General features: G+C 53.4%; 60 protein-coding genes and 1 pseudogene (1 of these 61 cut by a window edge). 45 read left to right on the plus strand and 16 right to left on the minus strand.

Annotated features, from left to right (window positions below; genetic code table 11):
• Positions 1-270 precede the first annotated feature (270 nt).
• From AC3WQH_RS13120 to AC3WQH_RS13140, 5 genes are all read left to right on the plus strand, one after another.
• Entirely contained in the window at positions 271-1,053 is a 783-nt protein-coding gene (locus AC3WQH_RS13120) for a hypothetical protein (RefSeq protein WP_197187120.1), read from the plus strand.
• A 330-nt stretch (positions 1,054-1,383) separates the two neighbouring features.
• Positions 1,384-1,791 carry a hypothetical protein gene (locus tag AC3WQH_RS13125; RefSeq protein ID WP_025845292.1) on the plus strand — a complete coding sequence of 136 codons (408 nt, stop codon included), beginning with the start codon at positions 1,384-1,386 and terminating at the stop codon, positions 1,789-1,791.
• Positions 1,781-2,662 carry a tetratricopeptide repeat protein gene (locus AC3WQH_RS13130; protein ID WP_005836397.1) on the plus strand — a complete coding sequence of 294 codons (882 nt, stop codon included), beginning with the start codon at positions 1,781-1,783 and terminating at the stop codon, positions 2,660-2,662. The genes AC3WQH_RS13125 and AC3WQH_RS13130 overlap by 11 nt, the downstream gene beginning before the upstream one ends.
• The gene (locus tag AC3WQH_RS13135) at positions 2,663-4,087 is read left to right on the plus strand and encodes an ATP-binding protein (RefSeq protein ID WP_492332075.1); all 1,425 of its coding nucleotides are present in this window, start codon (positions 2,663-2,665) and stop codon (positions 4,085-4,087) included. It begins immediately after the preceding gene.
• A gap of 261 nt (positions 4,088-4,348) precedes the next feature.
• Entirely contained in the window at positions 4,349-4,693 is a 345-nt protein-coding gene (locus AC3WQH_RS13140) for a M55 family metallopeptidase (RefSeq protein ID WP_025845297.1), read from the plus strand.
• A 135-nt stretch (positions 4,694-4,828) separates the two neighbouring features.
• Here AC3WQH_RS13140 and AC3WQH_RS13145 read toward each other — a convergent pair whose 3' ends face one another.
• The gene (locus AC3WQH_RS13145; RefSeq protein ID WP_007785734.1) at positions 4,829-5,896 is read right to left on the minus strand and encodes an NAD(P)/FAD-dependent oxidoreductase; all 1,068 of its coding nucleotides are present in this window, start codon (positions 5,894-5,896) and stop codon (positions 4,829-4,831) included.
• A 173-nt stretch (positions 5,897-6,069) separates the two neighbouring features.
• Between AC3WQH_RS13145 and AC3WQH_RS13150 the strand changes: the two genes are divergently transcribed.
• The gene (locus AC3WQH_RS13150; protein WP_005836405.1) at positions 6,070-6,333 is read left to right on the plus strand and encodes a DUF1450 domain-containing protein; all 264 of its coding nucleotides are present in this window, start codon (positions 6,070-6,072) and stop codon (positions 6,331-6,333) included.
• 108 nt (positions 6,334-6,441) lie between these two features.
• Here AC3WQH_RS13150 and mqnE read toward each other — a convergent pair whose 3' ends face one another.
• The gene (mqnE, locus tag AC3WQH_RS13155) at positions 6,442-7,545 is read right to left on the minus strand and encodes an aminofutalosine synthase MqnE (RefSeq protein ID WP_005836406.1); all 1,104 of its coding nucleotides are present in this window, start codon (positions 7,543-7,545) and stop codon (positions 6,442-6,444) included.
• Positions 7,546-7,868: 323 nt separating this feature from the next.
• Here mqnE and AC3WQH_RS13160 point away from each other — a divergent pair, with 323 nt between their 5' ends.
• From AC3WQH_RS13160 to AC3WQH_RS13180, 5 genes are all read left to right on the plus strand, one after another.
• On the plus strand, positions 7,869-8,087 hold the full coding sequence (locus AC3WQH_RS13160) for an aspartyl-phosphate phosphatase Spo0E family protein (protein WP_007785732.1): 219 nt from the start codon (positions 7,869-7,871) through the stop codon (positions 8,085-8,087).
• Positions 8,088-8,231: 144 nt separating this feature from the next.
• Positions 8,232-8,591 (plus strand): iron-sulfur cluster insertion protein ErpA, encoded by a 360-nt coding sequence (erpA, locus tag AC3WQH_RS13165; RefSeq protein WP_005836410.1) that lies wholly within the window; start codon positions 8,232-8,234, stop codon positions 8,589-8,591.
• A 143-nt stretch (positions 8,592-8,734) separates the two neighbouring features.
• Positions 8,735-9,319, plus strand: a complete 585-nt coding sequence (locus AC3WQH_RS13170) for an RNA polymerase sigma factor (RefSeq protein WP_005836412.1) — start codon at positions 8,735-8,737, stop codon at positions 9,317-9,319.
• A gap of 103 nt (positions 9,320-9,422) precedes the next feature.
• Positions 9,423-10,196 carry a hypothetical protein gene (locus tag AC3WQH_RS13175; RefSeq protein WP_007785730.1) on the plus strand — a complete coding sequence of 258 codons (774 nt, stop codon included), beginning with the start codon at positions 9,423-9,425 and terminating at the stop codon, positions 10,194-10,196.
• 198 nt (positions 10,197-10,394) lie between these two features.
• A complete protein-coding gene (locus tag AC3WQH_RS13180; RefSeq protein ID WP_290426485.1) occupies positions 10,395-11,882 on the plus strand; it encodes a DUF4153 domain-containing protein in 1,488 nt (495 codons plus the stop codon).
• Positions 11,883-11,906: 24 nt separating this feature from the next.
• Here AC3WQH_RS13180 and AC3WQH_RS13185 read toward each other — a convergent pair whose 3' ends face one another.
• Complete coding sequence (locus AC3WQH_RS13185) at positions 11,907-12,455, minus strand: hypothetical protein (RefSeq protein ID WP_026558124.1); 549 nt, start codon at positions 12,453-12,455, stop codon at positions 11,907-11,909.
• Between the two features lie 530 nt (positions 12,456-12,985).
• Here AC3WQH_RS13185 and AC3WQH_RS13190 point away from each other — a divergent pair.
• From AC3WQH_RS13190 to AC3WQH_RS13205, 4 genes are all read left to right on the plus strand, one after another.
• On the plus strand, positions 12,986-14,317 hold the full coding sequence (locus AC3WQH_RS13190; RefSeq protein WP_309479361.1) for a helix-turn-helix domain-containing protein: 1,332 nt from the start codon (positions 12,986-12,988) through the stop codon (positions 14,315-14,317).
• Positions 14,318-14,431: 114 nt separating this feature from the next.
• Positions 14,432-14,824 carry a cupredoxin domain-containing protein gene (locus tag AC3WQH_RS13195; RefSeq protein WP_005836423.1) on the plus strand — a complete coding sequence of 131 codons (393 nt, stop codon included), beginning with the start codon at positions 14,432-14,434 and terminating at the stop codon, positions 14,822-14,824.
• A gap of 606 nt (positions 14,825-15,430) precedes the next feature.
• Positions 15,431-15,793, plus strand: coding sequence for a hypothetical protein (locus tag AC3WQH_RS13200; RefSeq protein WP_035317468.1), 363 nt, complete (start codon positions 15,431-15,433; stop codon positions 15,791-15,793).
• Positions 15,794-15,947: 154 nt separating this feature from the next.
• Positions 15,948-16,586, plus strand: coding sequence for a hypothetical protein (locus AC3WQH_RS13205; protein WP_007785720.1), 639 nt, complete (start codon positions 15,948-15,950; stop codon positions 16,584-16,586).
• Positions 16,587-16,830: 244 nt separating this feature from the next.
• Here the strand turns inward: AC3WQH_RS13205 and AC3WQH_RS13210 are convergent, their stop codons facing one another.
• The 4 genes from AC3WQH_RS13210 to AC3WQH_RS13225 all read right to left on the minus strand — a co-directional run bounded on the left by AC3WQH_RS13210 (position 16,831) and on the right by AC3WQH_RS13225 (position 20,146).
• Complete coding sequence (locus tag AC3WQH_RS13210) at positions 16,831-17,487, minus strand: RNA ligase family protein (RefSeq protein ID WP_026558126.1); 657 nt, start codon at positions 17,485-17,487, stop codon at positions 16,831-16,833.
• Entirely contained in the window at positions 17,477-18,436 is a 960-nt protein-coding gene (locus AC3WQH_RS13215; protein WP_290426487.1) for an AAA family ATPase, read from the minus strand. Before AC3WQH_RS13215 ends, AC3WQH_RS13210 begins: the two co-directional genes overlap by 11 nt.
• Before the next feature lie 213 nt (positions 18,437-18,649).
• Complete coding sequence (locus AC3WQH_RS13220; protein ID WP_005836432.1) at positions 18,650-18,919, minus strand: hypothetical protein; 270 nt, start codon at positions 18,917-18,919, stop codon at positions 18,650-18,652.
• Between the two features lie 225 nt (positions 18,920-19,144).
• Complete coding sequence (locus tag AC3WQH_RS13225) at positions 19,145-20,146, minus strand: NAD(P)/FAD-dependent oxidoreductase (protein ID WP_221842268.1); 1,002 nt, start codon at positions 20,144-20,146, stop codon at positions 19,145-19,147.
• Positions 20,147-20,492: 346 nt separating this feature from the next.
• Between AC3WQH_RS13225 and AC3WQH_RS13230 the strand changes: the two genes are divergently transcribed.
• From AC3WQH_RS13230 to AC3WQH_RS13255, 6 genes are all read left to right on the plus strand, one after another.
• Positions 20,493-21,683, plus strand: a complete 1,191-nt coding sequence (locus tag AC3WQH_RS13230) for an NAD(P)/FAD-dependent oxidoreductase (RefSeq protein ID WP_005836436.1) — start codon at positions 20,493-20,495, stop codon at positions 21,681-21,683.
• A 3-nt stretch (positions 21,684-21,686) separates the two neighbouring features.
• Positions 21,687-21,938: a hypothetical protein gene (locus AC3WQH_RS13235; protein WP_005836438.1), complete on the plus strand. Its 252-nt coding sequence runs from the start codon at positions 21,687-21,689 to the stop codon at positions 21,936-21,938.
• A gap of 88 nt (positions 21,939-22,026) precedes the next feature.
• Positions 22,027-22,509 carry an NUDIX domain-containing protein gene (locus tag AC3WQH_RS13240; protein WP_005836441.1) on the plus strand — a complete coding sequence of 161 codons (483 nt, stop codon included), beginning with the start codon at positions 22,027-22,029 and terminating at the stop codon, positions 22,507-22,509.
• A 153-nt stretch (positions 22,510-22,662) separates the two neighbouring features.
• The gene (locus tag AC3WQH_RS13245) at positions 22,663-22,824 is read left to right on the plus strand and encodes a YuiA family protein (RefSeq protein ID WP_005836443.1); all 162 of its coding nucleotides are present in this window, start codon (positions 22,663-22,665) and stop codon (positions 22,822-22,824) included.
• A 196-nt stretch (positions 22,825-23,020) separates the two neighbouring features.
• Complete coding sequence (locus AC3WQH_RS13250) at positions 23,021-23,281, plus strand: YuiB family protein (RefSeq protein ID WP_005836445.1); 261 nt, start codon at positions 23,021-23,023, stop codon at positions 23,279-23,281.
• A 145-nt stretch (positions 23,282-23,426) separates the two neighbouring features.
• The gene (locus AC3WQH_RS13255; protein ID WP_026558128.1) at positions 23,427-24,044 is read left to right on the plus strand and encodes a 3D domain-containing protein; all 618 of its coding nucleotides are present in this window, start codon (positions 23,427-23,429) and stop codon (positions 24,042-24,044) included.
• Between the two features lie 153 nt (positions 24,045-24,197).
• Here AC3WQH_RS13255 and AC3WQH_RS13260 read toward each other — a convergent pair whose 3' ends face one another.
• A complete protein-coding gene (locus AC3WQH_RS13260; RefSeq protein ID WP_007785710.1) occupies positions 24,198-24,965 on the minus strand; it encodes a cobalamin-binding protein in 768 nt (255 codons plus the stop codon).
• A gap of 24 nt (positions 24,966-24,989) precedes the next feature.
• Positions 24,990-25,466 carry a divergent PAP2 family protein gene (locus AC3WQH_RS13265; RefSeq protein ID WP_005836453.1) on the minus strand — a complete coding sequence of 159 codons (477 nt, stop codon included), beginning with the start codon at positions 25,464-25,466 and terminating at the stop codon, positions 24,990-24,992.
• Positions 25,467-25,683: 217 nt separating this feature from the next.
• On the opposite strand from AC3WQH_RS13265, the gene AC3WQH_RS13270 reads away from it, so the two are divergent.
• The 3 genes from AC3WQH_RS13270 to AC3WQH_RS13280 are packed head-to-tail and all read left to right on the plus strand — an operon-like array spanning position 25,684 to position 28,071.
• Positions 25,684-26,058 (plus strand): DUF309 domain-containing protein, encoded by a 375-nt coding sequence (locus AC3WQH_RS13270; RefSeq protein ID WP_327953606.1) that lies wholly within the window; start codon positions 25,684-25,686, stop codon positions 26,056-26,058.
• 54 nt (positions 26,059-26,112) lie between these two features.
• Positions 26,113-27,612 carry a leucyl aminopeptidase gene (locus AC3WQH_RS13275; RefSeq protein WP_492332076.1) on the plus strand — a complete coding sequence of 500 codons (1,500 nt, stop codon included), beginning with the start codon at positions 26,113-26,115 and terminating at the stop codon, positions 27,610-27,612.
• A 27-nt stretch (positions 27,613-27,639) separates the two neighbouring features.
• Positions 27,640-28,071, plus strand: a complete 432-nt coding sequence (locus AC3WQH_RS13280) for a CoA-binding protein (RefSeq protein ID WP_005836458.1) — start codon at positions 27,640-27,642, stop codon at positions 28,069-28,071.
• Between the two features lie 171 nt (positions 28,072-28,242).
• Here the strand turns inward: AC3WQH_RS13280 and AC3WQH_RS13285 are convergent, their stop codons facing one another.
• Both AC3WQH_RS13285 and AC3WQH_RS13290 read right to left on the minus strand, forming a co-directional pair.
• Positions 28,243-28,839, minus strand: coding sequence for a sulfite oxidase-like oxidoreductase (locus tag AC3WQH_RS13285; RefSeq protein WP_005836460.1), 597 nt, complete (start codon positions 28,837-28,839; stop codon positions 28,243-28,245).
• Positions 28,840-29,142: 303 nt separating this feature from the next.
• Complete coding sequence (locus AC3WQH_RS13290) at positions 29,143-29,283, minus strand: hypothetical protein (protein ID WP_165328980.1); 141 nt, start codon at positions 29,281-29,283, stop codon at positions 29,143-29,145.
• A gap of 593 nt (positions 29,284-29,876) precedes the next feature.
• Here AC3WQH_RS13290 and AC3WQH_RS13295 point away from each other — a divergent pair.
• From AC3WQH_RS13295 to AC3WQH_RS13305, 3 genes and pseudogenes are all read left to right on the plus strand, one after another.
• The gene (locus AC3WQH_RS13295; RefSeq protein ID WP_492332077.1) at positions 29,877-30,410 is read left to right on the plus strand and encodes a hypothetical protein; all 534 of its coding nucleotides are present in this window, start codon (positions 29,877-29,879) and stop codon (positions 30,408-30,410) included.
• 313 nt (positions 30,411-30,723) lie between these two features.
• Positions 30,724-31,502: pseudogene (locus AC3WQH_RS13300) on the plus strand (IS3 family transposase).
• A gap of 247 nt (positions 31,503-31,749) precedes the next feature.
• Entirely contained in the window at positions 31,750-32,214 is a 465-nt protein-coding gene (locus AC3WQH_RS13305; protein ID WP_007780521.1) for an OsmC family protein, read from the plus strand.
• Between the two features lie 333 nt (positions 32,215-32,547).
• Here the strand turns inward: AC3WQH_RS13305 and AC3WQH_RS13310 are convergent, their stop codons facing one another.
• On the minus strand, positions 32,548-33,888 hold the full coding sequence (locus AC3WQH_RS13310; protein ID WP_492332078.1) for an MFS transporter: 1,341 nt from the start codon (positions 33,886-33,888) through the stop codon (positions 32,548-32,550).
• Between the two features lie 122 nt (positions 33,889-34,010).
• On the opposite strand from AC3WQH_RS13310, the gene AC3WQH_RS13315 reads away from it, so the two are divergent.
• On the plus strand, positions 34,011-34,517 hold the full coding sequence (locus AC3WQH_RS13315) for a DUF1648 domain-containing protein (protein ID WP_005832623.1): 507 nt from the start codon (positions 34,011-34,013) through the stop codon (positions 34,515-34,517).
• Between the two features lie 60 nt (positions 34,518-34,577).
• On the opposite strand, the gene AC3WQH_RS13320 is transcribed toward AC3WQH_RS13315, so the two are convergent.
• Positions 34,578-35,177 (minus strand): undecaprenyl-diphosphatase, encoded by a 600-nt coding sequence (locus AC3WQH_RS13320; protein ID WP_005832622.1) that lies wholly within the window; start codon positions 35,175-35,177, stop codon positions 34,578-34,580.
• Between the two features lie 561 nt (positions 35,178-35,738).
• Here AC3WQH_RS13320 and AC3WQH_RS13325 point away from each other — a divergent pair.
• From AC3WQH_RS13325 to AC3WQH_RS13360, 8 genes are all read left to right on the plus strand, one after another.
• Positions 35,739-37,070 carry an ABC transporter substrate-binding protein gene (locus AC3WQH_RS13325; RefSeq protein ID WP_492332079.1) on the plus strand — a complete coding sequence of 444 codons (1,332 nt, stop codon included), beginning with the start codon at positions 35,739-35,741 and terminating at the stop codon, positions 37,068-37,070.
• A 30-nt stretch (positions 37,071-37,100) separates the two neighbouring features.
• Positions 37,101-38,057, plus strand: coding sequence for a carbohydrate ABC transporter permease (locus AC3WQH_RS13330; RefSeq protein WP_492332080.1), 957 nt, complete (start codon positions 37,101-37,103; stop codon positions 38,055-38,057).
• A gap of 36 nt (positions 38,058-38,093) precedes the next feature.
• Entirely contained in the window at positions 38,094-38,921 is an 828-nt protein-coding gene (locus AC3WQH_RS13335; RefSeq protein ID WP_005832618.1) for a carbohydrate ABC transporter permease, read from the plus strand.
• A gap of 23 nt (positions 38,922-38,944) precedes the next feature.
• Complete coding sequence (locus tag AC3WQH_RS13340) at positions 38,945-39,916, plus strand: GNAT family N-acetyltransferase (protein ID WP_007784521.1); 972 nt, start codon at positions 38,945-38,947, stop codon at positions 39,914-39,916.
• 50 nt (positions 39,917-39,966) lie between these two features.
• Entirely contained in the window at positions 39,967-41,568 is a 1,602-nt protein-coding gene (locus AC3WQH_RS13345; protein ID WP_005832614.1) for a glycoside hydrolase family 3 protein, read from the plus strand.
• 42 nt (positions 41,569-41,610) lie between these two features.
• Positions 41,611-42,519, plus strand: a complete 909-nt coding sequence (murQ, locus tag AC3WQH_RS13350) for an N-acetylmuramic acid 6-phosphate etherase (RefSeq protein ID WP_005832613.1) — start codon at positions 41,611-41,613, stop codon at positions 42,517-42,519.
• 292 nt (positions 42,520-42,811) lie between these two features.
• Entirely contained in the window at positions 42,812-43,747 is a 936-nt protein-coding gene (locus AC3WQH_RS13355; protein WP_025849111.1) for a cation diffusion facilitator family transporter, read from the plus strand.
• 206 nt (positions 43,748-43,953) lie between these two features.
• Positions 43,954-44,184 (plus strand): DUF1450 domain-containing protein, encoded by a 231-nt coding sequence (locus tag AC3WQH_RS13360; protein WP_005832609.1) that lies wholly within the window; start codon positions 43,954-43,956, stop codon positions 44,182-44,184.
• Between the two features lie 170 nt (positions 44,185-44,354).
• Here AC3WQH_RS13360 and AC3WQH_RS13365 read toward each other — a convergent pair whose 3' ends face one another.
• Positions 44,355-45,308, minus strand: a complete 954-nt coding sequence (locus tag AC3WQH_RS13365; RefSeq protein ID WP_007784514.1) for an aminopeptidase — start codon at positions 45,306-45,308, stop codon at positions 44,355-44,357.
• Between the two features lie 200 nt (positions 45,309-45,508).
• Between AC3WQH_RS13365 and AC3WQH_RS13370 the strand changes: the two genes are divergently transcribed.
• The 8 genes from AC3WQH_RS13370 (at position 45,509) to AC3WQH_RS13405 (ending at position 54,161) form a co-directional block, all read left to right on the plus strand.
• On the plus strand, positions 45,509-47,113 hold the full coding sequence (locus AC3WQH_RS13370) for an ABC transporter substrate-binding protein (protein WP_487092071.1): 1,605 nt from the start codon (positions 45,509-45,511) through the stop codon (positions 47,111-47,113).
• 96 nt (positions 47,114-47,209) lie between these two features.
• On the plus strand, positions 47,210-48,169 hold the full coding sequence (locus tag AC3WQH_RS13375) for an ABC transporter permease (protein WP_007784510.1): 960 nt from the start codon (positions 47,210-47,212) through the stop codon (positions 48,167-48,169).
• A 6-nt stretch (positions 48,170-48,175) separates the two neighbouring features.
• Positions 48,176-49,075 (plus strand): ABC transporter permease, encoded by a 900-nt coding sequence (locus AC3WQH_RS13380; protein WP_007784508.1) that lies wholly within the window; start codon positions 48,176-48,178, stop codon positions 49,073-49,075.
• Positions 49,076-49,112: 37 nt separating this feature from the next.
• On the plus strand, positions 49,113-50,123 hold the full coding sequence (locus tag AC3WQH_RS13385; RefSeq protein ID WP_026558134.1) for an ABC transporter ATP-binding protein: 1,011 nt from the start codon (positions 49,113-49,115) through the stop codon (positions 50,121-50,123).
• Positions 50,116-51,096, plus strand: coding sequence for an ABC transporter ATP-binding protein (locus AC3WQH_RS13390; protein ID WP_025849105.1), 981 nt, complete (start codon positions 50,116-50,118; stop codon positions 51,094-51,096). Before AC3WQH_RS13385 ends, AC3WQH_RS13390 begins: the two co-directional genes overlap by 8 nt.
• 19 nt (positions 51,097-51,115) lie before the next feature.
• On the plus strand, positions 51,116-52,063 hold the full coding sequence (locus AC3WQH_RS13395) for a DUF1177 domain-containing protein (protein ID WP_005832596.1): 948 nt from the start codon (positions 51,116-51,118) through the stop codon (positions 52,061-52,063).
• Positions 52,060-53,331, plus strand: a complete 1,272-nt coding sequence (locus AC3WQH_RS13400; RefSeq protein WP_122953001.1) for a M20 family metallopeptidase — start codon at positions 52,060-52,062, stop codon at positions 53,329-53,331. The genes AC3WQH_RS13395 and AC3WQH_RS13400 overlap by 4 nt, the downstream gene beginning before the upstream one ends.
• A 50-nt stretch (positions 53,332-53,381) precedes the next feature.
• A complete protein-coding gene (locus AC3WQH_RS13405; protein ID WP_005832591.1) occupies positions 53,382-54,161 on the plus strand; it encodes an IclR family transcriptional regulator in 780 nt (259 codons plus the stop codon).
• 185 nt (positions 54,162-54,346) lie between these two features.
• On the opposite strand, the gene AC3WQH_RS13410 is transcribed toward AC3WQH_RS13405, so the two are convergent.
• Positions 54,347-54,862 carry a hypothetical protein gene (locus AC3WQH_RS13410; protein ID WP_238501665.1) on the minus strand — a complete coding sequence of 172 codons (516 nt, stop codon included), beginning with the start codon at positions 54,860-54,862 and terminating at the stop codon, positions 54,347-54,349.
• A 211-nt stretch (positions 54,863-55,073) separates the two neighbouring features.
• Positions 55,074-55,442 (minus strand): HsmA family protein, encoded by a 369-nt coding sequence (locus AC3WQH_RS13415; protein WP_007784503.1) that lies wholly within the window; start codon positions 55,440-55,442, stop codon positions 55,074-55,076.
• A 293-nt stretch (positions 55,443-55,735) separates the two neighbouring features.
• On the opposite strand from AC3WQH_RS13415, the gene cuyA reads away from it, so the two are divergent.
• A protein-coding gene (cuyA, locus tag AC3WQH_RS13420) for a D-cysteate sulfo-lyase (RefSeq protein WP_005832585.1) crosses the window boundary here: on the plus strand, positions 55,736-55,786 show its start. 954 nt of this gene lie beyond the right edge of the window; 51 of the gene's 1,005 nt are visible here — the first part of the coding sequence; its start codon is at positions 55,736-55,738; its stop codon lies beyond the right edge, outside the window.

The raw sequence follows: 55,786 nt of genomic DNA on the forward strand, positions 1-55,786 counted from the left end.
ATCCCCCTCTGTTCTTCTGATATCAGCTTAACAAGATAAGGGGGTATGACTCAAATCCAATTTTGGGGCTTAAAAGTTACAGTGAGGCCTGGCTATTGGGGATGGATTGATTACGGTGCATATACAGAGACTTGGGAAGGTGACTACTATTATGTAACGTCCACATGTAATATTAAAGATAATACCAAAATAAAAGTAATGGGACCAAAATATAAAGCCAAGATGGCTAGAAGCGAACCTTTTAGCTACTGATAGGGGTAAGTTATTTCAATGCGTATCAAATTACTGTTTACTTTTGTACTCCTAATTCTTTTCGGTGCCTTATTAGGTTGTCAAGAGGATACATCAAAGCAGCAAAATAAAGAGATAATTATTGAAGATACAAAAGTTCCTAATGGACTATCTAAAGTAACTAAAGATAAAGAAGTGGAGTCGGTTACAATACTAGAATCACCAAAAAATGCCTCTTCCCCTTCTGAAGCAGTAACATACCAATATAAAGTTACTTTTAAAGATGGAAAAAGTGCATTTCCTCAAAAAAATGATATCGTTTTCGAATCAACTCTTGGTGATACCAGTATTGTTGCTATACGTTCCCCTGAAGGCGAAACTAATTATACAGTTTTTCTCTATGAGTACAATAATACCAAAAAATGGGTTATTGATGGTTTTTTAAGATTACAGGGTGGTACGGGGTTTATGAATAAAGAAGGCTTAGATTTGCCAATGGATAAATTTAATGCATTAAATCTCAAAATACCGAAAAAAAACAAAAAAATTTGGGCATTTGCTAATGAAAAAGAGATAGTCACGATTGCCGTATATAATCGTTTTCCTTTTGTTGAAACAAATGATCCTGAAAAAATTACTTTAACCAATAAGAATGAAGCATATGTCTCAAAAGAAAATTTAAAAAACAGCTATTTGTATTATTTTGATTCTGGAAAACTAATAGTTGTATGCGGAAATATTGGCAAACAAAACATTATTAATCTAGCAAATTCATTGCCTTCTGTTAATTCTGCATTTTTCCCTAGCCCTAAAGAAAATTAAACAAAACAACCACTTACAAGTGGGCTTTAAACTATGAAAACTCCCCATCTCTAACCACAATTAGAAGATAGGGAGTTTTTTATATCAGAATAAGCTTCGCCTTATGCCTTCAATGAATCCATAGAAAAATCCCTTTTGGGGAGTAGTATTGCGACCAACTCGACGGAAAATAAAGTACGAGGGGAGCAAACCTAAAAATAACAGTTAATGGTAATCCAACATTAGAAATACCTAGTGACACTAATATCGTGTCTTAACTCAACGAGCTGCTGTTCGCAGCCGATATGGTATATATATCCTTTCTATTCACCCGGAAAAGAGCGTGAAAACATGAACCACGAGCTGTTTCAGCCGACGTTGAAGCCAAATGTCGACTACGAAACCAAATCGTACAATCTGACCCATTACCTCCTGGCTGTCTTCCTCGGAGGCTTGCTGCCAGCGATCGTGCTCGGGATTAAAAACGCGGGCTGGCTGCGGATCAAGCCGCTTTGGAGCTATGTGATTGCGGCAGCAGGCGTTGCCGTTTTCTTCTTCGCAGCAAGGTACGCGCATTTTTTTGCGATCGGCACCGGAATCATGTATTACTTCCTGATGAGAGGCAAGTACCGCATTCATATGAGGCTTTACGCGAAGACGGAGCCGATCCTGCCGGAAGCTGTTTTATATGCGTTGCTGGGCAAGGCCGTAGAGTGGTTTTTCGCAGCAAAAGGAGTGCAACTGTTCCATGGAAACTGAAGCGTTGCAAAATTCGCGACATTATCAACTGGGCAAGCATTACTACGACATGAAGCGCTATGAGCAGGCCAGAGAGCATTTGCGCGAGGCGCTGGCGGAAGTGCCGACCAATCCGACCGTGCTTTACATGCTGAGCTACTGCGAGTTTCAACTGGACAATGACGAGGCAGCCTACGAGCTGTGCGTGGACGTGCTGCAAAAAGGGATGGTCACGGAGTACGTGTACCAGTTGCTCGGGCTGATTTTGCAGTCGCAAAAAAAGTGGTACGAAGCCGAGCAGGCGCTGCTGCAAGCTCTCGCTTTGAACCCACAGGAGCCGGGGATTATTGCGACCTACGCGTACCTGATGTTCCACACGGGACACGTGAAAAAAGCAAGGCTGCTGATGGCGGAAGCGCAGCGCCTGAACCCGAACGACAGCACGGTGCTGCACTACCAGTTTTACATCGACTTGATTGCCAGCAACAAAAAGCAGCAGCGCAAAACGCTGGAGACGTATGTGGAAGTCGCGGACGACGAGCTGTACAAGCTGATAAAAATCGGGGAAGAGGCGTACTTTCGCGACGATTACAAAACCGCAAAGGAAAATCTCATCCAGGCGTTTTTGCTCGATCCAACCAATGAGCGGGTCAAAGAATTGCTCGATGCGATCGACAAGGAGACGCACATCGTCTTTTGGCCCAATCGGCTCGTAGACAAGCTGGGTGGCCCGATCGGGATGTGGGTAGTTTTTGTTGTTCTTCTGTTTCTCATCAGCTACCTTGCCCCGTTTGCGGTCGGGTACTTTATCGTCTGCTGGATTGTGTTCGGGATTTACACGTGGATCTCGCCGCTAGTTTATAAACTTGTGTGTAAAGTGAGGAGTCAGTAAGTGGACAAAATCGATGTGCTTTTGCATATGACAAAAAGCAACCCGGAAAACGCTTCGGCGTGGTATTTGCTCGGGCTGGAGTACGCCGCGACGGGCAAAAACAACGAGGCACTGCAAGCGTTCACGGAAGCGCTGCGCTGCAACGATCCGGCGCTTACGCCGCAAATCATCGGGGAGCTGGGCAAGCTCTCCCTCGCGCCGACGCCAGCTTCTGCGCCTGTACAAAGCGAGCCAGCCGTTTCAGGGGAGGCGACAGCCCGGAAAGCGGGGGGTGTAGCGGTGCATGAGGTCGAGCATGTAAAACTGCATGAGACGGTGCGCGAAGCGGCGGCAGAAAACAAATCCGAAGCCACGGCCGACGACATAGCCGGAAACAAACCCGAAGCCGCGGCCGACGACAAAGCCGAAAACAAAGCCTCTGCCGCAGCCGACGACAAACCCGAAAAAGTACCCGTCCTCGCAACCACCCGGCCCCCGTCCGCCAGCCATGCCCAAGGGCCGGGCAGCGAGCGGCCATTTCAAGTCATCTCTGGCGGGCAAGCGGGGAAAAGAGACAGGGAAGCGCCGCCGATTACGTTTGCCGATGTGGGCGGGCTGCATGCGGTGAAAAACGCGATCCAGATGAAAATTGTGAAGCCGTTCGTGTCTCCCGGACTGTTTGAGCGATTCCGGAAAAAGGTCGGGGGCGGCATCTTGCTGTATGGCCCTCCCGGCTGCGGAAAGACGTTTATCGCCAAAGCGACAGCGGGCGAATGCCGCGCCCGGTTTATCCCGATTCACGTCTCGGACATTCTCGACCCGTATATCGGGGTGAGCGAGCAAAATTTGCGGGAGGTGTTTGCGTCGGCGCGGGCGACCAAGCCGAGCGTGCTGTTTCTTGACGAGATGGATGCCATCGGCTATAACCGGAGCCGATCTTCGACGGATACGATGCGGGCCGTGATCGACACGCTCTTGACCGAGATCGAAGGCATCGAAACCAATACGGACAAAATGCTTATCATCGGGGCGACGAACATGCCGTGGGACGTGGACCCTGCCTTCAAGCGTCCGGGCCGCTTCGACAAAATGATTTTTGTCTCGCCGCCGGATGAAGAAGCGCGCTCGACCATTTTCCGCATCAAGCTGCACGAGCGGCCGATCGAGCAGATCGACTACGCGCTTTTGGCAAAAGAAACCGACCTGTACTCCGGCGCAGACATCGAAAACGTCGTCGAGCTTGCTACAGAAGAGGTCATCACCGAGATTATGCGCACGGGCGTAGAGCGGCCACTCACTATGAAGGACTTGAAAAACGCGATCCAGTCGACGCAGCCGTCCACGATCGACTGGCTGCGCACGGTGAAAAACTACGTCAAATACGCCAACCAGGGCGGTCTGTACAACGATGTAGAATCGTTTTTATCCCGCTACAAGCGGATTTAACGACACGACACGACACCAACAGCAAAAGCTTATTTCCCGCGTGCGTGATCGGAGCGCGAGGAATAAGCTTTTTTCGTCTCGAGATAAGGACAACGAAGGCGGGACTTCGCCCAAAAAGAGGGGGCAACCGAGCGTGCAGACGCCCTCTCATGCTTGCTTACGCTCCGGCAGGCAGGCGAAAGGCGCGAGAGGCGCAAGAGGCGCAAGAGGCGCGAGAGGCGCCAGCGGGCTTCCTGTAGACCCGTCCGCAGCCGCCGTCCATTGCCTTTTCTTATAGCCAGGCCCGCAAAGGCAGCACAAAAAATCAATCCGCACATCAAGACGGTCCCCGTGAGCGAAGGCATCGGCAATGCGGCAATCTCGATCCATCCGAACGTCGCGCAAAAAAACATCAAGGAGCAGGTTTCGGCGGTATTGGCGGATGACCTGTCCAAATACCGGGTAGCGTTGCCGGAAACGTTCCACGTAGAGATCGCCTTCCGCGAGCATTACTTGGCGTATCGCGGCTCGTTCTACCCGGGCGCGAAGCAGACGGGAGCGAAAACCGTCGAGTACGAATCGAACGATTACATGGACGTGCTGCGCTTTCTGTTTTTCGTCCTGTAGGGTGCGAACCGTAAAAAAGGGGAGCTGTTCCAAGGCCGTTTACGCCTCGGGGGACAGCTCCTTCATCATTTGGCTTCAAAACTTTTTGATCCAAAAAGAAAACCTGTTTGACCAGTTGGCCAACAGGCTTGACGATTATCCCATATGTTTTTTGTACATCCAGAGCTGTCCGCTTTTGATGACGCGGGCCATCTGACCGACCAGGGAGACTTTTCCCATGCTGGCAAAGCCTTCTTTTTTGCCGAGAGAACCGAGGAAGCCTTTGTGCTTGAGCGGTGGCAGAGAAGCCGGGTATTCTTCGCCTTTGATGTCTTTTTTCAGCATCAGGGCGATCTGATCCCCTTGAATCTCGGCTGTCTGGGCACTCGGCGCAGTGATCGTGCTCGCACAGTCGCCTACGACGTAGACGTTTGGATGGGTAGGAATCTGGTGATACTGATTCAGCTTGGCTCGTCCGATGTTGTCTGTCTCGATCGGCAGGGCGCGGACGATGCGGTTGGCCTGAATGCCGGCTGTCCAGACGATGACATCGCTTGGAACCGGCTGGTTATGGTTGTACACGACGCCAGGCTCGACTCCGGTGACGTTGGCCATGGAGACAAGCTGTACCTCGTGCTCGATAAACCATTGGGAAGCGTATTCCTGCAGCTTTTTCGGGAATGGGCTCAAAATGCTCGGGCCACGGTCGATGATCCGCACATTCAGGTCAGGACGGCTTTCGCGCAGCTCTGCCGCCATTTCCACACCGGAGAGACCACCACCCACAACGGTAACCGTACCATATGGATTTACATTATTGATTGCCATGTATGTGTTGCGGGTAGCTCCCATGGTTTGGATCGAGCAAGTAAACTGATCTGCACCAGGGATGTCATGGTAACGGTCCTCACAGCCCAATCCGATGACGAGCCAATCGTACGAGAGGGCGTCCCCGTTCGCAAAGTTGACGACCTGCTCGTCCAAATCCACTGCGGTAACTTCGCCGTATTTGACGGTCAGGCGAGGATCGCTTGGAAAATTGACCCGCAAGTGGGCTTCCGGCGTAGTGCCCGCGGCCAGAGCGTAGTACTCTGTTTTCAGGCCGTGAAACGGCATACGGTCCACAAGGGTAATAAACACGTCGTCTGGTAAATCAGGGGACAGGACTCGCTCGATAATACGAAGACCCCCGTATCCTCCACCAAGGATCACAAGTCGTTTCATAGAAGGTCTAGTCCTTTCTTATGTCCGTTTTTTACAGCACCCATTCTATTTTTAGTCTCTTTCCGTAAAAATGCAAGCAGAATCTTTTTCCCGTTTTCTCCGCTGGATTTTTGGAAAAGTCGCGGTACAATAAAGTACGTGACGATGTCGGTATAATCGGTAGGTGAACATAGATGAAACCATTGGTAGAATTTTGCGCGAGCAACGTTTCTTCCTACACGCAGCCCGTCGTAGATGCGCTGGAAAACGACCCCGAGCTGGATGTGGATGTTCTCGAATACGGCTGTCTTGGCTACTGCGGAGAATGCTACATGGAGCCGTTCGCACTGGTGAACGGCAAACTGTTGAAAGCTCCGTCAGCCGATGAATTGCTTGCGAAAATCAAGCACTGCTTGCGCGAGGAAGAAGAGATGCTGGACGCAGATTTTCCTCTGTAAGCTGTTTTCTTAGGATGTTCATTGAGGCCCGCGAACAAACGCGTGTGCCCGGAAAATAAAAAAAGAAGCTGATGCCTGTTGGTGGCGGGCATCAGCTTTTTGGCGTTTTTAATGTTCTTTGATGACGTTGTAGAAGGTGTCGCGTTCCAGGGCGCGTTTGCCAGCGCCTTTAATCAGCCAGACCAGTTCATCGACAGTCAGTGCCTGCTGGGTGAGGGCCCCTGCCGAGTGACTGATGCGCTCCTCGATCAACGTACCGTGCGCATCGGAAATTCCCATCGTCAGCGATAGCTGGGTCAACTGCGTCCCAATATTAATGAAGTAAGCCTTGATGTGCTGGAAGTTATCCAGCATGAGGCGGCTGATCGCCATCGTTTTCAGGTCGTCGATCGCGGAGTTGCGGCGCTTGATTCCGGCCGTTGCCTTGATCGGCTGAACGGCGAGCGGGATGAAGACCATGAAGCCGTTCGTCTCGTCTTGCAGCTCGCGCAGGCGCAGCATGTGAATGACGCGCTCTTCCAACGTTTCGATGGAGCCGTAGAGCATGGTCGTATGTGTTTTCAAGCCCAGTTCGTGAGCGGTGCGGTGAACTTGCAAGTACATGTCTGTGCTCGCCTTTTCCGGGCTCATTTTCATGCGGTAGCGCTCAGTCAAAATCTCGGCGCCGCCGCCCGTCAACGTTTCCAGTCCGGCTTTTGTCAGCTCCTGCAATACTTCGCGAATGGAGAGGCCAGAGATGCGGGAGAAGAACTCGATTTCAGCCCCGGTGTACGCTTTGATGGTGACATCGGGATAAGCCTGCTTCAAAATGCGAACGTTGTCCACGTAGTATTCGAACGGCTTGTGCTGATTGTGGCCGCCTACGATGTGAAATTCACGGATACCCGGATGGAAGCGGGTTTCTACATAATGAAGCAACTCTTCCTTGTTCATTGTGTAAGCACCCTCGTCGCCTTCATCGCGACGGAATCCGCAAAATCTACAGTGAGCTTCGCAAACGTTTGTCGGGTTAATGTAGAGATTTTGCAAAAAGTAAACCTTATCTTCGTTTTTGCGATAATTGACAATGTTTGCCAACTGTCCAATCGTCAGGAGATCGTTGGAGTTAAACAGAGTAACGCCGTCTTCCAAAGTCAGGCGTTCACCGTGCAAGACTTTTTCCGCGATTCCGGCGAGTGATTTGTCTTGGATGGCAATCGTATCAAGCGCCATTCCAAACACTTCCTTTCTAGATCGAATGGTAAGGGATAAGAGCTGTACATCCAGGCCATACCCACTCAAAAACGTTCCTTGGGGGTGGAGAAAGCTCTAAGAAAAAGGGAAAATCTCGGGCAACAAGGCATCTATATTATAAACCTGTTAGTATGTACGAACAATAACATAAGTTCTCCAACTCTCTCTTGTAAAATTCTAACATTTATCGCCATTTTTTTGCGGGAATTTTGGGGAATGTGGGAAATTTTGTTTGCGAAATCATAGCCGTTCTTGTAAAATATAGTAAGAAAGCCTGATCTACTATTAGGAGGAGCTTCACCATGCGGGACGTTTTGCTCGAAAAAATCGAACTCCTTCGACAGCGTATGGTAAATATGGGGTTAGAGTTTGGGTTGGATCATCCAGAAGTCCTAGAATACAGTATGCAAATTGATCAACTACACAACGAACTGAACCAGATAGATCATAATCTGTCTAAGGCAAGCCGAAAGAAGACGTATCGTTTTTATTTGACCGAGAACAATGCTTTTTTTGCATAAGGAGGGGGAGCCCCTCTTTTTTGTTTTGCCTGGGAGGCGGTATGAGCGCCCGAAGTGCAGGGGAACCTTGTGAGAAAGGTTGCTTCTTTTGTATACTGAACATATAGAAAGTGTAAAGGTAGCCTGCAAAGGAGGGAGTCAAGCATGATTACATTGACAGAGAGAGCCAGCCTCAAAGTAAAGGAAATGTTGGCGGCAGAAAATAAACCCGGATTGTTTTTGCGGGTAGGCGTCCGACCAGGCGGATGCAGCGGCTTCACCTATGGAATGGGCTGGGATCAGGAAATGAAGGAAGGCGACGTCACCTTCGAACAGCATGGCGTGAAAATTGTTGTCGACAAGGACAGTTACCTATACATTAAAGGAACCGAAATTGACTTCAAGGAATCCATGATGGGCGGAGGCTTTTCCATCGAGAATCCGAATGCGATTGCTTCCTGCGGCTGTGGCTCGTCGTTCAAGACGGCGCTGGCTGAGGGCAAGGCGGAGAAGTGCGACGACTAAGCTGTCCTGGACAGGATGAATAGCAAGAAGATCAGACCTCTTTGGCTTGTGCACGCTCGATGCACAGGTCAGGGAGGTTTTTTGGTTTCCTGTCACAAAATGACCGCTTTGTTTGTTATATGTGTCAATTGGAGGTGAGAGGGTTGGATCGTAACGAGATCGAGCAAGTAGTAAAGGAGGTCAGAGCCGGGGATATTGACCAGTTTGGCATCATCATCGACGCGATGCAAAGGCAGCTTTTCGTCTACTGCTACCACATGCTGGGACATCGCCAGGAAGCGGAGGATGCCGTCCAGGAAGTTTTCCTGAAAGCGTACGAGCAATTGGACAGCTATCGGCAGACCGTCTCTTTTTCCGCCTGGCTGTACAAGATCGCCTACCATCATTGCGTCAACGTGTTAAACCGGGCGAAACGCGGGCGTATCCTCACTTTGCTGCGCGCCGGGATGCAGACGTTCAGCAAGCATGAGGGCGAGAAGAAAGTCGAAGACACCGAGTATGTGAGCACCCCTCTTCACATGGCGGTATCCAAGCTGTCAGCGAGTGAGCGCAACCTGCTGATTTTGCGCGTCGTCGAGGAATACAGCTACGACGAGCTGGCCGCTTTGTTCGATACAAAGCCTGCCACGCTGCGAAAGCAGTATGAGCGAATTGTGAAAAAGTGCAAATCCTACATGCTCGTAAGTGAAGGCGGTGATAGTCATGACACGATCTCAGCAACAAGGTGAGTGGAAGCAGAAACTGATGGCAGCAGCAGACGATGATTTCGATGTCAAAAATCGGGTCCTTCAAAAAATCAAAGAACGTAACCAAAAAACGCGGGAGGTTCCTATGAAAAAAAGAATCGGATTGATTGTGGCAGTTATTCTCGCCTTTGGGGTGACATCCGCTTATGCGGCGATGAAAGTGTACGATCTGAAAAACGAGCAGGGCGAAGTCGTCGTGAAGGTGGAGCAAACAGAGAACAAAACGGAAGTCAACGAAGAGAAAAAATCCAAATTCGATCAGGCGCGCGATACGCTCAAACCGGGAGAGAGTGCGGCGATCTACATACCAGGGCCAGACAACCCGGACAAACGAGTATTTTTTACACGCATTCCCGTGATTCATGAGACGACGTCTGCCCTGCAACAAGAAACCGGAAGCTTCTATGCCTTCCCGGAGAGCCTCGCGGGCGGGTACCGGTTTGCAACCGGAGTGGTCAATTATTCGTTCAACCATCGCCAGCCGGAATTGTTCGAAGACATGTACAAGGAAGCAGAGCAGGGCAAAAAAGACTTCGTGGTTCGCAAAGTCTCCCCCGAGCCGCGCATTGATTCCGTCGCGACCGAGTACAACGGAACGAAAGGCAAGGTCACGGTCGTCATTACGAACTTCGACCGGATGCAGTACATCACGGAGGAAGCGGGACCGGATGAAACCGTGGAAAAAGTGAGCGTACAGAAAAAAGAAGCGCTGTATGTCGCAAACAAGCTTCCAGACGGCACGGATATGCGCACCGTGAAGTTTTACAACGACAACAGCAAGCTGCTTTTCGAGGTGAGCACGAAGACCGCAGCGATTACAAAAGAGGAATTGCTCGCGATTGCCGAAAAGCTGAATTAGCGATAAGCGCTGCGCGAAAGCCCCACACCTGGTGTTGGGCTTTTTTTCGGTCGAAAAGGAAAGAAAGGTGGATTTTCCAGCAATTTGTAACAAACAGCCGAGCCTGTGCGTACTAACCAAAGGCAGCAGCGCAACAAAAAGCTGCGGACTCGTTGCTTTTTCCAATGAGCGAATATCGTATCGTAAGGAGTGAATCGTGTGGCGGAATGGTCACAAGAGCAAAAAGCGTTGCAGTGGTTGCTGCTGGGGGCGCTCGCAATCGGCTGTTTGGGGGATCTTTTGTTTTACGGCAAGGAGTTTGGCATCTCGTATTTGCTGTTTGTCATCGCGATGTATGCGCTGTACGGCTGGCAGGCCAGGCGGCACGGGCAACTGAGCTTTTCGCGAAAGCATGTGTACGGGTGGCTGCTGACGGTGCCGATCGTCCTGCTGGCGCTGTCCTTCGCCCTGTTTTCCAACGAATATTTTCAATTGTTCAACTTTGTTCTCGTGCCGATTTTGTTCGTGCTCCAGACGATGCTGCTCACGGGGCGGCACAAGGCGAAGTGGTACGAGCTTGGCTTTGTGGGCGAGCTTTTGGAAACACTGTTTTACTTCACGCTCAAGCATACGCGCCTGCCCTTTGCCTTGACGAGAGAATGGCTCAAGGCGCGGATGAATCAGGAGAAGTACGGCGTGCTGAAAAAAGTGATGATCGGGGTAGGAATCTCGCTGCCGATTTTGCTCGTCGTGCTGACGCTGTTGTCGCAAGCAGATCAGGTGTTTGGGCATTTTTTGCACGAAATTCCGCACAGGATGATTGACCTGGATGCGGTAGAAGGCGCCTTTCGCCTGTTTTTGATCGGGCTTGTGACGCTGCTCGTATTCGGCTACCTGTACTCGCTTTTTGGCAAAAGGGAGGAAGCTGTAGAAATTCCGCTGCCGCCAAAAGAGGGCAAGCTGGTCTGGGACGGCGTGATTTTGGTGACGGTTCTGGCGATGATTGATTTGGTGTACGCCGCGTTTACATATGTCCAGATTTCGTATTTGTTCAGCGGAGCCAAAGCGGCGCTCCCGGACGGCCTGACCTATGCCGAGTACGCCAAAAACGGCTTCAATGAGCTGGTGACGGTAACGGTGATTAATTTTTTGATCCTGCTCTGCACCATGCACCTGGTTTCGCGGGCCAAGCGGCTGCTGTACCGGGTCGTGCAGGTGCTGCTCACTGTGTTGACGGTATGCACGAGCTTCATGCTCTTTTCCGCCTATTTTCGGCTGTCGCTGTATGAGGAGGCGTACGGTTACACGCATAGCCGTCTGCTCGCGCACATCTTCATGATCTTTTTGCTGATCTTGTTCGCGATCGCCTTGTGCAAAATTTGGCGGCATACGTTTTCGCTCATCAAGTATTATGCGGTGGTGTCGCTCGTGAGCTACGTGCTGCTTAACTACATCAACATGGACGTCATCATCGCCAAAAACAACATGGAGCGCTACTATGCCACGAAAAGTATCGACGTCGAGTATTTGGGCAGGCTGTCGTACGATGTGGTTCCGTATTTGCTGGAACTGAAGGCGGACGAATCGCTGCGCGAGGACGTCGCGTATTATTTGGAAAACATGCGGGAGGAATTGCAGGCAGAGGCGAGCTGGCAGTCGTTCAACCTGTCGAAGTATCGGGCAAGGCAGCAATTGCAGTTGCCGTAGGGAGGAAAGCGGAGACGGGTGAGGCTATCGTCTCCGCTTTTGGCTGGACACATAAAACATAAGCAGTGCACCTGCGGCAGCAATGGCGGCTATCCAGCCGTACACGCCAAGCTGCCGCGTCCAGACGGAATCGGCCGGGCTGGTCGGAGCGGCACCGGCTCCCAGCACCTGCATGTCTTCTGCGGCATTCGCGAGCAAGGTAGTCCGGGTGCAAATGTTGGTCGCCAGATCGCTTCCCTCCCAATACGAAGCGTACACGAGATAGTCGTCACCAGGCTGAAAAGCGATGCCGCATCCGCCGCCAACGCCGTCCGTGACGATGAGGACCTGTGTCTGGTCTACCCCTTTCCAGGCGGTCTGCACTTCAAACATAACGTCGTAGCCCCAGATGCCTGGCGAAGTCCAAAACGGAATCCAGTTGCGCCAGTTCGTGTGCTTGTTTACTTGCAGCACTTTTCCGGCGAAAACAGCGTCCGATCGCTCCAGTGCCGTCAGCGGATCAGGCGGGCGGGCGCAACTGCAAGCTGCGGTATGGTTGGCACGGTGGGCAGGTCCGAATCTTTGGCCGCACAATCGGCGCCTACAAGCATTTTCACGTCGGGCAAAAAGCGGACGAGAACGTCGGCCTGTTTGGCATCAGCCGTGGCTTGGGGACAGCCAGGTTGCCTGTCCGTCTTTTTTGCTTTCCGGAAATCACCGTCTATCGGATTAACCACGATTAGGAAAAGCCCTTCTCGCCGTCTACTCGACAAAGCAGCGGCGCAAGGGCTTTTGTTCACGCTTTTTTTTGGTCAGCGATCAGCGGCGAGGCAGAGAAGTCCGAGGACCAGGTACTTGTTCTTGCTGTTGGCGATAGCCGGGTTGTTCATCGTAAGGCCTCCTTGATAGCGTTTTCATTGTTGGGTGGGCAAATGGCGGGACATGACCGTCTCAGGCGACAGGGGAGCGCGTTCCTCCTTTCTGAAAACTATTTTTAGACACTTTATAGACGTTTTCTGAAAATAACTTTACGCCATCGTTTTGTGTATTGCAAGTCTATTCGAAATATTTTCAAAGGAGCGTAAATCTCCTATAATGACAAAAGAGTGAAAGGAGGAATCTTGATGATCCGTTTGGGTGCGATCATTGCCCAGCACTCTTTGAAAGAATTGGTATCCGTGCCCATGCGCCTCCAGGACAGTTGCGAGTTGGTCATGCTGTCGTATCATCGCCTGCATGAAACGACGAACCTCTACCGGCAAAACCAGCAGCATGTCGACGGCTTTGTCCTGACCGAGCTTGCGTATGCGTACCTCATGCAAGAATGGGGCAGCTTCCCGATCCCGACATATACCCTCCAGATCAGCGAGCAGGAATTTTATAAAAAGCTGTTCCAGCTTAGCCTGCGCAATCGCGACCTGGATTTTTCCAGAGTGTATATTGATTTTGTTTTTGCGCAAAACAACTTCCTTGGCTTGAAAGAAGTCGTCGGAGCGGACTCGATGCCGTACACGCTCTCACCGGTGGAAGTGAACGACCAGATTTACGAAGCGGTGCTGGACGAGCATTTGCGGCTGTGGCAGGCGGGCAAGATCGACTTTTCGATGACGAGGATGAGCAACATCGTGCAGGCGCTGACCGATCGCGGAGTGCCGCATCTGTACGTGTTTCCTTCGCCGGAGTCGGTTGCCGCGCAGTTTGAGCAGATGGCAACGGAGCTTTCCGCGATCAAGCTGGCGGAGAGCCGGATCGCGATCGGACATATTACGATTGGAAACGTCGAGACACAAAAAGAGAGCCTCAACGAGTGGGAGCTGCGGCAAATGCTGCTGCACAAATCGCTGCTGGAGTTCAGCACCGAGAAAAAAGTGCCGTTCATCATCCAGAAATCCGCGTCGAGCTTCGAAATCATCAGCTCGTTCAAAGACTTGAAGCTCTTGACGGACAACCTCACTCATTGTCTTTTGCTCACCTATCTGGAAAAGACGCTGCCGTTTCCGGTGCACATCGGCTGGGGAGTGGGCAACAGCATGTACAAGGCGAGGATGAATGCCCAATCGGCGAACAGCATGTCGGCAGCAGGCAAAACTTCCGGCACGTACGTCGTGACGGACAGCGACCAGGTCATCGGGCCGCTCGGCGAGGAGACGTGCCTGCAATACCGCAACCAGATCACCGACTACATCCAGCGCTGGAGCGAAGAGACGGACTTGTCGACGTTGCAGTTGCAAAAAATTTTGGCCGTGCTCGCCAAAACGGAGAGCAACGAGCTGACGGCGGACGAGCTGGCGTACCATCTGGGACTTACCGTGCGCAGCGCCAACCGCATCCTGAATCGGCTGGAGGAAAAAGGCGTCGCGAAAATTTTGTACAAAAAGCAGGAGAAGCTGCGGGGGCGTCCGACGAAGATTTACCAGATTCAACTGCCAGCGAATACAGACGGCCAAACTGTTTGAGTGTTCAACAATTGGTAGCAAATTCGTCACGATTCGGTCACAGATTCCCAGATTTTGGACAGCTACTTTCCAGTAAGATGGAAGTGTAGAATCAAGTAGAAAGAAGGGGTCATTGTGAACAAGAAGTGGACTCTGTTGGTTTCGGCAGTTGCCTTCTCGGCGATGCTGATGACAGCATGCGGCGGCGAAAAGGAGCAGGCGGCGAATAGCAATTCTACTACAGAGGCTCCAGCAACGGCGACTACTGGCAACGCGATCAACATCGAAGCTAGCAACTGGAAGTTTAACCAGGACACCTATGAAGTAAAAGCAGGCGAAGAGTTTACGATTAACTTCAAGTCGACCGAAGGCTTCCACGGAATCGGGATTGAAGGTTTGGACGTAGATATTCAAAAAGACGGCAGCAAAACGTTGAAAGTCGATCAGCCTGGTGAATATAAAATTTTCTGCAATGTCATCTGCGGGCCGGATCACGGCAAAATGCTCGCGACACTGGTAGTCAAATAAACACGGAACCAAACACTCTGGCTTGCTTTTCGCGGGTCAGGGTGTTTTCTTTTTTCGCGGGGACATGGGGCATACTACACAGGTAGCACAGCATGATACAACAAGGGAGGGTCCCTCATGTCCAAGCACAACAACAAAGACAAGCGCCCGACAGAAGCGTCGGCAGGCTCGCGCAGCACGCCGCCCAAGACCGGAGAAAATACGGGCCACAATTTGCGCAAGGAAGACAAATAGAAGACCAGACAACCAAAAGCCCCCGTTTGCGCGGAGGGCTTTTTCGTGCGTAGAAGTAGGGTGAGGACTTTGCCATAAGCCCAAAAAGCGTGGCGGGGCCAGGTGTTCTCGCGTGAAAAAGCTAGAAAATGCCGCACAGCGACCAGCTTGCAAAAAGCGCAGTACCGGGCCGCATTGTGACAACGCTGCGAAACGAAAGAGCAGCGACATCGAAGTTCCGCGGCATGAAGGCAACGGTTGACCACCTGTGACCGTCTTGCGCCTCGAAAGAGCAGCGACACCCCCTCTGCTCAGCCCGGACAACACATGTTTTCCGCGCTTTTTGCACAAGGTAAGGAGGAAATGTTTTCAAGCCGGTTTTCGCGAATGGAGATGACATCCTTGGAAAAAAAGAAATATTACGTCACGCTGCAGGCCGGGACGACGGTTGCCGAGATCCGTGATGAAAAAGGCTCCGCCACTTACGATTTTGAAATCGAGGCGACAGATGTGGAAGTCGGGATGATGCGTGACCTGTTCAACAACTGTATGCACGGCGACTTCATGATGTGGATGCATGGACATACGCTTTGGTCCGACATGCCGGACCGGGACAACGACGAGTACGATGACAACTTGCGGGATATTTATCGGCTGATTTACGAGCACGGTACGGAAAAGACGCGGCATGATCTGGAGCAGATGGGATTGGTGAAGCTGTTTGGCCTGAATAGGGCAGGGCTGCGGCCTTTATAGACGGGCAGCGAAAAGAAATTACACATTTTTACATAATTCCACGACAATCCTGCCACAACTGCTGGAAAAACTGACGACTAGCAAGGCGAAAAACCAAATACCCCTTGGCGCAACGCAATGCCAAGCCAAGGATGAGCGAAAAGGAGAGAGCAGCATGAACAAGTGGAAAAACAGCATGGTGATTGCAACGATTGCGATGGGGCTGGCCCTGCCGAGCTTCGCACAGGCGGCGGAGCCGGGGCTGCCCGACACAGAGATGACGCCAGCGAGCCGGATGGCGCACGACCATGGCGAGCATGGGCAGATGCACAAAAAAATGCGCCACGGCATGCATGGCAGCGTTCATCAGAAGATGTACATGCTGCTTTTGGCAGAAAAATACACCCCGGACAGCGTGGCCCAGTGGCAAGAGGTGTTCAAGGAGCGGGAGCGGCTGATGAGCGAGTTTGCCGCCCTGCGCGAAGACCCGAAATGGAAGGCGAAGCGCGAGGAGCGCAGGCAGCTCGTCAGCAAGCTGAACGAGCAGGTGAAAAAAGGCGAAATCACCAACGAGCAAATGGAGCAGCAGCTCGCCCAGTGGAAGGAGAAAAACATGGCGATGCCGGGCGCGAAGGAAGATCGCGACGCCAGGAAAGCCCGGATGGAAAAAATGCGCATGACGCACGAAGCCTTTCACGCCGCGATTGAATCGGGAGATGCGGCGAAAATCAAAGAGGTGCTGCCGCAAATGCTGGAACAAATGAAAGCAAAAAATGCGCTCTTGGCCAAAAAGCTGGAGCAAAGGAAAAAGTAGGCGGGAGAAAAGAAAAAGGCGTGCGAACCGGATGAGGGTTCGAGCACGCCTGTTTTTGTTGCGGGGCCAGTTCGGGCAACGTCAAAGTGTCGTCGTTCGGCTGGGTACGGCAACGAAAAGGAGCTGAAACGGCATCCCGCCGCCAAGCAGGAAAGCCAATTGCGGCAACAGCAGCAGTCAATTACGGCGACAGCAGCGGCTAGCCACTCACGACAGCACCAGCCAATGCCCCCAACTCCAGCAGTTACTCCAGCTTCAGCATATTCGGTTCCACAGCCTTCGCCATCCAATGCTGATCCGTTTGCACGTGATTTTTGCGCACGAACTTCGCCGCGCTGTATTTGAAATCGGCGTAGGCAAACGAAGCGGTAAGCCGCACGACGTACCCTTCCTGCTCGCCGCCAAACACGGATTGCCGCGTGTAGCACGCCTTCACCTTTTCCTCGTCCCACGGGCCGCGGTAGAGGACAGGCGGCGTTTTCAGACCCAGCAGCTCCGCCCACTCGACGGTATCGTCCCAACCGAGGCAGACGTTCTGGTCATCCCAGACGGAGAACAGGTAGAAGTAGCTCGTCAGCTCCGCGTACCCAATCGAATGTTTGGCAAACACGTTTTCCCCGCAGATGCGGTAGCCGGGGGGAAGCAGGTGGGCGATCGAGCCGTGAAGCATTTTGACCCAATGGCGGGAAGGGTGGTCGCGGCTGTCAATCGAGCGGGCGTGCATATAGTCGCGGTACAGGCTGGTGTTTTCTCCGTCCAGCTTTTCCGTCACGACGATTTCTTTGCCGACAAAGTGAGAGGTATCGCGCAAAATCCGATCGTCGTCGGTTTTGCTTCTGGACCAGGGCAGATGAAAGGTGCGCGGATACTTTCGGTAAAAGGTCGTCTGCTTATTTTCCATAGTGATCCGCCTCTTTGAAAAAGTACAGCTTCGTCAGCAGGTCCGCTCCTGCCAGATGGTAAATCTCCGAAGCGCCTTCGTCGCCGCCGTAGGCAATTTTCATGTGCATCTCGATCAGCGCGACAGCCTGGAAGACGAACGCGTCGGCGAAGCCCAGCTCCTTTAAAAAATGCGCGGCGATTTGGCTGGAGACGTACTCGTGCCTGTAGTAGCTATAGTGGCCTTTCGCTTCCTTGAACACTTTTGTGTACAATTTTCCCACGTCATGAAACAGCGCGACGATTTGCAGCAGCAGCTTGTCGTCCTCTTCGTAAAAGGTGTTGACGTACTCGAGGACGTGGTACGTGTGCCGGCAGAGCGTGTGCTGATGATGCGGGTTGTCTTGCGGAAAATCTTTCATTTGCTGAAAAAACGAGACCTTGCCCAAGGCAGCGAACAGCTCGTTGTAGGCAGGCTCGCTTTGCAGCAAGGCGGTAAAAGCTTCTTTGGTCATGCCGTAAGCAGCAGGCTCGTGCACCAGATGAACCGTGGAAAAGCCTTCCCGGTGCAGCGGGAAATGCAGGTTTTTGCGGTACTTTTCCAGCACGCTTGCGTCCAGCTTTCTTTTTCGCGCCTGATTTCGTTGCAGGCAGACGTCAAACGGCGTATTCAAGTAGTAGCATTCCGCGATCGCTGGCGCAAAACGCTCCAGAACCGCTATCCGCTTGTCCCGATCGACATTGGTCGCGTCGAAGACAACGTCGCTTCCCGCAGCAAACGCCTGCCCGATACGGGCGTAAACAGCCTGAAAGACGAGCGGATTTTTGCGCCGCTTCGCTTCGTCGCCAAACAGCTCCAGCCGAACGGCATCCGTGGAGACGAGCACTGCCCGTTCCTTTTTCGCGATCTGCTCTGCCGCACGGGTTTTGCCGCTGCCGGGAATGCCGACCATCATGATTAATTTGTTCATAAAAAGACGCTCCCCTCAAAGGTGATGCCAGGTGACAGGTGCAGGGGGTCGACTGTTTGCGCATTACATGTTGATTCCGTCCTTTAACAAATAATTCCTTATATTATAGCGTGAATTTGGCAAAAGGGAAGAAAAAAATGGGAGAGGGAGCGAGGCAGGAAAAACATCCCGTATCCGTAAGCGGACGGGACGGGATGCTTGCGTGTTTTTCGTTTACTCGTAAAATAGCTTGTCGGGTGTCCATTCCTGCACAGCTACGGTTTGTTCGGCCTGGCAAAAGCTGCACCAGCCTGTGTGCAGGCACTGGTGGTTGCGGCGATCCGGATAGCCGTTGTCCAGCTTGGCGTCGTCGATTTCCCGATAAGGGCTGTAATCGCCGTAGTAGTCGTACAGGCGTCCGGCGTCTGCGAGCAGGGTGCCGCAGCGTTGGCAAGCTTGCGAGAGAGAAGCCAATCCATTGCAAACCGGGCAGAGGTGGTCCATGGTTTTTCCCTCCAGAACATAGGCGCATGCGTATCGCTTTGCTTTTTCTACTGTGTGTCAGAACGCCGTCAGCTATGCGTACACCCGCACGCCTGGCTCGTAGCCGTAACGAAAAAAATCCTTGCGCCGCAACAGCACAGGCAGCACAAGGACGGGGTGATTGTAAAAAAGCAAAGCAGTGTGACCGCCTGCGCGCGGCAAGACGGCCATAACGGTTTGGGACGATCAAGACTTGAAGTTGTCCATGCTGGAGGAATGCCCCGGCTGCAATTTGGCGTCCGGATTGAAGTAGGCCACCGCGTTGTTGACAGCGGTAGGAGCCTCGCCGAAGCCGACGGCAATCAGCTTGACTTTGCCCGGATAGGTGGCGATGTCGCCTGCAGCGAAAATGCCAGGAATGTTCGACTCCATGCGGGAATTGACGACGATCGAGCCTTTTTCCAGCTCAAGCCCCCAGTTTTTGATCGGGCCGAGCGAGGAGATAAAGCCGAAGTTGACGATGACGGCGTCGACTTCCAGATCGCGCTCTTCTTTCGTGGTGCAGTTCGTGAGGGTAATCCGTTCGATTTTTTCTTCGCCGTGAAGGGCGGATATTTCAAAAGGCGTCGTGACGTTTACTTTGGACGCCTTGAGCATTTCTACACTGTGCTCATGGGCGCGGAACTTGTCTCTGCGGTGGATGAGGTGGACTTCTTTCGCGATCGGTTCGAGCATCAAAGACCAGTCGAGAGCGGAGTCTCCGCCGCCAACGACGGCGACGCGCTGTCCTTTGAAGGAGTTCAGGTCGGTGACAAAATAGTGCAGATTGGATTTTTCAAATTTGACGGCATCCGGATGTTCCAGTCTGCGGGGTTCGAACGCGCCCACGCCGGCTGTGATGATGACAGACTTGGAGTAGTGTACGCCTTTGTCCGTAGTGATTTCAAATACATCGTCCGCTTTTTTCTCTACGTTTTCCACTTTCTCTTCCAGGCAAACGGTTTGCTGAAAACGCGAAATCTGCTCCTTCAGATTATTGATTAAATCTTGCGCCAAAACCTTCGGGAACCCGGCTACATCGTAAATGTATTTTTCCGGATAGAGAGCAGACAGTTGCCCGCCAAGCTGGGGCATGCTCTCAATGATTTTCACACTTGCCTGCCGCATGCCGCCGTAAAAAGCGGTGAACAAACCGGCAGGACCTCCACCAATGATCGTAATGTCGTAGATTTGCTCGTCCTTTTGCAGAAAATTCAATCGAAAGCACCTCCGAATAGTCGAAAAACGAACTCCCCACCCATTATAACCCAACAAATGAAAGAAGAAAAAGCAGGGAAAATTCGGCTTCTTGGGCAAAAAACCCTTGCAAATCACGGTAGCACCCGATAAGATGAGGGTGACTGTAAAGAAATTGTCACATTTGTTGTTTGCAAGTTTGTGCTTTTTTTCACAGGTTGGATTTTAGGACATAACAGGCAATCATTTTCGATACGTCATTTTTTATTCGTTGGGGCATCTTAGTACGTAACAGCCTACGTGAAATTTCGCACAAACTTCCTCTGGTTACCATTAACAATGAATGGAAGGGATACCGATGAGTACACCCAAAATCCTCATTCTTGGCGCAGGATACGGCGGTTTGCTGACCACGTTGCAGCTTCAAAAAAAGCTGAATTACAACGAGGCGGAAATTACGCTCGTAAACAAGCACAACTATCATTACATCACGACCTGGCTGCACGAGCCGGCTGCGGGCACGGCTTCTGCTGACCATGCGCGCGTCAATCTGGAAAAGCTTTTGAATCAGGACAAAGTGCAGTTTGTCAAAGGCACGGTCCAGTCGATCCAGCCGGAAGAACAGAGCGTCACGCTGGAAAGCGGCGACGTGCTGACGTACGATTACCTCGTGATCGGGCTTGGCAGCGAGCCGGAGACGTTTGGCATCGAAGGGCTGAAAGAGCACGCCTTCAGCATTCGCAGCATCAACGCCGTCCGCCATATTCGCGAGCATATCGAGTACATGTTTTCCAAATATAAAAACGAGCCGCACCGCACTGACTATCTGACTTTCGTGGTCGGGGGCGCTGGCTTTACGGGAATCGAATTTTGCGGAGAGTTGGGCGATCGCCTGCCTGAGCTGTGCCAGGAGTTTGACGTGGACCCTGAGCTGGTCAAGGTGTATTGCATCGAAGCGGCGCCATCTGCGCTGCCGGGCTTCGATCCCGAGCTGGTTCAGTACGCGATGGACGTGCTGGAGCGCAAAGGCATCGAGTTCAAAATCGGCACCCCGATCAAGCAGTGCACGCCGGATGGAGTGCTTTTGGCGACCGGGGAAGAGATCAAATCGAAAACGGTGGTCTGGGCAGCGGGTGTTCGCGGCAACAGCATCGTGGAAAAAGCGGGCTTCGAGGTCATGCGCGGCCGCGTCAAGGTAGACGAATACTTGCGTGCGCCTGGCTATGAAAATGTGTTTGTCGTCGGCGACTGCGCCCTCATTTTCAACGAGGAAGGACGTCCGTATCCGCCGACAGCGCAAATCGCCGTGCAGGAAGGCGAGACGCTCGGAGAAAACCTCGCCGCGCTCATTCGCGGAGAGCTTCCGCAAAAGTTCGTCCCGCATCTGCAAGGCACGCTGGCCTCTCTCGGCAAAGGCGAAGGAATCGGCCAGGTCGGCTCGAAAAAGCTGTTTGGCAGCACAGCAGCGATGATGAAAAAGGCAAGCGACCTGCGCTACCTGTACAAAATCGGCGGCGTCGGCCTTGCGCTGAAAAAGGTGAAGCTGTAAGCGATGCGTCACGCGAGCATTCAAGTCAGAGGGCTGATGACCCGCGACGAAATGGAGCGGTACAATGCGTTGATGGAAGTGGGCGCTTTTTTGGAAGAGCAAGGGCGGCACGACCTGGCATGGCTTGTACAGCGTGAGGTAGATATTCTCATCCTGCCTGCCATCGATCGGCTCAAGGAAAAGGGCCGGGAGAGGGATCGGGAAAATCTGCGCTACATGATTGACAATGGGCTTCTGGATGACGACGACGATTGATCTGGTACCCCCGGCGAGCGATTGCCGGGGGTTTCGTGTACAATCAAAAGTGGGACAGAAAGCTTGGAGGAGAAAGGAAGCGAGCAGCATGCGCGAAGGAAAAGTGTGGCTGGGAGCCTGCGGGATCGTCATCCGCGGGGAAGAAGCGCTGGTAGTCAAAAAAGCGTACAGCGGGCTGAAGGGACAATGGTCGTTTCCGGCGGGGTTTGTGCAGGAGGGCGAGACGGTCGACGAGGCAGCGGCGCGCGAGGTTTTGGAAGAAACGGGTGTCAAGGCTGTCGTGCGGCAGATCGCGGGCATCCGCTCGGGCGTCATTCGCGAGTCGATCAGCGACAACATGGTCGTTTTCTGGATGGATTACGTGAGCGGCGAACCTCGTCCACAGGAGGGCGAAATTGTCGAGGCGCGATTTTTGCCGATTCGCGAGCTGATGGATGACCCGCTTTCTTCTACATACTTGAAAATTATTTTGCCTGGCTATACAAGACGGGAGGAAGGCATGGAAGGGCAATCCTATGAGATTGATCCCGTCTTTCAGTACACCTCCTATAAAATCTTCAAGCAAGGCTGAGAATAGGAAAGCTAAACCGCGATGTTTCCGCTTACATCGCGGTTTTTTCTGCGATATCGGAGAAAAACTGTGTTGTGAAGAACGGTTCTGTTCTGCTATAGTTAGATACATCGAAATAATCTGAAAATACATGCAATTAATAACGGAGCATGTATGGAGAAAGGGGAGCTCATCATGAGACATAACCAAGAACAATGCCCGTACTGCCATGGCCAAGGGTATTTCCAACTGCTCCTGGGTGGCACGGAAAATTGCCCGAACTGTGATGGCGCAGGAAAAGACGTTCATCAGGAAGCAGTATCCACGAACAAATAGCACACACCGTTGTTGCATAGAGCAAGAGCCGTCAGGGGACCCGGCGGTTCTTTTCGTTTGCGCTCGCGGCGGTTGTTCGTATTGACCTGTATCTGCCATTTTTGCTACACTAAAAGGCGAAAACAGCCCGTCCTCCTTTGATTTGCCGACCGAAAAAAGGCAAAGCCGGAGACGATGGCAGGAGGTCTTGCGGTCGATGAGCTTATTGCAATTTATGGTTTCCATCGTTTTGTTCACCGTGCTCGGTTTTGGCATTGGGTTTATTTTAAACATGATTTTGAAAACGACATGGCTTCCAGTCGTGATCGGAGTTGGCGTGGTCGTAGGGGCGCTGATCTATCAAAAGATCGTTCCCGGCGTCTGGGATGCCGTGATTCTCGGCTGCGGAATGGCAGGGACTGTCGGCAGCGGCTGGACGATTTCCACCCTGCGCAAAAAAGGATACCGGATGTTTTAGCGGATGCAAGACAGGCCTTGTTTGAGGGCCTGTTTTTCTTTTGCCATGAAGAAACATACTGAATCTTTCTGAAACAATCCAAAATTTGTGTATAGTTTTCTCCTCTTCGGGACATGACTAGAACCGAGAGGAGGTTTACCAAGAAATGAATGGGAAGCAGTTCGTAAGTATCCTCGCGCTGTTCATCCTGGTCTTGACGGCGTTTGCAAGCGATGGATACGGCTACAACGTGGTAGGAGACCACAATCTCCAATCCACCTTCGGAATCAAGGAAATCAAAGAGGGGCAACGGGTCGTCAAAAAACGGACAGTATCGGCCAGTTCACTCACTCAAGTCATTGATAAAGCGGATGTAGTTCTCGATCAATACCCAAAAGTTCGCGTCGTCGCGACCGGCTACTACGCCGGGTTCGAGTCGACCGGAAAAAAACCTTCCGACCCGTCCTACGGGATTACGTACTCGGGCGTGAAGGTTCGCCGGGACGACTATTCGACGATTGCCGCCGACTTGCGCATTTTCCCGCTGGGAACGATCCTGTACATACCAGGCTACGGATACGGGGTTGTGGCGGACAAGGGCGGAGCGATTCGCGGACACAAGATCGACCTGTACTTCGAGACGAAGCAAGACGTATTCAACCAATGGGGCAAAAAATCAGTCGATGTATATATCGTCAGACGCGGGGAAGGAAAGCTGACCGAGGCTTTTCTCAACAACCTGAACCAAAAGGGTATCGCCGCGATGGCGGAAGTAGCCAACTAGATGCCCGGACCAAAACAACTGCATAACGAAAGCGAAGACAAAAAATACCGCAACGGCGGTAGGAAAGCAAACAGAAAAAAACGTTCAAGGCGATGGCTTTGAACGTTTTTTGGCTTGGCTGGCAAGTACGCGGATTGGCGGCGCAGCCTTGGCTTATGTATGAATCAGCTTGACGAGCTGCTCCAGCCCGTCGAGAATGCGGGGAGACGGACGGCAGTACAGCCCTTCCTCCAGCAAGTGAACCTGGCCCTGGCGAATCGCTGTCATGTCGCTCCACTCCGGGCGGCTCGTGATCGTTTCCGGCTTGATGCGCCGAAGCTCGATCCCGCACCAGACGACGCATATATGGTCAGGGTCGCGCTCCTGCACCATCTCCCGCGTCGCCTTCACGTTGGCGACGGGAAAGTCGGCGAACACATTGACGGCCCCGGCGATCTCGCTCACGTCTGTCAGCCAGTTTTCCCGGCCCGGGGTGTAGATCGGGTTGGGCCACCATTCCCAGTACAGCTTAGGGCGGCGGGAAAAGGCAGCGGTCTGTTGTCGGATGCTTTCTATTCTTTCGTCAAAGGAAGCCGCAAGCTGCTCGGCTTGCTTGTGAAAGCCTGTCGCTTCGCCGACCAGCCTGATGTCAGCGGCGATTTCGCCGATTCGCGACGGATTCAGCACGATATGCGGGATTCCTCGCTCCCGCAGCGCCTCCACATTTTTTTCCATGCCGGGGACGCTCAGCGAGGCGACGACCAGATCAGGCTGGAGCGCAACTACCCGCTCCATGTCGATGGAGAGGTCGGGGCCGACGCGGGGCAAGTGCTGCCATTCGGGAGGCCAGTCGGAGTGATCGTCCAGCCCCACTACGTGCTCATGCAGACCTAAATAATAGAGGATTTCCGTATTGCTCGGACAGATGGAAACGATACGCATGTGAATCCCCCCTGTGGAAACGTCCTAAAAAAACGGCTGCACCAACAATGCGATCATGACGCCGAGCCATCCGCCAATCAGCACCTCGATCGGCTGATGGCCGAGCAGCTCTTTCAGCTTCTTCGCTTTTTCCTGGTTCGGGCGCACTTTTAACGATTTCATGCCTCCCAGAAGGTGGTTAAATTCGTCCACGAGCTTGTTTAAGACAACGGCTTGCATACCGGCATGACGGCGAACGCCTGCGGCATCGAACATGACGATCACGCCGAGAATGGCGGAGATAGCAAACATGTTGCTGGAAAAGCCTTCCCGCAGCCCAACAGCGGTCGACAGTGCGGTCACGGCAGAGGAGTGGGAGCTGGGCATACCGCCAGTGCTGAGCAACAGCGACCATTGCCATGTTTTCGTTGCAAAAAAATGGAGGGGAATTTTGATAAATTGGGCGATTCCTATGGCAATTAGTGCAGCCCATAAGGGGAAGTTTTCGAGAATATCCGCCACGGAAAATCCATTCCTTTCTACTGTACGCTTCTCTTGATTATTGTAACAGAAGGGCGTTGTCTTAATCCGTGAAGTTTTCGTTTGGATTTTAAGCGTTGCCAATCTGTGGTACCATAAGGAAAGCTCCTGGTTGGAAGGTCAGCCATATACGTGCAGGCGCTTCTTCGCGAGGCAGCTTTTTTGGAAAAAAGCAGGTGTGAAACGGAGGCGTGCATCCATGGAGTATCCCGCGCAGTATTTGCAGTTCATTGAAAAGTTCAATGAAGGGGAGTACTACGAATGCCACGATCTGCTGGAAGACATCTGGATGGAGGACAAATCCGATAAGTTTTTGCAAGGATTGCTGCAACTATCAGTCGGACTGTACCATCTCGAATACGGCAATTTGAAAGGCGCTCGCTGGATGTTTGGCAATGCGCGGAAGTATTTGTCCCGCTACGGACCCGTGCATTGGGGGCTAGACGTAGAGGAAGTGCTTCGTTACATAGAGAAGTGCGAGGCTGTATTGCCGGATCAGGATGCCATCCCGTACGCAGAGGCGAAAGCCATGACGTTTCCATCCTTGCGCTTGTTTGTAGACACATCGTGTTAAAAACACAAATGTGCCCATAATTGTATCCTATCACAGCGAAAGAGGGAAGAGTATATGGAAGTAACCGTAGAAAAACGCTCGCAGCTCGTGAGCTACGCATGCGACGAGCTGGTCGTGCCGCTTTGGAAAGGGGAGCAGCTTTCCCAGGTGTACCCGGAGCTGGAAGCGGCTTTTGCCGGAAGCCTCAGCGGTTTGCAGCAAGAAGGAGAGATTACGGGCGAAGCAAAAGAGGTAACGGTGATCCATGGTTTGAACCGGATCGCCGCGAGAAAATTGCTCATCGTCGGCATGGGCGAGCCGGCCAAGTTTGACTTTGTCGCAGCGCGCAATGCGTGGGGACGGGCAGCAAAAACGGTCGCTTCCAAAGGCAAAGCGAAAATCGTCGCGATTGACCTGCCGACAACCGAGCACATGAGCGCGGAGCGTCTGTCCCAGGCCGTGACGGAAGCGTTCGGACTGGCTGAATACAACTACGAAGGCTACCGCCAAAAAGCGAAGCGGGAGTTTCCGCCGATCGCAACCGTGCGGATTCTGGCTGCCGATGACGCCGCAAGCGCCGTGCAGACAGGCGTGCTGCGCGGCAGTGCGCTCGTTTCCGGCACCAACCTGGCGCGCACGCTCGTGAACGAGCCTGCCAACTACTTGACGCCGCGCGCCTTGAAAGATGCGACAGTCGCCGTAGCGGAGCGCTACGGAATGACGGTGGAGGTGCTGGATAAAGCGAAGCTGGAAGAGCTGGGCATGGGCGGCGTCCTCAGCGTCGCAAAAGGCAGCGAGCTTGCGCCGTACGTGGTAGCGGTCAAATATCAGGGCAGAGAGACATGGGACGACGTCATCGGCTTGATCGGCAAAGGCGTGACATTCGATACAGGCGGCATCTCCATCAAGCCGGTAGCGGGCATGGAAGACATGAAGTCGGACATGGGCGGCGCGGCTGCGATGATCGGCGCACTGGAAGCGCTAGGCCAAATGAAGCCGAAGGTCAACGTGCTCGCCGTCATCGGAACGGTGGAAAACATGCCATCCGGCACGGCATTCCGCCCTGGCGACGTGATTACGACCATGAGCGGAAAAACGGTCGAGATCATCACGACAGATGCGGAAGGCCGCCTCGTTTTGGCTGACTGCATCACGTATGCAAAAGAGCAGGGCGTGTCGTGCATCGTCGACGCCGCTACGCTGACAGGTGGCATCGTCGTCGCTCTCGGACATTACTGCTCCGGGGCAATGACGAACAACCAGGCGCTCATGAACGAGCTGCTTGGCGCAGCAGACACCGCTGGCGAGCGTCTGTGGCAGTTGCCTATGTTTGAAGAGTACCGCAGCCTGAACAAGAGCCGTTTTGCCGACCTGAAAAACTCGGGCGGGCGCTATGGTCACGGCATCATCGGCGGCGTGTTCCTGCAGGAATTCGTCGGCGATACGCCATGGGTGTATCTGGACATCGCCGGTACGGCGTACACCGCTACAGCAGGCGATATGCAGCCCGCTGGCGGCACAGGCGTCATGACCCGCACGATTGCCGAGTTTGTCGCAGGCCGCAGCCAATCCTAAACCGAAAAAGAGAAGGAGTGTTTTGACATGAGCCAAAATCCTAGCAACGAAACCCGTCGTCAACTGCTTGAGGAAGCGAAGACTATCGCCGTGGTAGGACTGTCCAACAAACCGGACCGCACCAGCTACATGGTGGCGCAGGCCATGCAAAATGCCGGCTACCGCATCATCCCGGTCAACCCTGTCATCGCCGGAGAAACCGTTCTGGGCGAAAAAGCCGTCGCCAGCCTGCAAGAGCTGGATCAGCAGGTGGACATCGTGAACGTGTTCCGCAAAAGCGAGGACATTTTGCCTGTCGCCCAGGATGCGCTGAAAATGAAGCACAAGCCAAAGGTGTTCTGGATGCAGCAAGGAATCGCCAACGAAGAGGCGGCGAGCCTTGTCCGCGCGGAAGACATCGAGGTTGTGCAAGATTTGTGCATCAAGGTAGACCACGCGCTGCTGCGTGTGGGGAAATAAGTGTTAGTGGTGGAGTTGTGGAGCTTTGGAAAGGACCCTCGCTGTTTGGCGGGGGTTTTTTTGTTGGCGGCACTTGCAAAAAAGCAGCAACTCGTCTCGGTAGCTGCGTACGATGTGAATGAAACTCATCGAAAAAATAAAGAGGCGGTCTCCCGCCCCTGTAAACCTCAATCAATCCCATGCGAACCTTTGTTCTTTCCAAGGATCACCATACATATGGTATCCATTTTTCTCCCAAAAACCTTGCTTGTCCTTCTCCAAAAACTCGACACCGCGCACCCACTTTGCGCTTTTCCAGAAGTAGAGGTGCGGGAGGACGAAACGCAGCGGCCAGCCGTGTTCAGGTGTCAGGTCCTCGCCATTGTGCTTGGTGGCGAACAGATTGCCGGCTTTCATGAAGTCGGCCAGCGGCATGTTCACCGTCCAGCCGTGCTCGGCGTGCAGCATGACATACTTCGCTTCCGGCTTGACTCTTACCAGCTTCAGCACTTCTTCCACCGGGATGCCTTCCCATTTGTTGTCCAGCTTGCTCCAACCCGTCACGCAATGAATGTCGTTCGTGACTTCGCTTTTTGGCAGAGCCATCATTTGCTCATAGGTGAGCGTGACTTCTTCCTCGACGAGTCCGAACAGGCGGAAGCTCCACTCGGTAGCGAGGTCCGTATATTCGGGAACCTCTCCATAGTGCAATACCGGAAAGCCTGTCGTCTGCTTTTGGTTAGGGGGAATGCGGTCGCGCTTTGTATCTGTCGGTTGGTTGATAAACATAGCTCCACTCCTCGCTGTTCATATCCGCTTGTCCTTCTTTTCTTATCATATCCAGCAAAAGCAATCGCGTGCAAGAAAAACAGCGGCGGAAGTGCAGTTGCAGTCTCTGCTATTGTCGTACGCGAACGCCAGAAGCGATACGAGCCGACGGGGTCACGCTGGAGACGACGTCTCTGCTTATTGTCATATACACGAAACGCCAGGGGTGGCGGCGAGCTCATCCGTTTTTGTCTCACTTGTTATTTTTTTCGAAATAAACCCAAAGATAATAGGTTGCCCAAAAAAGGAGTATGACAAGCAGGGTCAGCGGCTTTTGCCTTGGCGGTAAACTGTGCTTTCCATAATCATCGGGTAGCTCCATTGCTCCTCTACCCGCAGCCGTACAGCTTCCCTCTTTGTTCCTTCGTCATACCGCTGCTGCTTTTGCCCTTTATGTGGTGGCATAAAAAATCCCCTCCGGTCAACAGTGTTCCTCTCATGATACCATGAGGGCTTTTCTCGCTGTCTACCGTAAGGGGATAATACCAAATGCGAGGGCCTTTTTTGTATGCTTGCGTAAGCAGAAGCGAATTAATGCGAAGGAATAGCAGAGACGGAGCTTGAGAACCCGAAAATATTCAGGAAAAAATCCCCAGAACTTTTTTGTATGCCAAAACGTCATAACAGGTGAATATAATAAACGTCGTGAGCCGATAGTGCTCAAACGATTATCAAAGGATGTTTCGCTATCGGTGTTCCATGGGCCAGAAAGGGAACTGTTGGGATAACGCTCCAATGGAGAGCTTTTGGGCAAAGCCAAGCAATAATGGCTTAATGGTAAGCTTTTCAAAATACGCAAATGAAGTGCGTACGGGAGTGTTTTGACATATTGAATCCTGCTATCACCGCAAAAAAATGATACGCAGTAAAGAGCCATATGATGTCTGAAGAGATTGTGACACAATCAAAAAATAAACAGGAGTGTGAAATATGAAAAAAATATTATTGGTTTGTATCATGATAATGTCGATGCTAGCATCGGCTTGTGAAATGTTGAAATGACATCAAATCCAAATACTTCTAATGAGCCTAAACCTGAAACGGATGAGTCTATTATTCCAAAAAATACCACTGAATATTGTACTGTAGAACGTATAAATTTGGATAGTGAAACTGAAAAATATTTCTATGGAACGTGGAAAGTTGAGAAGCTTTTAGGATTTGCAAATTCATGGAATGATGCTTCTGAATATCCAACAGGGCAAAAATTTATTGGAGATGAAATTATAATCAAAAAAGACTTTTTTTCATCAAAAGGACTTAAAAACTATAAGAAATATCAATATGAACTAAAAAATCCATTATATGAGATTACAGCGACATGCTATAACTCTCTCTCTTTTTATAGATTATATAAAATAGATATCCCAGACTTAAATGAAAATGATGTAGTAAAAGCAGTAGGTATAAGTGACCCTTCTACAGAACTTAGAATACCTGCAGGTTTAAGTTTTTTGGTTGTTAATAACGATAGGCTTATCTTGTTATCAGAGGCAACTATTTTTGAGCTAAAAAAATTACTGATTAAATGAATGAAGGTTATGGAACAAGTTCTGTGCTAATCGAATAGAAAATGCCTGTGAATTCATTTTTTAAACAAGAAAGGTCAGCCTAAAGGCTGATCTTTCTTGTTTATGTCGTAAAACGATTAAACTATAGTGTATATACTGGATATTTGTGAGTATATGGCATGCCTTTACAAAATAAAGTTGCTTCTTGGATCGGTTACACTAAGTTGGACAGAAAAAATAAGGGCTTGTAGAATAAACCTATTAAACTAAGGAGCGGATCTCTACAAAGCCCAAACAACAACGACGTACGTTTGCATCCGAATTCAAAAAACAAATGGTGCAGCTCTATGAAAATGGGAAACCCAGAGCGGCGATTGTGGAGGAATATGACCTCACCGCCTCGGCTTTAGACCGATGGATCAATCATCCGGAACAATCGTGATAAATACTCGGTATCAGCAATGTGCGACGTCCTGCAAATCGCAAGAAGTACGTTCTACTATGAAGCGAAAGAATCACCAAAAGAAGACGAGATCACCGAAGCGATTGTGGAGATTTTCCACAAAAACCGCAAAGCTTATGGTACTCGCAAACTCAAATTCAAGTTTCAAGAACGCGGCTTGGTCGCTACCAGACGTCGAATTGGCCGAATCATGAAAGAGCAGGGGCTGGTCTCCACCTACACCATAGCTCAGTATAAGCCCAATAAAACGGCTTGCAATGAAGCGACGACGAAGAATGTCCTGGATCGTGAGTTTGAGCAAACGGAATCCAAACGCTTCGTCGTTAGTGATCTGACAGTGGTTTCATACGGATCGTGGCAGTGAGTTTAAAAATGAAAAGATGGATGAGCTTCTGGAGACCTTTGAAATCGGTCGATCTCTCAGCATGAAAGGCTGTCCTTATGACAACGCCGTGGCTGAAGCCACCTACAAAATCATGAAAACGGAGTTCATCAACCAGATGAGCTTCCAAAGCCTTCGTCATCTGGAATTGGAGCTATACGATTACGTCAACTGGTTTAACAAGCATCGGATTCACGGAACGCTGGCATACTTGACACCTGTTCAGTATCGCCAGACAGCCCTTAAAAAAATAAAACCGGGTTACTAATCCTTTGCAGGGGAGAAGCAAGGAAAGACGTTCTTCTGGGATTGAATATATCTCGCTATAGCTCCTTGTAGTTAAAGAGAAAAAACGATGATCTTTGTTCGGTCGCACTACATATAGGCAGACCGGTCAAACGATAGTCGTTTTTCTGTTTTTTTCAGCCCTTTCGCAATAATTCATATAATACAAATCGGAAAAGTGTGCTAAAATTCAAAATAACACACAAACGATCTGAAAGGGAGTGCTGAGCATGCCAGTAGAAACATTCAAAGCCACCGCCCATTTGCAGGAAGGAATGGTCGTCAAGGCGCGTTCCAGAAATTTTGAGGTCACTGTCGATGAGCCGAAAAGCCTTGGCGGAACGGATACCGCGATGAATCCTGTCGAGCTGGTGCTGTCCGCGCTGGGCGCGTGTCAGTCGATTGTGGCTCGCGTGTATGCGAAAAAGTTTGGGGTTCATCTCGACGATTTTTGGGTGGAGGTCGAAGGCGATCTGGATACGGATGGCTTCATGAACAAATCCGACGTGCGCCGTGGGTATTCCGAGATTCGCTACACCTTTCACATCAAGACCGATGCCGCCAAAGAGCAGGTGGAAGCCTTCATTCAGTTTTTGGAGCGGACATGCCCGGTGGGCGACACGATTGCCAATCCGGTCAACCTCAAGCTAAACGGAATTGTCATAGAAGACGTCTCCGGCAGCAAGCTCGGCTAACTTTCCGTGGCCCAGGAAAAAGAAAAGAGGCAGAACAAGCTCTGCCTCTTTTTCTGTGGGAAAAACTCAGTAAGCCACGGAAGAATTGGTTAGCTTGTAGAGGCCCCTGTAAATTTCGCGCTGCCCCCCCGAACGGATCTTCACAGCACAGTAAAACTGTTTCAAAAGGCTTTTCTCCCAGGTAATCCGCAATACTCGCGAATCGGCGTGAGCAACTTGCCGCCGTGCGCGACCGTTTTTTGCGCCAATTCCTCGACTCGACGTTCCGGTCTTGCACAGCGAGCAGCGAGGCGAAAAAAGCGGCGGTCAGTCGAGTGTTGACTGTGAACGGACTCACTGACGCAACGACTGCTCCGCTTGAACCTCCATCTGCCTCTGCTTCCGTCTCGACCAGATCAGCACCGGGACGAGCAGCAGGGAGAGGAAGCCGCCGCCAAGCGAGAGCGTCGCGTAGCTGGCGCCGGAGACGACCATGCCGGAAAGCGCTCCGCCCGATGCGCCAGCCAGGGCGATCAGGACGTCGACGGTTCCTTGGGTTTTGGCCCGGGTAGCGGGGTGGGTTGCGTCCACGATCAGGGCAGTACCGCTGATGAGGCCAAAATTCCAGCCCAGCCCCAGCAAGGCAAGGGCAACGATGAGCAGCGTCATGGAATCGGCCGGGGCAAGTGCAGCCAACAGGCCAGCCGCAAGCAAGGTGACACCGGAGGCAAAGGCCATGGCTGTGCGGCCGATTTTGTCCACGAGAACCCCGGTCAGCAGCGAGGGAAGGTACATGGCTCCGATGTGAATGCCGATCACGAGGCCGACCTCGCTCAAGCCGTGCCCGTGGTGCTTCATATGGATGGGCGTCATGGTCATGATCGCGACCATGACGATCTGGGTCAAAATCATGATGGTCGCGCCGACGATGATGCCGCGACTGTCGGCGGCAGGCAGGCTTCCCGGGATGTCCGCAGAGGCTTTCTGTTCCTCTGCTTGCGCTTCGGCGATGGCTTTGGCGACCTGCAGCGGGTCCGGGCGGAGCAGGAATAAAAAGACCAGCCCGGCACAGAGGAAAGCCGCAGCGCCCAAAATAAACGGCCCGGCCAGTGGCGGCACGCCAATCGAGCTGGCGAAGTGGCCCATCGTTTCCACCAGATTCGGTCCGGCTACAGCGCCGAAGGTCGTGGAGACGAGCGCGATGCTGACGGCGGTCGCGCGCTGCCGGGGCTGGGCCAAATCGGTTCCGGCGTAGCGGGCTTGCAGATTGGTGGCCGTTCCGGCGCCATATACGAGCAGCGAGGCAAACAGCAACCAGATATGCTGTGTCACCGCAGCGAGAATGACTCCGACTGCGCCGATGCCTCCTGCGAGGAACCCTGCTGCCAGCCCGAAGCGGCGGCCGAACCGTTGCGAGAGTCGGCCGACAAACAGCGCTGCCAAGGCGGAGCCAAGCGTGAGCAACGCGGCGGGAATGCCTGCGAGACTGTCTGTTCCGAGCATCTCCTGGGCGAGCAGAGCGCCGACGGTGACGCCTGCCGCAAGTCCCGCCCCTCCGAAAATTTGCGAGATGACGACGATGGCCAGCGTTCGTTTATAAAGCTTTTGCTGCTCTTGGGGTGAATCGATGTAACATCGGAAGTGGGCTTGTTGATTTTGGCTGGCCAGCCAATTATGATTAGGTGGGTGTGACATGAAATCCCCTCTTTTTCACGGTTTGTTGGGTCGAATAGTTCGCAATAGGCTGAATGGGATGAATCTTATCTCCAAATTTTAGAAAAGTCAATCTGGATGGACGATCTGAAGGAGGGACAGGCATGGCCGATTGGTGGGGGCGTCCGAAGCTGAACATCGCAAAGACCAAAAGCGAATGGATCTGGGACATTTTGGGAGCGGTCTTTTACATCGGGGGAATCGTTTCTCTCCTGTTGCTGTGGGGCGATCTTCCTGACAAGGTGCCTGCTCATTTTAACGGAGCAGGAGAAGTGGATCGCTGGGGCTCGAAGTGGGAGCTGCTCATTTTGCCAGGGATTGGGGCATTGCTGTTTGGATTGATGCAGGCGCTGGAAAAGCATCCGGAAGTTTATAACTATCCGAAGCGGTTCAACGAAGCAAACGCGGAGCAGTTTTACTTGCAAAGCCGAAAAATCGTGAACCAGCTCAAAAATATATGCGTCATTGTGTTTTCTGTCATTTTGCTGGAAGCGATTTCGATTGCGATGGGCTGGGGAAGCTGGTTTGGCATGTGGTTTGTGCCTGTGGTGGTGGGCGGCATCGTGATCCAACTGGTTTATGGCCTGATTACGCTCGGCAAAATCCGCTAGCAAACGACAAAGCGAGCCCAAAGCACTTTGCAAAAACAGAGTGTTTTGGGCTCGCTTTTCTCAAAAGTCTTTGGAGCTAAGCCGGGCGGGCAAAACAGCCCGTTCGGCTTTTTCGTACAGAGCCAGCGCGCTGTGCACGAAGGATAGCCGTGGTACCACCATAAAAACGGTCAAGGCCGAGCCGATGCTGATTAAGGCGCCGACGATGACGTCCGCCGGATAGTGCACGCCTACCCAGATGCGGGAAAGCCCTACGCATACTGCCAGCAGCATCCAAAGAATGCCTGCTTTTCTTTTGAACAGCCAGAAGCTCATGCAAAAGGAAAAAAACAAAATCGTATGGTCGCTGGGGAAGGAATTGTCCACCGCTTTTTGCACTAACTGATTCACATTCGCCAGCTCGGCAAACGGCTGGTTGTTGGCGTGCAGGCTGCCTGCGATTTTTCCGAGCAGTTCCGCAAGCGCAAACGTGACCGCGGCGCAAACCACCATCACGCGATTGTGGTAGCTGCGCGTCAGCCAGTACAGAAGCACGCAGACGGCCAGGGCGTACACGGTGTACTCGGCAATGGCGTAAAACGCGGGATTGAGTGCCGGGTACTGCTTACCCAGGTCATTAATCAATCGGAAAGCATGAATATTCATCTCCATGGCGTCCACAAACAGTGATCCTCCTTTTTTATGACAATAGGAAAATCGTAAACAAAGGCGAGAAAAGAAGAAATCGAATTACCTTACACAAAATTACAGGATTGTAAGATAAGGCTTCAGGGCAGGAAACGAGGGCGATCAAGCGGTTCGTTTCCTGCTCTTTTTGCTGGCGAAAACAGGGCAGGCCGGGCCGAGCTGCGCGTTCGAGCCGCTTCGTCACAGGAAAAGAAACAGGGAGAAGAATGTCGAAATGTTTGTTTTGAAATTTTATTTTACGATTACGTTAATATCTTGATATTTTATTTCAAGAGTCTATAATACAGGTATGTAACGAATTGACAGTAAATTCTCGCAAATGAAGCGCGCTTCATACAGGACGAGGGGGAGTTGTCGTTAGTGCGGGGCGATTGGCTGTCCACGGGCGTGTCGCTAACCAGCAACTGTAGCAACTGGCGGACGGAACGAGACGCCAATACGAAGCCTGGCTCGATCCGCTGCAGCGCGTAAGAGCAGGACAGAGCAATCATTTTTTGTACAAGTATGCATCTTTTCGAAAATGGGAGGTTTTCCATGAAAAAAAGCAGGTTTCTAGCAGCAGCAGGAATCGCCAGTCTGGCAGCGGCGTTGCTCGTCGGCGGATGTAGCAGCCAATCTTCGACGCAGCAGGGGGACCAGGTGGAATTGTACATGGGTTACACCTCTGATCCGCCTACGAAGAAAAAGATGGAGGAAATTATCGCAAAATTCGAACAGTCGCACCCGCATATCAAAATCAAGACCGTGACGGCTCCTTACGAGGACTTTTACCAGAAGCTGACGACGCAGATTGCCGCAGGAAACGCGCCAGACATCTGGCAAAGCGACGGGACGAAAGTATTCGGCTTTGCGCAGCGCGGGGCGATTCGCGATATAACCGATTACGTCACGAAGGAAGTCAACAAGGACGAGGTGCTCGGCGTGGAGTTCAACAAGGACGCCTCGGGGAAATACTGGGGCGTGCCGCAGGGCATTCAGGTAGGGGCGCTTTTCTACAACAAGGATTTGTTTGACCAGGCCGGAGTCGCGTATCCGACGGCAGACTGGACGTGGGATGACCTGAAGGCGGCAGCCGCCAAGCTGACGCTCGATGCTAACGGGAAAAATGCAGACGACCCCGCCTTTGACAAAAATGCGGTGAAGCAGTACGGCTTTACGTTTTTCGGCAGCTCCCGCGGGGCGTTTAACATCATGAAAGCGTACGGCGGCGGCGTGCTCGATCCGACGATGACACAGTCGATCGTCAATTCTCCGGAAAACAAAAAAGCGGTGGAGTGGATGGCGGACGGCATGAAGCGCAAGCTGTTCCCGAACCCGGCCGAATTGAAGGCGTTCCAGAGCAACTTCAAAGTGTTTTTGAGCGGAGCGACCGCAATGCAGATCGACATTTACGCGGCTACGACCTCGATGAACGGAGCCGGCTTGAACTACGATGTGGCGCCGCTGCCCAAAGGTCCGGATGGCAAACGGTTCGCGCCAGTCATCGCCAACTCGTGGGTCATCAACAAGAAAGCCGAGGAGCAAAAAGTAAAAGCGGCCGAGGAATGGATCACGTACTGGACGACGTCGGACGAGGCGCAAAAAGAATGGGCAGAGGTAGGGGAAGCGATTCCGGTGAAAAAATCGGTGGCGAACTCCGAGATGTTTCTGAACCCGAGCATCAAGCCGGACAACAAGCAAGTTTTCCTCGACAGCCTGGAGTTCGCGGGCACGGTCGACACTAACGCCGTTTTCGCGGAATGGTTGAAGGTCGTCACGGACAATCTGGCCGAGCTGTTTATGGACAAGATGAGCGTGGACGACTACATCACCAAGACAGACGAGGGCGTGCAAAAAGTTCTGGATGAGTTTTTCAAGAAGCAGTAGCAAACCATCAGGGAGGAAGTGTAGCCAACGATGTTGGAGCTACCAAACAAGCTACAGGCACAGCCTGATGTGAAAACGAAGCAGAAACGAAACTGGCTGGACAGCGAGGGGAGATGGGGGCTGCTGCTCGTCTCCCCCTACCTGGTCCACTTTCTCGTGTTTGTCCTGGGGACTTCGCTTGCCTCGCTCTACTTCAGCTTTTCCGACTACGATATTTTGAATCCGCCGAAGTGGACCGGGCTGGATAACTACGAAAAGCTGTTCGCCGACCCGCTGTTTTACCAGGCGCTGTGGAACACGGTCTACTTCACGCTGTTGTACGTTCCGGCCAAGACGTTTCTGGCGCTTTTGCTGGCAGTCGCGCTGAACCAGAAGCTGAAAGGGCTGAAGCTGTTTCGGATGGCGCACTTTTTGCCCGTGATCTCGTCGTGGACGGTGATCGCGTATGTGGCGGATGCGGTGTTCAACCAGCGGATCGGCTTTGCCAATGCCATCCTCGCCAAATTCGGCATCGCGCCGCAAAACTGGCTGATTGACGAAGTGTGGGTCATCCCGGTGCTCGTGCTCATCGCGATCTGGAAGTCGGTCGGCTACATGATGATTATTTTTTTGGCCGGGCTGCAAGGGATTTCCCATGACATGTACGAGGCAGCGTCGATTGACGGCGCGAACGCCTGGCAAAAATTTTGGCAGGTCACCGTTCCGATGATTTCCGGCACGACGTTTCTCGTCATCATTTTGAACACGATCTACTCGTTTCAAAATTTCGAGCAAATTTTCGTCATGACGGGCGGCTCCACCGAGGCCGGGTCTACGGGCGGCGCGAACAACGCGAGTCTCGTCCTGATGCTGCTCATGTTCCGGCAAGCCTTCAGCTTTTACAAGATGGGCTACGCCTCTGCGATCGCCTGGGTGCTGTTCCTCATTTTGCTGGCGATTACTTTGCTGCAATTCAAGCTGCAAAAGAAATGGGTTCACTATGATTAATTTACGATGGCGTGCGCGGAGGAAAAGGAGGTAGCCATGCAAAAGCGTTTTCCTCTCCATAAAGTTCTGGGATACTTGTTTGTTCTCGTCAGCACCTTGATTATGGTCGTGCCGTTTTTGACGACGGTGTTCAACTCGTTGAAAACGTACAAGCAGTACATGCAATTTCCGCCGGAATGGGTGCCCGATCCTGTGAAGTGGAGCAACTACCCGCAAGTGTGGGAGCAGGCGAACTTCAGCAGCTACACGGTCAACAGCGTGATCGTCGCGGTACTGTCCGTAGTCGGCACGCTACTCTCCAGCTCGATGATCGCCTTTGCCTTTGCCCGGCTGCGCTTTCCGTTTCGCGATACGCTGTTCATGATCGTGCTCGGGACGATGATGATTCCCGGAATCGTGACGATCATCCCGCAGTTTATCATTTTCAAAAACTTAGGGATGCTCGACTCGCTGACGCCGCTGTGGATTTTGGAGTGGCTGGGCCAGCCGTTTGCCATTTTCCTGATGAGGCAGGCTTTCCTGAGCATCCCTAAGGATTATGAGGAAGCGGCCAAGCTGGACGGCTGCAATCCGTTCCAAATATACTGGCGCGTGTTTTTGCCGATGTGCAAGCCGGCGCTCGCGACACTCGCGGTTTTTACGTTCATGGGCAAATGGAACGAAATTCTCGCGCCTGTCATCTATCTCATCTCCGAGGAGCATTTTACGCTGCCGATCGGGATTTTGTCGCTGCGCGGACAGTACAAGACCGACGACCAACTGCTGGTGGCGGGGGCGTTAATCAGCCTAATTCCGATTTTGCTCGTGTTTTTGTTTGCGGAAAAATACTTTGTCGAAGGCTCCAAAACTTCCGGGTTGAAGTAGGGCATTAGGAGGCGGATGAACGCATGTTTTACGTACCATTGGACGCGCTGTACCTGGATGCGCTGTGCGAGCTGTGGAACCGGGAGCTGGGAGAGCGCTTCCCGATGCGTCCCGAGCTGCTCCGCCAGAACAGCCTGGAAGATCGCAATGTGCTGCAGGCAGGCTCCTGGATTGCCATGGATGCGGTTGCGCGGCGTCCCGTAGGATTTGTCGTGGCAAAATGCTGGCAGGAACAGCTCGATGTGCAACTGGGAAAAGGCGTCGGCTGGATTCAGGTGTTGCTCGTGGACCGCAACGATCGCGGCCAAGGAATCGGAAGCGAGCTGCTGGCGCGAGCAGAGCGGGCTTTGCGGCAGCGCGGCGTGCAAAAAATATGGCTCGGCCGCGACCCGTATCATTATTTCCCGGGGATTCCCGTTGAGTCGCCAGAGGTTTCAGCCTGGTTTGCCGCGCGTGGGTACCGCTTGTTGGAGCCGTTGGAAAACGATTTGCTTTGCCGCTATTCCGATCAGGACGATCAGAAATCCGTTCCATTGCCGCAAGTCGCGGACGGGCGCTTCCGCTTGCTTGCGGCGGACGACAAAGACGCGTTCTTGTCCTTTTTGCATCGCTGCTTTCCCGGGCGCTGGGAGTACGAGGCGATTCACTATTTTCAGCGCGGCGGGACTGGGCGCGAGTTCGTCGTGTTGGAGCGGCAGGGGGAAATCGTCGGCTTTTGCCGGATCAATGACGCGAAGTCGCCGTTTATTGCGCAAAACGTCTACTGGGCACCGCTTTTTGCGCGGGAGCTGGGCGGGATCGGACCGCTTGGCATCGACCCGGCGCACAGGGGAAGCGGCCTGGGATTGGCGCTCGTGCAGGCGGGGATTGCCATGCTGCGGCAGCGCGGGATTCAGCAGATCGTGATTGACTGGACGGCGCTCGTCGACTTTTACGCCAAGCTCGGCTATTCAAGCTGGAAGCAGTACGCCAAGTACAGCAAGGAGCTTGTCTAATCATTCGCGTCATTCGCGGCTGCGAGCGTGCGAAAAAAAGGAGGTTCTCCATGCGTGCAAAGCAGATGAGTGTGGAGCAAAAAGTCGGGCAACTGCTCATGATCGGTTACCCGACGCTGGAAGTACCCGGTGAGATGGAGACGTGGATTCGCGAGCGGCAGATTGGCAACGTGATTTTGTTCAGCCGCAACATCGGTTCAGTCGCAGAGACGTTTCGGCGCGTGCGCACGTTGCAACGCTGGGCGAAGGAAGCCGGACAGCCGCATCCGCTGTTGGTCGGAACCGATCAGGAAAACGGCGTCGTGGCGAGGCTAATGCGCGGTGCTACCCGGTTTCCCGGAGCGATGGCGCTCGGTGCGACGGGAAGCCCGGAGTGGGCCGGACGGGTTTATGCGGCGACTGGAGAGGAACTGCGGGCCGCGGGCATTACCGTTAATTTTGCCCCTGTCGTCGACGTGAACAACAATCCGGCCAATCCGGTGATCGGAGTGCGCTCGTTCGGCGCGGAGCCGGAAGCGGTCGGGCGTTTTGGCGAGAGCGCCGTGCAAGGGCTGCTTGCAAGCGGCGTCGTTGCTGCGATCAAGCATTTTCCCGGCCACGGCGACACGAGCACAGACTCGCACGAAGCGATTCCGGTGCTGCGGCACGACTGGCAGCGGCTCTCGCAGGTGGAGCTGGTTCCGTTTCGCCGCTGTATCGCGGCAAAAGCCCCGATGGTGATGATCGGACATGTCAGCCTGCCGACCGTCGACGAAAGCGGCGCGCCTGCCTCGATCTCGCGGCGGCTGGTGACGGACGTTTTGCGCGGGCAGCTCGGCTTTCAGGGCGTTGCGATTACCGATTGTCTGGAAATGGCCGCGATCGCCAACTCCACAGGCGTGCCGGAAGCAGCGGTGCAGGCGATACAGGCGGGCGTGGACATGGTGCTCGTCTCGCATACGCCCGAGGTGCAGCAGAAGACGTATGATCGTCTGGCCGAAGCGATCCGCAGCGGTGAAATTCCCGACTCCCGGGTGCAGGAGGCTGTCGAGCGCATCACGGAACTGAAGCAGCGCTATCTTTCCTGGGAGCAGTGTCTGGCGGCGACAGGTCCCGGTTTTGACCGGACGGCTCACGAGCGGCTGGCCAAAGAAGCGCTCGCGCAGGCTGTGACCTTGGTGAAAAACGACCAGGGGCTTGTCCCTTTGCCGGAGCAGGCGGGGGCGCTTGGCGTGATTTTGCCGGGAGTGGGCCGGTTGACGCAGGCAGAGGATCAGCAGGCGGGCGCGGAGCTTTTGGTAGCGCCGCTGCAAGCGCACAGACAGGTGCATGCCCACTTTCTGTCCGCACTCCAACCTGCGCAGGCGGAGATCGAGCAGGCTGTCGCTGCCGTGGCGCCCTGCGATACGGTGATCGTTTTTACGTACAACGCCCATCTTTACAGCGGTCAGGCGCAACTGGTGCAGCAACTGTCCACGCGAGGCAAAAAGGTGGTGGCAGTGGCGCTCAGAAACCCGTACGACCTGACCGCTTTTCCGGAGGTGGACGCTTTTCTTGCGGTGTACGACCAGAGTGAACGGGCGCTGGGAGTCGTTGCGGACGTTTTGTTCGGCAAGCAAAAGGCAGTCGGTCGCTTGCCTGTCAGTATGTGGAAGCAACAGGGGCACTTTTGATGAAGAAAACGGACGAACTGGAGACTGACGGGGAGGTAGCGGATGAGAAATCAACTGAGCGGTTTGACGACCGAGACGAAAAACAAGCAATCGGAAGACCTGGACTTGCTCTCGACACTCGACATCATCAGGCTCATGAACGAGGAGGACAAAAAAGTCGCCTATTGCGTGGAAAAGGAGCTGCCTGCGATTGCCCGGGCGGTGGACATGATTGCCGAATGCTTGCAAAACGGCGGCAGGCTGTTTTATTTTGGCGCAGGCACCAGCGGCCGCTTAGGACTGCTGGATGCGGCGGAGTGCCCGCCGACCTTTGGCACAGACCCTTCCCTCGTGCAAGGCGTGATCGCCGGGGGAGTGGAAGCGCTCGTCAAAGCGATTGAAGGAGCGGAAGACCTCGCGTATTTGGGCCAGGAGGATGTCTGGGCGCACGGAGTCAGGGCCGGTGACGCTGTAGTGGGAATTGCGGCGAGCGGGCGCACGCCTTATGTAAAAGGCGCACTGGCAGAGGCGAGTCGGCTCAAGGCGAAAATTGTGTCGCTGTCGTGCAATCCGACGGCTGAGATCAATGAAGGCGTGGACGTCTCCATCAACGTCGTGGTCGGCCCGGAAGTCGTCACAGGCTCGACCCGGCTGAAAGCGGCGACGGCGCAGAAGATGGTGCTCAACATGATTACGACCGCATGCATGGTTCGCTTGGGCAAGGTGTACAAAAATTTGATGGTCAACGTGCAGGTGACGAACGAAAAGCTGAAGGAGCGGGCCAAGCAGATCGTCGCGGAAGCGGCCGACGTCTCGCTGGAGGAAGCCGATGAGCTGTTGAACAGGGCGCAAGGCGACGCCAGGCTTGCGATTGTGATGAAAAAAACGGCGCTGTCGCAGGCCGAGTCGCTTCGGTTGCTGGAGCAGCACAAAGGGAATATTCGGCGCATTGTCGAGGGGTATGTCTCGTAGCTTGAGGTGTGTCAAAACAGGCTGCCAGTAAATCGCGCAAAGCAAACAGCCTTTTCCAGAGGGGGAGAAGGCTGTTTGCTTTGCGTTGGCAACAGGAGCCGGGCCAAAATGCTGAACGAAACCGCGTTTTCCCCGCGTCTCTCCGTGAGAAACGACTGGGCTGGGAATGAAAATCAGTAGTATGATCCATAAAATGTTCATTTGAATAAGTGGCAAAAACACCCTATAATTAAATTAATTATTAGATTGTAATTTTTCTATTTTGATAGTGGGGGTGGCTCTTATGAAACACGTGAAGTACGCTGATTATCATCATCTCGATCACGTGAAGGAACAGCAAAAATCGAAGAAAACGTTGTGGATTACACTGATCCTGACTTTGTTTTTTACTATCGTGGAAATCGTCGGCGGCCTGTTGTCCAACTCGCTGGCGCTTCTGTCCGACTCGGCGCACATGATCTCGGACGTCATCGCGCTCGGTTTGAGCATGACCGCGATTTACATGGCGACGCGCAAGCCGACCAAAAAGTACACGTTTGGCTTTTTGCGCTTTGAAATCATCGCTTCGTTTTTGAACGGCCTGGCGCTTGCCGTAATTGCAATCGGCATCGCGATTGAAGGGATTAACCGGATGATTCACCCGCAAGACGTCGACTTGCAACTGATGCTGACGATCGCGTCCATCGGGCTGATCGTGAACATCGTGCTGACGATCGTGCTGTCCAGAAGCACCAAGGAAGAAGACAACCTGAATGTGAAAAGCGCCCTGTGGCACTTCATCGGCGACCTGCTCAGCTCTGTGGGCGTCATCGCTTCTGCCATTCTCATTTACTTCACAGGCTACTACCTCTTCGACCCGCTGATTAGCATGGTGATCGGAGGAATCATCTTTATGGGCGGCTTCAAAATCATCCGCGAATCGCTGGCCGTCCTGATGGAATCCGTGCCGGAGCAGTTTGATCTCGACCAAATCCGGGCAGACCTCGCCAGCGTGGAAGGCGTCTATGACGTGCACGAGCTGCACCTGTGGGCGGTATCGACAGAGCACTACTCGCTGACGGCACACGTGTTTGTGCGCGAGGATATTCAGCCGTACTGTGTGATCCTCGGCATCAATCATCTGCTGAAAACGAAGTACGGCATCGAGCATTCGACGATCCAGATTGAGCATCCGATGATTCTCGATCACGGCGAGTACGGCAAACAGTTTTTGCTGCAAGAGGCGTAAAGGGCTGCTTGAGCTGTACGCACGCGACTATAACCAAAAAAGGCCGAGCGGTTCCAGACGCCCAAGTTCTGGCAGCCTGCCCGGCCTTTTCGGCTTCCTCGCCGCTTTAAAGCGTTTGCGGTTTTATGCGTGTTCTTGCTGTTAATTCTGAATTGACTGTAAAATTTGGGTAGAAGCGCAATGCCATTTATTGATGGGGGAAGACGATGGTGCATACAATCAAATTTTGCCCGTGCAATCTCCAAGGCAGTCTGGAGTGGGTGAGAAACGAGGTCAGGAAATTTCCCGATGTGCAGTTGATCGACGAGCGGTGTGTCAACTATTGCGGCCAATGTCTGGAAAAGCCGTTTGCGCTGTACAACGGCAAAAATATCGTGGGCAGCGACGGGCAAGAACTGCTCGAGCGGCTGGTGGAAAAGCTCTCGGCAGCGAATTAGCGCAAGGCAAAAGCAAGAGCAACAGTAAGAGCAAGAGCGCAGCGCCCGGGTGGCTTGGTGCCCACTGTCCCCTGTCCACAGTCCGCTGTTTTGGCGCGGGCCTGGGGCATGAATAAAAGCAGGAGCGAGTGTATTCGCTTCTGCTTTTTCGTTTTCACGCCTGTCGCTCGCTATTGTGCCGCAAACAGAAAGCGTCCTTTTTCCTGCAAGGGCACTCCGTCGATGTACACATCCGGTTCGTTTACGATTAAATCAATGTGCACGCCCGCCTGAATCGTTCCCCCAAAAGTAGCGTTGCTGCCAAACGCAACGTGGATCGTCCCGAACGCTTTTTCATCTTCCAGTACAACTCCGATAATTCTCGCCTTGTGATTGGTTCCGATCCCAAATTCTGCAAGCATCCGTCCGTCGCCATCCCCGAGCGTGGAGAGCAGGCGGGCAGCCATCGGCCCTTTTGCGTCGACGAGTCTCCCGTCCTTGACGGTGAGCAGCAACGGCGCGTCAATTTTGCCGATTCCGCCGATGGAGCCGTCGACCAAAATCTGGCCGTTCGCCGAACCTTCCACGGGGGCGATGTACGCCTCGCCCGACGGCAGGTTGCCCGACTGGCCCGCTTCCAAATACATCCCAGTGCTGGGAACGCCGTTTCTCGTCTCGATGGAAAATTCGAGCGTGTACCCGCCCTTTTCGATCCGTACCTGCTTGCCTTTGGTCAGGATGTCCGTGACGGTTTCCGTCAGCCGCTTGACCTCCTGGTAGTCGGCGGAAATGGCGCCAGCGGTGAACATATCTTCGGTAATGCCGGGCATGGTCGCGACGCGCGTCCCGTTGGCGGCGGCATTTTTGCGCGCCTGCGTATGCGTCAGCGAATACTTCGTGATGCACACGGCGACGTCTGCTTGCTTCATCGCTTCTGCAATCGTCTGCGGCGGCTCCTGGCCTGATTTTTCACGCTCCTGCATGACGAGCAGCATCGTTTCGGCTCCGAGCAGCTTTCCCGCTGCGTAGAGGGCTTCCGCCAAAGGGCGCTTGTCTTCATCGGTGACAATGACCAGCTCTTCTGTTTCTTTTACCCCTAAACAAGTTGCCAGCAAATTGCGGCTAATTTCCACAAGTTGGTTCATCGGTTAGACACTCCTGATTTTTTAGTAGGTGCGAATCTTGAAGAGATTGTACTGAAAGCGAACGCTGTGAATCAAGTCTTAACTTTTTTTGTTTTTCGACTATTTACACTAAAAAAGCCATTTGCTATAATCCAAAACGTAACACATAGTGAATATGTGTTTCGTTATTTGATACAAAAACATTAACTGGGGGAATCGTAGTGAGGAAAATTAGCAAAGCCAAAGCGTTGTTTTCTTCTGTCATGGTCGTGTCAATGTTGGCACTCGCTGCATGTGGAGGACCTGCCCAAGAGTCAAAGGGCGGTGAGCAGCAGGCGGCTGCCGGGCAGCCAAAAGACGGCGGCGTGCTGAAAATCGGTTTGTCGTCTACAGCAAAAACGCTGGACCCGATTGCGTACACCGGAGCTTATGAATCGAACATCATCCGCAGCATTGGCGACACGCTCGTCCGCTACACGAGCGACCTGTCCAAAATCGAGCCAAGCCTGGCTACGGAGTGGAAAGTGTCCGATGACATGAAGGTGTACACGTTCAAGCTGCGTGACAACGTGTACTTCCAGCCTGGCAAATACCAGGACGGGCGCAAAATGACAGCGGAAGACGTGAAGTACAGCCTGGAGCGCTCCGCGAAGCAATCCGCGCTCAAGCGTCTGCGCGGCGTGGAAAAAGTCGAAGTCATCAGCGAAAACGAGGTCGCGATTCACCTCGATGCGCCAAACGCAGCCTTGCTGGCGATGCTGACCGATGGCGGCAACATCATCGTGCCGCGTGAAGAAGTAGAAGGCTGGAAAGATCAGTTCGGCACGCATCTCGTTGGCACCGGGCCGTTCATGATCGACAAGTTCAATCAAGATGATTCTGTAAATTTGAAGCGTTCTGATAAATACTGGGGACCAAAACCGCATCTGGACGGCGTAGAGTTCAAATTCATTACAGATGCAAACATGATGACCAACGCCCTGCGTTCCGGCGACATCGACATGGTGACGGATGTAAAAGGCCAAAACCGCGCGATCATCGAGAAGGATCCAAACCTGAACCTGCAGACCAAGCCGGGCCTGTCCATCGAGTACATGGGCCTGAACCAGATCGAAGGTCCGACCAAAGACAAAAAGGTTCGGGAAGCCATCCGCATGGCGGTTGACGTGGAAGGGCTGGTAAAAGGCGTGTTCAAGTGGGGCGGAGCGGAGAAGTCGTTTCTGCCGCTGCCGAAAGCATCGTGGGGCTATGACGCGTCGCTCGAAGCAGCCGTACCTGCCTTTGACCCGCAAAAAGCAAAACAGCTTCTGGCAGAGGCAGGCTATCCGGACGGCTTCAAAACCGAACTGTATGTAATCGCTTCCCGCGTGCCGCAGGCGACTATCGCGGCTCAGCAGTTGAAAGACAACCTGAACATTGACGCGGAAATCAAGACAGTAGAGTGGGGAACGTTCAGCGACATCGTCGCCAAAGGAAAAGCGCCGCTCTACATCATGGGCTGGTCCTGGTACCCAGACCCTGACTTCTTCCTCTACCAAATGTTCCACAGCAAGCAAATCGGCTCTCTCGGAAACGGCTACGCTTACAGCAACCCGGAAGTAGACAAGCTCCTGGAGCGCGCGACAGCGGAAACGACAGACGAAGCGAAGCGCAAAGAGCTGTACAGCCAGGCCATGAAGCTCATCAACGACGACAGCGTGCATGTGGAGCTGGGGCTGCTTGACGTGGCAACGGGCATGAAAAAATACGTGCAAGACTACCAGGTGCGCGCGGACGGCTCGATCTTCCTGGTGAACGACGAAACGAACGTCTGGCTGAACAAGTAAACAGCAGGCAAGCTTTTCCCGTCCGAAGAGAGGCCGCCTGGTCCTCTCTTCGGACATGATTCATCAAGCAAGAGTGGTTGAAAGGAGGAGAATGGATTGCTCAAACTGATTTTCAGACGGTTAGTCGACTTGATCCCGACGCTGTTTGTTGTAGCCACGACCGTTTTCATCATCACGCGGCTGATTCCCGGCGATCCGGCGGCGGTACTGCTCGGGCCGCAGGCTTCTCCGGATGAAATCGCCAAAATGCGGGAATCGCTCGGGTTAAACCAGCCATTGTACCTCCAATACGTCGAGTTTCTCGGCAGTCTTTTGCAGGGCGATCTCGGCACTTCGCTCGGCTACAACCAGCCTGTGATGTCGCTCATTATGGAGCGCTTCCCGAACACGCTTTTGCTTTCCGCCTGTGCGCTCGCTCTCTCGCTTTTGATCGGGATTCCGGCTGGCATCATTTCTGCGACCAAGCAGTATTCCGTCTGGGATTACACCGTCATGATCCTCTCGCTCGTCGGCGTGTCGATGCCGATTTTCTGGCTCGGGGTCATGCTCGTCCTGTACTTCAGCGTGCATCTCGGCTGGCTGCCGGCAACGGGAATGGGCTCTTTGTCCGAAGGCTTCGGCAGCGTCGTCACCCACCTGATCTTGCCGAGCATCGCCTTGTCGACCATTCCGATGGCGACTTTTGCCCGGATTACACGCTCCAGCATGCTGGAAGTGATCCGCCAGGACTACATCAAGACGGCTCGTGCCAAAGGGCTGCGCGAATTTTTCGTCGTCTGGAAGCACGCTCTGAAAAACGCGATGACGCCGTTGCTCACGGTGATGGGGATGCAAATATCGTCCATGCTCGGCGGCGCGGTGTTGACGGAGACGATCTTCAGTTGGCCGGGGATGGGACGGCTTGTGGTGGACGCCATCGAAAACCGCGACTTTGTCGTTGTCCAAGGAACCGTGCTGTTCATCGCCGTCATTTTCGTGTTGATTAACTTGCTCGTCGACATTTTGTACACCGTGGTCAATCCGCGCGTGAAACTATCGAACAAAGGGGAGGGCTGATCCGATATGAGCAACCATGCGCAACCGCTATCGCCAGCTCCCGCGACGCTCGCACCGAAGAAAAAAAGCAAGGAAAACAGTGTCTGGAGACGGCTATTGAAAAACAAGCTGGCGATGATCGGCCTGGTCATCATCGCGATCATGGTCATTTTCGCCCTGTTTGCGCCGCTGATCGCCACGCATGGTCCGAATGAGATGGATTTGGCAAATTCGCTGTCCGAGCCTGGCATCGACGGCCATTTGCTCGGGACGGACAACTACGGACGCGATTTGTTCAGCCGGATCGTCTACGGGACGCGAATTTCGCTGATCGTCGGGATTTTTGCCATCGGGCTTGGCGGCATGATCGGCACGCTGCTCGGGCTGCTCGCCGGCTATTACGGCGGCAAATGGGACGCGCTCATCATGCGCCTCATGGACGGCCTGTTCGCCTTTCCGTTCATTCTGTTGTCGATCTCGCTCATGACCGTGCTCGGCGCCGGACTGTTCAACGTCATTCTCGCCATCGGGATCGCCAACATCCCCGGCTTTGCCCGGATTGTCCGCGGCCAGGTGCTGGCGGTCAAGGAAGAGGAGTATATCGAGGTCACGAGATCGCTCGGGGCAAACGATTCCCGGATCATTTTTCACCACATCCTGCCAAACTGTATGGCACCGATCATTGTGTACGCGACGATGCACGTAGCCGGCGCGATCATTTCCGAAGCGGCCTTGAGCTTCCTCGGTCTGGGCGTGCAGCCGCCGACAGCCTCATGGGGCAGCATCCTGAAGGACGGAAAAGACTTCCTCGTCCTGTCCCCGCACATGGCTACCTTCTCCGGGCTGGCGATTTTGCTTTCCGTACTCGGCTTCAACCTGTTCGGTGACGGCTTGCGGGATGCGCTCGACCCGAAAATGAAAGTGTAAGCGACGAAAGCGAAACATAGATTGGGGTGAAGAGGAATTGGCAAAGTCAGATGTACTACTCAGCGTGCAAGATTTGGCCGTTTATTTTTATTCGTCCGGGGTCGTGAAGGCGGTAAACGGTGTGAGCTTTGACTTGAAGCAGGGGGAGACGATCGGGATTGTCGGAGAATCAGGCTCAGGCAAGAGCGTCACCTCGACCGCCATTCTCGGGCTGATTCCGTCTCCCCCTGGAAAAATCGAACGAGGCAGCATTTTGTTTGAGGGGAAAGAGTTGACGAAGCTTTCTCAGGCGGAAATGCGGAAGATTCGCGGAAATGAAATTTCGATGATTTTTCAGGACCCGATGACCTCCCTCAACCCGGTTTTTACCGTGGGGAATCAGATTATGGAAGTGATTCGCCTGCACCAGCAGCTCGACAAAAAAGCCGCCCGCGAGCGCGCCATCGAGATGCTGAAGCTGGTCGGGATCCCGGAGCCGGAAAAGCGTCTGGAGCAGTATCCGCACGAGTTTTCCGGAGGGATGCGCCAGCGCGTCATGATCGCGATTGCGCTGGCCTGCAATCCGAAGCTGTTGATTGCGGACGAGCCGACAACCGCTTTGGACGTGACGGTACAAGCGCAAATTTTGGATTTGATGAAAAAGCTGCAAGACGATTTGCAAACCTCGATCATCATGATTACGCATGACCTGGGCGTCGTGTGGGAGAGCTGCCAAAAAGTTCTCGTCATGTACGCCGGAAACACCGTGGAATACGCGACGGTGGAAGATTTGTACCAAAATCCGCTTCATCCTTATACGTGGGGATTGCTCGATTCGCAAATCAAGTCAGACACCGCAGGCAAGCTGCCATCTATTCCGGGCAATCCTCCTGATCTGCGCGAAGATATCGCGGGCTGCTATTTTGCTCCCCGCTGTCCATATGCCAAAGACAAATGCTTGAGCGAAAGACCGCCGCTGGTAGAAGCAGGCCCGAACCATTTGGTGGCGTGCCATTTCCAGACAGCAGACGAACGTCTAGAACGGAAGGGGGGAGCCGCACATGAGTGAGGCGATTATCCAGATCAACCAGTTGAAAAAGTATTTTCCCGTGAAGGACCAGTCGCTGTTCGCCAAGTCTTCCAAGGTCGTCAAGGCGGTCGATGACGTCAGCTTCGAGGTCAGACGGGGAGAGACGCTCGGCATCGTCGGCGAATCCGGGTGCGGCAAGTCGACGCTGGCCCGGCTGGTGATGCAGTTGATTCGCCCGACAGAAGGCTCGGTCATCTTAAACGGCCAGGATTTGGCCAAGCTGTCGGACAAGGAAATGAAAAAGGCGCGCAAGTCGATCCAGATGATTTTCCAAAACCCGTACGCGTCGCTCGATCCGCGCAAAACGGTCGAACAGCTCATCATGGAGCCGCTCGTCATCCACCAGGTCGGGACCCACCAGGAGCGGGTGAAAAAGGTGAAGGAGCTGCTCGCCGTCGTCGGCCTGTCTGACTACCATGCGACTCGTTATCCGCATGAGTTTTCCGGGGGACAACGACAGCGGATCAACATCGCGAGAGCGCTGGCGCTCAATCCCGAAGTCGTCATTTGCGACGAATCCGTCTCCGCTCTCGACGTTTCGATTCAGGCGCAGGTCATCAACCTGCTCAAAGAGCTACAGGCGAGCTTCAACCTCACCTACATTTTCATCTCCCACGACCTGAACGTCGTGCGCTACATCAGCGACCGGATTGCAGTCATGTACTTGGGCCGCGTGGTCGAGATGGGAACGTACGAGGAGATTTACCACAACGCGCAGCATCCGTACACGCGCGCCTTGCTGTCCGCCGTGCCGAAGGAAAGCCCCTTGGTGAAAAAGGAGCGGGTCATCCTGACGGGGGACGTGCCAAGCCCGATGAATCCGCCGTCCGGCTGCCATTTTCACAAGCGCTGCCCGTATGCGACCGACCGCTGCCAGACAGAAGCGCCTGCCCTCACGCTGTACGAAGAGCAGCATATGGTTTCTTGTCATCTTTTAGGAAATCTATCATAATGAAAAGGGGACTTGCTTTATGTCTTTCAAGCATGTAATCGAGATGTACGATCTCATGGATAGCGCTTACGTTACAGGAGACGACCTGAAGCGGTATTTTGAGCAAAGAGGTTTTCGCGACGTAGAAATGTCTACGGTCCATGGACAAAAAGGAAAAACCGACTTCGTCAAAGTATTGATAAAAGGAAAGAACGGCAAAAGCAGCGGCGGCACAGCGCCGACACTGGGCGTCATTGGCCGCCTGGGCGGGATCGGTGCGCGTCCCGAGCAAATCGGCTTCGTATCCGATGGCGACGGCGCTCTCGCGTGCATGGCGGCAGCGGCCAAGCTGGCGGAGATGCAGCAGCGCGGGGACGTTTTGGCGGGCGATATCCTGCTCACCACGCACATTTGCCCGGATGCGCCGACATTGCCGCACGACCCTGTGCCGTTCATGAACTCTCCTGTCGACATGCAAATCATGAATGCGAACGAAGTGGCGGCGGAGATGGACGCGATTTTGTCCATCGACACGACAAAAGGAAACATGATTCTCAACCATACAGGCTATGCCATTACCCCGACGGTCAAGGAAGGGTACATCTTGCGCATCAGCAACGATCTGTTGGAAGTGATGAAGCAGACGTCCGGCAACATGCCCGTGACGCTGCCGATCACGGTGCAGGACATTACACCGTACGGCAACAATCTGCATCATATCAACAGCATCATGCAGCCGTGCGTGGTCACGGACAGCCCGGTTGTCGGCATCGCGCTGACGACGCAGGTGCCAGTGGCAGGCTGCGCGACAGGAGCGACTCATCTCGTGCACGTCGAGCAGGTGGTGCGCTTCGTGATCGAGGTAGCCAAGCTGTTCGGCGTTGGCAAATGCGCGTTTTACGACGAAGCCGAGTTTGCGCGCCTGACGTCGCTGTACGGCTCGATGAAGCATCTGCTCACATTGGATGGCAAGGTGAGCGGATCATGAGCGCTGCGATCAAAGCGTTAAAAGACCAGGTCATCGCCGCTGTCGAAGAGAACAAGGAAGAGCTGATCGAGCTGTGCTGCCGCCTGATTCAGTTCCCGAGCGAAAACCCGCCGGGCGACTCTGGCCCGATCAGCCGCTATATTACCGAATATCTGGAGCGTTTTGGCATCGCGACAGACTGGCACGAAGCAGGGCCGAACATGTACAACCTCATTTCCCGAATCGGCAATCGGGAGAGCGGCAAAAAGCTGATCTACTGCGGGCATACCGACGTGGTGCCTGCGGGCGACCTCTCCAAGTGGGAGTTTGCCCCGTTCAGCGGAGAAGTCAAAGACGGCTGGATTTTGGGCCGTGGCGCCTCCGACATGAAAGGCGGCCTGGCTGGGCTGATTTTTGCCGCGACGATTTTGCAGCGACTGGGGATCGAACTGCCGGGACAACTGATTTTGGCGATCGTGCCCGATGAGGAGACAGGCGGCGCGCTGGGCGTACCGTGGATTTTGGAGCGCAAGCTGGTCGAAGGCGACGGCTGCCTGATTGCCGAGCCGTCCTCGCCGCACAATCCGACTTTGGGGCAAAAAGGCTCCTGCTGGTTCCAGCTTACGGTCAAAGGCAAGCCGGCACATGGCAGCCTGGGTCCGATTGCCGGAAAAAACGCGATCATGGACGCGATTCGCGCAATCGAACGGATTCGTACCGTCTGGGATTATCCCGTCGTCATTCCGGATGAAGTCAAGGAACTGGTGAAGGTGTCCAAGGAGTACATGCTCGGCACCGAGCGGGAACCGTACCAGGACGTGCTGGAGCGCGTCTCCTGCAACATCGGGACGATTGAGGGCGGGACAAAAGCGAATGTCGTGCCGGACACTTGCACGGTAGAAGTGGACTGCCGCCTGCCGTTCGGCGTGACGCGAGCGGAAGTCATGGGCTACATCACCAGCCAGTTGGACGAGCTGGACATCGACTATGAAATCGTGCCGATGGGAACGCAAAGCCACGCCAACTACACCTCGCCTGACGACCCGGTCTGCCGGGCGATTGTCGACAACATCACGTACGTGACAGGCGAGCACGCTTTTGGCGTTCAGCAGTGGGCGAGCAGCGATGCCCGACATTTCCGCGCGTACGACATTCCGGTCCTGCAATACGGTCCGGCGTACTTGCCGAGCATCCATAATTTCAACGAAAAAGTGCTGGTGGAGGATGTCATCCGCTGCGCGAAGGTGTACGTAGCGGCTGCCATCGACTTTTTGTACGAGCAAAACTGATGAAAAGCTTTCGCTTGCGAGACAAGTAATCGTGAATAAGGGGAGTCGTCGTGTTAAAAACGTTGGATCAATCACTCAAATTGTTACAGCTTTTCACGAAAGAAAAACCGGAGTGGGGAGCCAGGGAACTCGCCAAGGAAGTCGGTTTGAATCACGCCAATGTATTCCGCGTATTGTCTACGTTCGAAGCCAATCGCTTTCTGGAAAAAGATCCCAAGACCAAAAAATACTCATTAGGCATTCGCTTGTGGGAGCTTGGACTGACAATGAGAGAGTCGTTCCATGTATCACGACTGATTCGGCCTATTTTGCAACGAATGATGGAAGAGTCGGGAGAATCCATTTTCCTGACTTGCCTGGACGAAGATGAGGCACTGACCCTCGATGCGCTGGAGCCGGACAACGTCGTGAAATACTCCGTGTCCGTCGGCAGCCGGGCGCCGCTGTTCGTGGGGGCCTCGTATCGCTCGATCATGGCCTACTTGCCGCAGGAGCAAATCGAGCGAATCATTTTGCAGGGCCTGCGGCAGTACACGAAAAATACGATTGCCGATCCGGACAAACTGCGCGAGGAGCTTGTGCATATTCGCGAAAACGGCTGGGCGATCAGCACGGGCGAATACACACCGGACGTTTTGGCCATCGCTTGTCCGCTGTTCCATTACGACGGGCATGTGATGGGCTCGTTGACGATCTCCGGCCCGATTTACCGGATGAGCGAGGAGAAAAAAGCAAAGTACATGGACATCCTGATGCGGGGCAAACAGGAAATCGACGAGATTGTCCAAAACTACCGCGTGGATCTTTCCCGCTACTATTTGTTTGGCTAGAGCAAGAGCAAAAGCTGTCGCAGATCAACCGCGATCTGTCGGCAGCTTTTTTTGCTCTGGCGGACAGTTGCGGGCAGGGCAAGGCCGTTTGATTGCGGCAGCGTGCGAAAACATGGCCGAAGAGTGGAGGCGCAGCCCCCATCCATTCAAAAGCGGGAGGCGCCCGGACTACAGGGACGCGACCTCTAGGCGAAAGCAGGTCGTCTTGTTCCGCCCTGTAGCTTTGGAGTGGTACAATGCCTGATCGGCACAGGTGATGATGTCGACCGCCCAGGTGCCGTGCAGCGGATAGTGGACAGGGCGAGTCGGGCGGCATGGGAGGTCAGCAAGGTGCCTGCCGTGACACCTGATGCGGCCGGGCTGACCGCCTGGATGTGGCCAGTCGCATCTGCTATGAGCAGCGAGTGGAAATACTGCCGATTGGCCATGTACCACGCTTGCAGGTCGGTGTTTTTGAGCGGCTTGTCGCCAGCTTGTTTGGCAATCGCGTCGATGTTGTTTTGCAGCGCCGTCAATATGTCTGTTGTATTTTTCGCCAGCTTTTTGGCGTAATGATAGTTGTTTTCCAAATAGTTGCTGGAGAGTGAGGTTCGGTTGACATGAAGAGAAGAAATGACCTCAATCAAGATCGTTGCGAGCACAGAAAAAACAACAAGCATTTCCAAAATAAAGCGAAGCGTATAGGTTCTTCTTTTCTTCATCCAAACCCCTTCTTGCTGGCAGACTGTAGCGATCTGCTCGCGTGCCGGATTCCCTGTCCTTTGCACGCGAGCAGGCGTTTGTATTCTATACCCGGAATAAGCGAAGTCTAATCCCGTTCTTGCGCGAGAAAAGCACATTCCGCTTCCGCAAAAACAGGCTGCCCAACGCCTGGACAGCCTGCTTGTCGCTTTTATTTTTGAAAAGGGGCGTCTAGCCGTTGAGAAAGCTCAAGGCGACACCGATGGAGTACGGAATCAGCCAAAGAATCCAGACAAACAGGCTGAATTTGTGAAACTGCTTACGCTGGCTGTCTTGCTTTTTCCACAGGACGAAGCCTGCCCAGGCGGTGTGCAAAAACATCAGGATGAGCGCAGCTAATCCGGTGATGCCGTGCAAATTCAAAGGGGCGCCGTCAGCCAAAAGCTTCATGAAGGCCGTCCCGACCGTGTCGAACACAAGTCCCAGACAGAAAAAGGCGAAGTGCCCCCAGGCAAGCTCCCTGGAGCGGCGTTCCGCCCAGACGCCGATCGTGTACGTAACCAGTGCCAGATTGATGAAGAGTACAGCCCATACCAGCAAAAAAATCATCTCCCATTCGCTTCGTGATTGTCTACAAGAAGGAGTGTAGTAGAAGAAGATGAACAAGAGATGAACAGCGGGCGAGAACGATGTTGCGCTTATCAGGCGGGGCGGTTTTTTCGCAGCAGCAGCCAAATAATCGGCAGAGGTGGCGGCAGACTTCCGCGCTTTTGTCCAAAAGCGGTACGGCTGTGGCGAGAGAGCTTGGCAAGCGGCTGCCCGTCACGAGAGCAGGAATCAGCAAAAGCCAGCGCGTATTATTATTCCATCAAGCTCGAAGGGAGCCTTATGAGATGAAGCCAATTCGCTATGAGCGCAGAACATATACGCCAGGACCGACGCCG

The organism is Brevibacillus sp. FW301-21C12A (assembly GCF_058788915.1).

Excerpts from the sequence above, each read along its gene's own strand:
- AC3WQH_RS13250 (WP_005836445.1), top strand. The coding sequence starts at position 23,021 with ATGAGCTTATTGCAATTTATGGTTTCCATCGTTTTGTTCACCGTGCTC.
- AC3WQH_RS13400 (WP_122953001.1), top strand. The coding sequence starts at position 52,060 with ATGAGCGCTGCGATCAAAGCGTTAAAAGACCAGGTCATCGCCGCTGTC.
- mqnE (WP_005836406.1), bottom strand. The coding sequence starts at position 7,545 with ATGGCGCTTGATACGATTGCCATCCAAGACAAATCACTCGCCGGAATC.
- AC3WQH_RS13305 (WP_007780521.1), top strand. The coding sequence starts at position 31,750 with ATGCCAGTAGAAACATTCAAAGCCACCGCCCATTTGCAGGAAGGAATG.
- AC3WQH_RS13275 (WP_492332076.1), top strand. The coding sequence starts at position 26,113 with ATGGAAGTAACCGTAGAAAAACGCTCGCAGCTCGTGAGCTACGCATGC.
- AC3WQH_RS13290 (WP_165328980.1), bottom strand. The coding sequence starts at position 29,283 with ATGCCACCACATAAAGGGCAAAAGCAGCAGCGGTATGACGAAGGAACA.
- AC3WQH_RS13390 (WP_025849105.1), top strand. The coding sequence starts at position 50,116 with ATGAGTGAGGCGATTATCCAGATCAACCAGTTGAAAAAGTATTTTCCC.
- AC3WQH_RS13395 (WP_005832596.1), top strand. The coding sequence starts at position 51,116 with ATGTCTTTCAAGCATGTAATCGAGATGTACGATCTCATGGATAGCGCT.
- AC3WQH_RS13345 (WP_005832614.1), top strand. The coding sequence starts at position 39,967 with ATGCGTGCAAAGCAGATGAGTGTGGAGCAAAAAGTCGGGCAACTGCTC.
- AC3WQH_RS13220 (WP_005836432.1), bottom strand. The coding sequence starts at position 18,919 with ATGGACCACCTCTGCCCGGTTTGCAATGGATTGGCTTCTCTCTCGCAA.
- AC3WQH_RS13205 (WP_007785720.1), top strand. The coding sequence starts at position 15,948 with ATGAACAAGTGGAAAAACAGCATGGTGATTGCAACGATTGCGATGGGG.
- AC3WQH_RS13285 (WP_005836460.1), bottom strand. The coding sequence starts at position 28,839 with ATGTTTATCAACCAACCGACAGATACAAAGCGCGACCGCATTCCCCCT.
- AC3WQH_RS13330 (WP_492332080.1), top strand. The coding sequence starts at position 37,101 with ATGTTGGAGCTACCAAACAAGCTACAGGCACAGCCTGATGTGAAAACG.
- AC3WQH_RS13365 (WP_007784514.1), bottom strand. The coding sequence starts at position 45,308 with ATGAACCAACTTGTGGAAATTAGCCGCAATTTGCTGGCAACTTGTTTA.
- AC3WQH_RS13150 (WP_005836405.1), top strand. The coding sequence starts at position 6,070 with ATGAAACCATTGGTAGAATTTTGCGCGAGCAACGTTTCTTCCTACACG.
- AC3WQH_RS13255 (WP_026558128.1), top strand. The coding sequence starts at position 23,427 with ATGAATGGGAAGCAGTTCGTAAGTATCCTCGCGCTGTTCATCCTGGTC.
- AC3WQH_RS13270 (WP_327953606.1), top strand. The coding sequence starts at position 25,684 with ATGGAGTATCCCGCGCAGTATTTGCAGTTCATTGAAAAGTTCAATGAA.
- AC3WQH_RS13210 (WP_026558126.1), bottom strand. The coding sequence starts at position 17,487 with ATGGAAAATAAGCAGACGACCTTTTACCGAAAGTATCCGCGCACCTTT.
- AC3WQH_RS13190 (WP_309479361.1), top strand. The coding sequence starts at position 12,986 with ATGATCCGTTTGGGTGCGATCATTGCCCAGCACTCTTTGAAAGAATTG.
- erpA (WP_005836410.1), top strand. The coding sequence starts at position 8,232 with ATGATTACATTGACAGAGAGAGCCAGCCTCAAAGTAAAGGAAATGTTG.
- AC3WQH_RS13380 (WP_007784508.1), top strand. The coding sequence starts at position 48,176 with ATGAGCAACCATGCGCAACCGCTATCGCCAGCTCCCGCGACGCTCGCA.
- AC3WQH_RS13145 (WP_007785734.1), bottom strand. The coding sequence starts at position 5,896 with ATGAAACGACTTGTGATCCTTGGTGGAGGATACGGGGGTCTTCGTATT.
- AC3WQH_RS13410 (WP_238501665.1), bottom strand. The coding sequence starts at position 54,862 with ATGAAGAAAAGAAGAACCTATACGCTTCGCTTTATTTTGGAAATGCTT.
- AC3WQH_RS13260 (WP_007785710.1), bottom strand. The coding sequence starts at position 24,965 with ATGCGTATCGTTTCCATCTGTCCGAGCAATACGGAAATCCTCTATTAT.
- AC3WQH_RS13230 (WP_005836436.1), top strand. The coding sequence starts at position 20,493 with ATGAGTACACCCAAAATCCTCATTCTTGGCGCAGGATACGGCGGTTTG.
- AC3WQH_RS13215 (WP_290426487.1), bottom strand. The coding sequence starts at position 18,436 with ATGAACAAATTAATCATGATGGTCGGCATTCCCGGCAGCGGCAAAACC.
- AC3WQH_RS13295 (WP_492332077.1), top strand. The coding sequence starts at position 29,877 with ATGACATCAAATCCAAATACTTCTAATGAGCCTAAACCTGAAACGGAT.
- AC3WQH_RS13360 (WP_005832609.1), top strand. The coding sequence starts at position 43,954 with ATGGTGCATACAATCAAATTTTGCCCGTGCAATCTCCAAGGCAGTCTG.
- murQ (WP_005832613.1), top strand. The coding sequence starts at position 41,611 with ATGAGAAATCAACTGAGCGGTTTGACGACCGAGACGAAAAACAAGCAA.
- AC3WQH_RS13335 (WP_005832618.1), top strand. The coding sequence starts at position 38,094 with ATGCAAAAGCGTTTTCCTCTCCATAAAGTTCTGGGATACTTGTTTGTT.
- AC3WQH_RS13235 (WP_005836438.1), top strand. The coding sequence starts at position 21,687 with ATGCGTCACGCGAGCATTCAAGTCAGAGGGCTGATGACCCGCGACGAA.
- AC3WQH_RS13200 (WP_035317468.1), top strand. The coding sequence starts at position 15,431 with ATGACATCCTTGGAAAAAAAGAAATATTACGTCACGCTGCAGGCCGGG.
- AC3WQH_RS13120 (WP_197187120.1), top strand. The coding sequence starts at position 271 with ATGCGTATCAAATTACTGTTTACTTTTGTACTCCTAATTCTTTTCGGT.
- AC3WQH_RS13160 (WP_007785732.1), top strand. The coding sequence starts at position 7,869 with ATGCGGGACGTTTTGCTCGAAAAAATCGAACTCCTTCGACAGCGTATG.
- AC3WQH_RS13325 (WP_492332079.1), top strand. The coding sequence starts at position 35,739 with ATGAAAAAAAGCAGGTTTCTAGCAGCAGCAGGAATCGCCAGTCTGGCA.
- AC3WQH_RS13175 (WP_007785730.1), top strand. The coding sequence starts at position 9,423 with ATGAAAAAAAGAATCGGATTGATTGTGGCAGTTATTCTCGCCTTTGGG.
- AC3WQH_RS13280 (WP_005836458.1), top strand. The coding sequence starts at position 27,640 with ATGAGCCAAAATCCTAGCAACGAAACCCGTCGTCAACTGCTTGAGGAA.
- AC3WQH_RS13125 (WP_025845292.1), top strand. The coding sequence starts at position 1,384 with ATGAACCACGAGCTGTTTCAGCCGACGTTGAAGCCAAATGTCGACTAC.
- AC3WQH_RS13310 (WP_492332078.1), bottom strand. The coding sequence starts at position 33,888 with ATGTCACACCCACCTAATCATAATTGGCTGGCCAGCCAAAATCAACAA.
- AC3WQH_RS13245 (WP_005836443.1), top strand. The coding sequence starts at position 22,663 with ATGGAGAAAGGGGAGCTCATCATGAGACATAACCAAGAACAATGCCCG.
- AC3WQH_RS13240 (WP_005836441.1), top strand. The coding sequence starts at position 22,027 with ATGCGCGAAGGAAAAGTGTGGCTGGGAGCCTGCGGGATCGTCATCCGC.
- AC3WQH_RS13130 (WP_005836397.1), top strand. The coding sequence starts at position 1,781 with ATGGAAACTGAAGCGTTGCAAAATTCGCGACATTATCAACTGGGCAAG.
- AC3WQH_RS13340 (WP_007784521.1), top strand. The coding sequence starts at position 38,945 with ATGTTTTACGTACCATTGGACGCGCTGTACCTGGATGCGCTGTGCGAG.
- AC3WQH_RS13315 (WP_005832623.1), top strand. The coding sequence starts at position 34,011 with ATGGCCGATTGGTGGGGGCGTCCGAAGCTGAACATCGCAAAGACCAAA.